The sequence below is a fragment of the Sphingobium aromaticiconvertens genome (assembly GCF_037154075.1).
In the GTDB taxonomy this organism is placed as follows: domain Bacteria; phylum Pseudomonadota; class Alphaproteobacteria; order Sphingomonadales; family Sphingomonadaceae; genus Sphingobium; species Sphingobium aromaticiconvertens.
Genome location: NZ_JBANRJ010000001.1, coordinates 3,471,286 through 3,528,956 on the forward strand (window position 1 = coordinate 3,471,286; position 57,671 = coordinate 3,528,956).

Annotated in this window: 52 protein-coding genes (2 of these 52 only partly in view); 16 read left to right on the forward strand and 36 right to left on the reverse strand. The window is 63.2% G+C overall.

Annotated elements, in window-relative coordinates:
• Nucleotides 1-155: the 3' end of a VOC family protein gene (locus WFR25_RS16525; RefSeq protein ID WP_336972361.1), read on the forward strand. 223 nt of this gene lie to the left of the window's left edge; only the last 155 of its 378 coding nucleotides appear in the window; its start codon lies beyond the left edge, outside the window; the stop codon is at nt 153-155.
• A 17-nt stretch (nt 156-172) separates the two neighbouring features.
• On the opposite strand, the gene WFR25_RS16530 is transcribed toward WFR25_RS16525, so the two are convergent.
• Entirely contained in the window at nt 173-997 is an 825-nt protein-coding gene (locus WFR25_RS16530; protein ID WP_336972362.1) for an arginyltransferase, read from the reverse strand.
• Between the two features lie 121 nt (nt 998-1,118).
• Nucleotides 1,119-2,366 carry a threonine ammonia-lyase gene (locus tag WFR25_RS16535; RefSeq protein ID WP_336972364.1) on the reverse strand — a complete coding sequence of 416 codons (1,248 nt, stop codon included), beginning with the start codon at nt 2,364-2,366 and terminating at the stop codon, nt 1,119-1,121.
• Nucleotides 2,367-2,474: 108 nt separating this feature from the next.
• On the opposite strand from WFR25_RS16535, the gene WFR25_RS16540 reads away from it, so the two are divergent.
• Both WFR25_RS16540 and WFR25_RS16545 read left to right on the forward strand, forming a co-directional pair.
• The gene (locus tag WFR25_RS16540; protein ID WP_336972367.1) at nt 2,475-3,344 is read left to right on the forward strand and encodes an NAD(P)-dependent oxidoreductase; all 870 of its coding nucleotides are present in this window, start codon (nt 2,475-2,477) and stop codon (nt 3,342-3,344) included.
• Complete coding sequence (locus tag WFR25_RS16545) at nt 3,341-5,029, forward strand: amidohydrolase (RefSeq protein WP_336972369.1); 1,689 nt, start codon at nt 3,341-3,343, stop codon at nt 5,027-5,029. Before WFR25_RS16540 ends, WFR25_RS16545 begins: the two co-directional genes overlap by 4 nt.
• Here the strand turns inward: WFR25_RS16545 and WFR25_RS16550 are convergent.
• The 10 genes from WFR25_RS16550 to wecC all read right to left on the reverse strand — a co-directional run bounded on the left by WFR25_RS16550 (nt 5,019) and on the right by wecC (nt 17,688).
• Nucleotides 5,019-6,713, reverse strand: a complete 1,695-nt coding sequence (locus tag WFR25_RS16550) for an MFS transporter (RefSeq protein WP_336972370.1) — start codon at nt 6,711-6,713, stop codon at nt 5,019-5,021. The genes WFR25_RS16545 and WFR25_RS16550 overlap by 11 nt on opposite strands.
• Nucleotides 6,713-7,477: an FkbM family methyltransferase gene (locus WFR25_RS16555; RefSeq protein ID WP_336972371.1), complete on the reverse strand. Its 765-nt coding sequence runs from the start codon at nt 7,475-7,477 to the stop codon at nt 6,713-6,715. The genes WFR25_RS16550 and WFR25_RS16555 overlap by 1 nt, the downstream gene beginning before the upstream one ends.
• A complete protein-coding gene (locus WFR25_RS16560; RefSeq protein ID WP_336974921.1) occupies nt 7,474-8,619 on the reverse strand; it encodes a glycosyltransferase in 1,146 nt (381 codons plus the stop codon). Before WFR25_RS16560 ends, WFR25_RS16555 begins: the two co-directional genes overlap by 4 nt.
• A 13-nt stretch (nt 8,620-8,632) precedes the next feature.
• Nucleotides 8,633-9,979: a hypothetical protein gene (locus WFR25_RS16565; RefSeq protein WP_336972372.1), complete on the reverse strand. Its 1,347-nt coding sequence runs from the start codon at nt 9,977-9,979 to the stop codon at nt 8,633-8,635.
• Nucleotides 9,976-10,731 (reverse strand): class I SAM-dependent methyltransferase, encoded by a 756-nt coding sequence (locus WFR25_RS16570; RefSeq protein ID WP_336972375.1) that lies wholly within the window; start codon nt 10,729-10,731, stop codon nt 9,976-9,978. Before WFR25_RS16570 ends, WFR25_RS16565 begins: the two co-directional genes overlap by 4 nt.
• A gap of 70 nt (nt 10,732-10,801) precedes the next feature.
• The gene (locus tag WFR25_RS16575) at nt 10,802-11,935 is read right to left on the reverse strand and encodes a glycosyltransferase (RefSeq protein ID WP_336972377.1); all 1,134 of its coding nucleotides are present in this window, start codon (nt 11,933-11,935) and stop codon (nt 10,802-10,804) included.
• Between the two features lies 1 nt (nt 11,936).
• A complete protein-coding gene (locus WFR25_RS16580; protein ID WP_419723212.1) occupies nt 11,937-13,286 on the reverse strand; it encodes a sugar transferase in 1,350 nt (449 codons plus the stop codon).
• Between the two features lie 134 nt (nt 13,287-13,420).
• Nucleotides 13,421-15,535, reverse strand: coding sequence for a GumC family protein (locus tag WFR25_RS16585; protein ID WP_336974922.1), 2,115 nt, complete (start codon nt 15,533-15,535; stop codon nt 13,421-13,423).
• A gap of 8 nt (nt 15,536-15,543) precedes the next feature.
• Entirely contained in the window at nt 15,544-16,266 is a 723-nt protein-coding gene (locus WFR25_RS16590; protein WP_336972381.1) for a polysaccharide biosynthesis/export family protein, read from the reverse strand.
• A 126-nt stretch (nt 16,267-16,392) separates the two neighbouring features.
• A complete protein-coding gene (gene wecC, locus WFR25_RS16595; protein ID WP_336972383.1) occupies nt 16,393-17,688 on the reverse strand; it encodes a UDP-N-acetyl-D-mannosamine dehydrogenase in 1,296 nt (431 codons plus the stop codon).
• Between the two features lie 292 nt (nt 17,689-17,980).
• Between wecC and rnk the strand changes: the two genes are divergently transcribed.
• Nucleotides 17,981-18,397, forward strand: coding sequence for a nucleoside diphosphate kinase regulator (gene rnk / locus WFR25_RS16600; protein WP_336972386.1), 417 nt, complete (start codon nt 17,981-17,983; stop codon nt 18,395-18,397).
• Nucleotides 18,398-18,440: 43 nt separating this feature from the next.
• Here rnk and wecB read toward each other — a convergent pair whose 3' ends face one another.
• Both wecB and WFR25_RS16610 read right to left on the reverse strand, forming a co-directional pair.
• Nucleotides 18,441-19,553, reverse strand: a complete 1,113-nt coding sequence (wecB, locus tag WFR25_RS16605; protein ID WP_336972387.1) for a non-hydrolyzing UDP-N-acetylglucosamine 2-epimerase — start codon at nt 19,551-19,553, stop codon at nt 18,441-18,443.
• Between the two features lie 191 nt (nt 19,554-19,744).
• A complete protein-coding gene (locus WFR25_RS16610; protein ID WP_336972388.1) occupies nt 19,745-20,602 on the reverse strand; it encodes an ABC transporter permease in 858 nt (285 codons plus the stop codon).
• Between the two features lie 117 nt (nt 20,603-20,719).
• Here WFR25_RS16610 and WFR25_RS16615 point away from each other — a divergent pair, with 117 nt between their 5' ends.
• The gene (locus WFR25_RS16615; RefSeq protein ID WP_336972389.1) at nt 20,720-21,397 is read left to right on the forward strand and encodes a GcrA family cell cycle regulator; all 678 of its coding nucleotides are present in this window, start codon (nt 20,720-20,722) and stop codon (nt 21,395-21,397) included.
• 157 nt (nt 21,398-21,554) lie between these two features.
• On the opposite strand, the gene WFR25_RS16620 is transcribed toward WFR25_RS16615, so the two are convergent.
• Nucleotides 21,555-22,400 carry an outer membrane protein gene (locus WFR25_RS16620; RefSeq protein WP_336972392.1) on the reverse strand — a complete coding sequence of 282 codons (846 nt, stop codon included), beginning with the start codon at nt 22,398-22,400 and terminating at the stop codon, nt 21,555-21,557.
• Nucleotides 22,401-22,556: 156 nt separating this feature from the next.
• On the opposite strand from WFR25_RS16620, the gene parE reads away from it, so the two are divergent.
• The 8 genes from parE (at nt 22,557) to lexA (ending at nt 30,760) form a co-directional block, all read left to right on the forward strand.
• Complete coding sequence (gene parE / locus WFR25_RS16625; RefSeq protein WP_336972395.1) at nt 22,557-24,536, forward strand: DNA topoisomerase IV subunit B; 1,980 nt, start codon at nt 22,557-22,559, stop codon at nt 24,534-24,536.
• Nucleotides 24,533-25,804: a serine hydrolase gene (locus WFR25_RS16630; protein ID WP_336972396.1), complete on the forward strand. Its 1,272-nt coding sequence runs from the start codon at nt 24,533-24,535 to the stop codon at nt 25,802-25,804. The genes parE and WFR25_RS16630 overlap by 4 nt, the downstream gene beginning before the upstream one ends.
• 71 nt (nt 25,805-25,875) lie before the next feature.
• Nucleotides 25,876-26,478: an anthranilate synthase component II gene (locus tag WFR25_RS16635; RefSeq protein ID WP_336972397.1), complete on the forward strand. Its 603-nt coding sequence runs from the start codon at nt 25,876-25,878 to the stop codon at nt 26,476-26,478.
• A 46-nt stretch (nt 26,479-26,524) separates the two neighbouring features.
• A complete protein-coding gene (gene trpD / locus WFR25_RS16640; protein WP_336972399.1) occupies nt 26,525-27,517 on the forward strand; it encodes an anthranilate phosphoribosyltransferase in 993 nt (330 codons plus the stop codon).
• Between the two features lies 1 nt (nt 27,518).
• Nucleotides 27,519-28,310 (forward strand): indole-3-glycerol phosphate synthase TrpC, encoded by a 792-nt coding sequence (gene trpC, locus WFR25_RS16645; RefSeq protein ID WP_336972402.1) that lies wholly within the window; start codon nt 27,519-27,521, stop codon nt 28,308-28,310.
• Complete coding sequence (moaC, locus tag WFR25_RS16650) at nt 28,307-28,780, forward strand: cyclic pyranopterin monophosphate synthase MoaC (RefSeq protein WP_336972403.1); 474 nt, start codon at nt 28,307-28,309, stop codon at nt 28,778-28,780. The genes trpC and moaC overlap by 4 nt, the downstream gene beginning before the upstream one ends.
• 25 nt (nt 28,781-28,805) lie before the next feature.
• Entirely contained in the window at nt 28,806-29,987 is a 1,182-nt protein-coding gene (locus WFR25_RS16655; protein WP_336972404.1) for a molybdopterin molybdotransferase MoeA, read from the forward strand.
• A gap of 86 nt (nt 29,988-30,073) precedes the next feature.
• A complete protein-coding gene (lexA, locus tag WFR25_RS16660) occupies nt 30,074-30,760 on the forward strand; it encodes a transcriptional repressor LexA (protein WP_336972405.1) in 687 nt (228 codons plus the stop codon).
• Here the strand turns inward: lexA and WFR25_RS16665 are convergent.
• Nucleotides 30,751-32,415, reverse strand: a complete 1,665-nt coding sequence (locus WFR25_RS16665; protein WP_336972407.1) for a ComEC/Rec2 family competence protein — start codon at nt 32,413-32,415, stop codon at nt 30,751-30,753. The genes lexA and WFR25_RS16665 overlap by 10 nt on opposite strands.
• On the reverse strand, nt 32,412-32,876 hold the full coding sequence (locus WFR25_RS16670; RefSeq protein ID WP_336972409.1) for a hypothetical protein: 465 nt from the start codon (nt 32,874-32,876) through the stop codon (nt 32,412-32,414). Before WFR25_RS16670 ends, WFR25_RS16665 begins: the two co-directional genes overlap by 4 nt.
• An 84-nt stretch (nt 32,877-32,960) precedes the next feature.
• On the opposite strand from WFR25_RS16670, the gene gltX reads away from it, so the two are divergent.
• A complete protein-coding gene (gene gltX / locus WFR25_RS16675; RefSeq protein WP_336972411.1) occupies nt 32,961-34,415 on the forward strand; it encodes a glutamate--tRNA ligase in 1,455 nt (484 codons plus the stop codon).
• 20 nt (nt 34,416-34,435) lie between these two features.
• Nucleotides 34,436-35,722 carry a citrate synthase gene (locus WFR25_RS16680; protein ID WP_336972412.1) on the forward strand — a complete coding sequence of 429 codons (1,287 nt, stop codon included), beginning with the start codon at nt 34,436-34,438 and terminating at the stop codon, nt 35,720-35,722.
• Between the two features lie 92 nt (nt 35,723-35,814).
• On the opposite strand, the gene WFR25_RS16685 is transcribed toward WFR25_RS16680, so the two are convergent.
• The 4 genes from WFR25_RS16685 to WFR25_RS16700 all read right to left on the reverse strand — a co-directional run bounded on the left by WFR25_RS16685 (nt 35,815) and on the right by WFR25_RS16700 (nt 39,940).
• A complete protein-coding gene (locus WFR25_RS16685) occupies nt 35,815-37,203 on the reverse strand; it encodes a sensor histidine kinase (RefSeq protein WP_336972414.1) in 1,389 nt (462 codons plus the stop codon).
• Nucleotides 37,203-38,291: a hypothetical protein gene (locus tag WFR25_RS16690; RefSeq protein ID WP_336972417.1), complete on the reverse strand. Its 1,089-nt coding sequence runs from the start codon at nt 38,289-38,291 to the stop codon at nt 37,203-37,205. The genes WFR25_RS16685 and WFR25_RS16690 overlap by 1 nt, the downstream gene beginning before the upstream one ends.
• Before the next feature lie 62 nt (nt 38,292-38,353).
• Nucleotides 38,354-39,541 carry a hypothetical protein gene (locus WFR25_RS16695; RefSeq protein ID WP_336972418.1) on the reverse strand — a complete coding sequence of 396 codons (1,188 nt, stop codon included), beginning with the start codon at nt 39,539-39,541 and terminating at the stop codon, nt 38,354-38,356.
• Between the two features lie 96 nt (nt 39,542-39,637).
• Entirely contained in the window at nt 39,638-39,940 is a 303-nt protein-coding gene (locus WFR25_RS16700; protein WP_336972420.1) for an Hpt domain-containing protein, read from the reverse strand.
• Nucleotides 39,941-40,019: 79 nt separating this feature from the next.
• Between WFR25_RS16700 and WFR25_RS16705 the strand changes: the two genes are divergently transcribed.
• Nucleotides 40,020-42,320, forward strand: coding sequence for a coiled-coil domain-containing protein (locus WFR25_RS16705; protein WP_336972421.1), 2,301 nt, complete (start codon nt 40,020-40,022; stop codon nt 42,318-42,320).
• Nucleotides 42,321-42,335: 15 nt separating this feature from the next.
• On the opposite strand, the gene WFR25_RS16710 is transcribed toward WFR25_RS16705, so the two are convergent.
• The 15 genes from WFR25_RS16710 to WFR25_RS16780 form a co-directional block, all read right to left on the reverse strand.
• A complete protein-coding gene (locus WFR25_RS16710) occupies nt 42,336-43,055 on the reverse strand; it encodes a DUF899 family protein (protein WP_336972423.1) in 720 nt (239 codons plus the stop codon).
• Nucleotides 43,056-43,125: 70 nt separating this feature from the next.
• Nucleotides 43,126-43,389, reverse strand: coding sequence for a DUF1467 family protein (locus WFR25_RS16715; protein ID WP_336972425.1), 264 nt, complete (start codon nt 43,387-43,389; stop codon nt 43,126-43,128).
• An 11-nt stretch (nt 43,390-43,400) separates the two neighbouring features.
• On the reverse strand, nt 43,401-45,038 hold the full coding sequence (locus WFR25_RS16720) for a ribonuclease J (protein ID WP_336972426.1): 1,638 nt from the start codon (nt 45,036-45,038) through the stop codon (nt 43,401-43,403).
• Nucleotides 45,038-45,817 (reverse strand): type III pantothenate kinase, encoded by a 780-nt coding sequence (locus tag WFR25_RS16725; protein ID WP_336972427.1) that lies wholly within the window; start codon nt 45,815-45,817, stop codon nt 45,038-45,040. The genes WFR25_RS16720 and WFR25_RS16725 overlap by 1 nt, the downstream gene beginning before the upstream one ends.
• A gap of 21 nt (nt 45,818-45,838) precedes the next feature.
• On the reverse strand, nt 45,839-46,537 hold the full coding sequence (locus tag WFR25_RS16730; RefSeq protein WP_336974923.1) for a biotin--[acetyl-CoA-carboxylase] ligase: 699 nt from the start codon (nt 46,535-46,537) through the stop codon (nt 45,839-45,841).
• 5 nt (nt 46,538-46,542) lie between these two features.
• Nucleotides 46,543-47,979, reverse strand: a complete 1,437-nt coding sequence (gene nuoN / locus WFR25_RS16735) for an NADH-quinone oxidoreductase subunit NuoN (RefSeq protein WP_336972428.1) — start codon at nt 47,977-47,979, stop codon at nt 46,543-46,545.
• Nucleotides 47,979-49,532, reverse strand: a complete 1,554-nt coding sequence (locus WFR25_RS16740; RefSeq protein ID WP_336972429.1) for an NADH-quinone oxidoreductase subunit M — start codon at nt 49,530-49,532, stop codon at nt 47,979-47,981. Before WFR25_RS16740 ends, nuoN begins: the two co-directional genes overlap by 1 nt.
• A complete protein-coding gene (gene nuoL / locus WFR25_RS16745) occupies nt 49,532-51,583 on the reverse strand; it encodes an NADH-quinone oxidoreductase subunit L (RefSeq protein ID WP_336972430.1) in 2,052 nt (683 codons plus the stop codon). The genes WFR25_RS16740 and nuoL overlap by 1 nt, the downstream gene beginning before the upstream one ends.
• A 10-nt stretch (nt 51,584-51,593) precedes the next feature.
• The gene (nuoK, locus tag WFR25_RS16750; RefSeq protein ID WP_037463269.1) at nt 51,594-51,899 is read right to left on the reverse strand and encodes an NADH-quinone oxidoreductase subunit NuoK; all 306 of its coding nucleotides are present in this window, start codon (nt 51,897-51,899) and stop codon (nt 51,594-51,596) included.
• Nucleotides 51,896-52,507 carry an NADH-quinone oxidoreductase subunit J gene (locus tag WFR25_RS16755; RefSeq protein WP_336972431.1) on the reverse strand — a complete coding sequence of 204 codons (612 nt, stop codon included), beginning with the start codon at nt 52,505-52,507 and terminating at the stop codon, nt 51,896-51,898. The genes nuoK and WFR25_RS16755 overlap by 4 nt, the downstream gene beginning before the upstream one ends.
• 29 nt (nt 52,508-52,536) lie before the next feature.
• Nucleotides 52,537-53,022 (reverse strand): NADH-quinone oxidoreductase subunit NuoI, encoded by a 486-nt coding sequence (gene nuoI / locus WFR25_RS16760; RefSeq protein WP_336972432.1) that lies wholly within the window; start codon nt 53,020-53,022, stop codon nt 52,537-52,539.
• Entirely contained in the window at nt 53,019-54,068 is a 1,050-nt protein-coding gene (nuoH, locus tag WFR25_RS16765) for an NADH-quinone oxidoreductase subunit NuoH (RefSeq protein ID WP_336972434.1), read from the reverse strand. Before nuoH ends, nuoI begins: the two co-directional genes overlap by 4 nt.
• On the reverse strand, nt 54,065-56,071 hold the full coding sequence (gene nuoG / locus WFR25_RS16770) for an NADH-quinone oxidoreductase subunit NuoG (RefSeq protein ID WP_336972436.1): 2,007 nt from the start codon (nt 56,069-56,071) through the stop codon (nt 54,065-54,067). Before nuoG ends, nuoH begins: the two co-directional genes overlap by 4 nt.
• A 2-nt stretch (nt 56,072-56,073) precedes the next feature.
• Nucleotides 56,074-57,402: an NADH-quinone oxidoreductase subunit NuoF gene (nuoF, locus tag WFR25_RS16775; protein ID WP_336972438.1), complete on the reverse strand. Its 1,329-nt coding sequence runs from the start codon at nt 57,400-57,402 to the stop codon at nt 56,074-56,076.
• Nucleotides 57,399-57,671 carry the end of a complex I 24 kDa subunit family protein gene (locus WFR25_RS16780; RefSeq protein WP_336972440.1) on the reverse strand. It continues 408 nt past the right edge of the window, so 273 of the gene's 681 nt are visible here — the last part of the coding sequence; the start codon falls outside the window, past its right edge; the stop codon is at nt 57,399-57,401. The genes nuoF and WFR25_RS16780 overlap by 4 nt, the downstream gene beginning before the upstream one ends.

A 57,671-nucleotide genomic window follows, 5' to 3' on the forward strand; every position in this document is an offset into this window, starting at 1 on the left:
TGGTCAGAGAATTTCATCGCCTGGCCCTCGCCCATGGCGGGACGGATGCCGGAGAGCCGGGCATCCGGGCGCAATATGATGCGCATTATTATGGCGCCTTCGCACTGGACCCGGATGGCAACAAGATAGAGGCTGTGACGTTCGCGGCCGAATAAAGCCCGACCGGGGAGGTCTATTTTCGGAACATCCCGCTCAGTTCGATCGGCAATGGCGGCTCGTCCCGCAGGACGGTGGCGACATCGCGAATAGCCTCGGCCTGCTCATCGGGATCGAACCGGACCCAGCCGCTGCGGCCCAGCTTTTCCAGCGGGCGATAACGGATCTTATACTGCATTCGCGCCGACCCATCGACCCAATAGCCCAGATAGACATAGGGTAGCCCCGCCGCTTCCGCGCGCAGGATATGGTCCATGATGATGAAATTGCCCAGGCCCGGACGAGTTGGATGATCGCTGTCAAAAAAACTGTAGATCATCGACAATCCATCGCTCTGCCGATCGGTCAGACATGCGCCTACCAGCTTGCCCACACGCCCGTCGATACCCGGCTCACGATATTCGATGACCTGGCTTTCGACCGGGGTCTGCTCGACCATGTCGGCGAAATCCATCTCGTCCATCTCGGTCATGCCGCCACCGGGATGACGCGACTGGAGATAGCGCTGAAGCAGCGCGAACTGCTCCTCGGTCGACCAGGGTTTGCAGGCGGTGACGATCAGGTCGCTATTGCGGCGGATGAGCTTGCGCTGGGTCGCGTTGGGCTTGAACTCGCCCGCAACCACGCGAACCGAAACGCAGGCTGAACAGTCCGCGCAACTCGGTCGATAGGCGACATTCTGGCTCCGGCGAAAACCGATGCGGCCCAGCGCGTCGTTCAGTTCCGACGCATTGTCGCCGCTCAACTCCGTGAAAACCTTCCGCTCGCTCCTGCCCGGCAGATAGGGGCATGGGCTGGGGTTGGTGACGAAGAAGCGCGGAAAGCGGAAGGGTGCACTCATCCTCTTCCTCCTGTCCCATGCTGTCGGTCATCGCGATTCATGAGCTGAATATGCAGCCCCAACGGGTCCATGAAAAGCCCATTTACCATGAAAGCCGGACAAGCCGTGCCGGTACCCCGCATCAGGCCGATTCGATCAGCGACGACTCATAGCCAGCCTCGACCAAAGCATGCAGCAGCCGATCCAGATGGGCGCGATCGCGCGTCTCGCACTCGATCTCCGCCACCAGTCCCTTGGCAGGCAAGGAGGTGAAGACGCGCTGATGATAGACTTCAATGATATTGACCTGCTGCTCGTCGAACAGCCGGGCCACCTGGAATAGCGATCCCGGACGATCCTGCAAACGGATGCGAAGGCGCGCCAGCCGTCCCGACCGTGCCAGATCGCGCAGCAGCACATTGGCCAGCAGCCGTGTGTCGATATTGCCGCCGGTCAGGACCAGGCCGACCGTCCGCCCCTCAAACTGCTCGCGATAGGTCAGCAACGCGGCAAGGCCAGCGGCGCCAGCGCCCTCAACCACCGTCTTCTCGATCTGGAGCAGCAGGCTGACCGCCTCCTCCAGCCGCCGCTCCGTGACCAGCAATATGTCGTCGGCCATCCGATCGACAAAGCGCCGGGTCAACGCGCCCGGTTCCTTGACGGCAATGCCCTCGGCCAGCGTGTCGCCGTCGCACGGCAGATTTTCGCCCTTGATGAGATCGTACATCGACGGATAGAGTTCCGCCTGCACACCGATCAGGCGGATGTCGGGCTTCATCGCCCGCGCGGACGTTGCCATGCCAGAGAAAAGCCCGCCGCCACCGATCGGGATGACCAGCGTGTCGATCTCGGGCGCATCCTCCAGCATTTCGAGCGCGACAGTACCCTGCCCCGCCATGATGTCCGGCTCATCGAAGGGATGGATGAAGGTCAGGCCCCGCTCCACCTCCAGCACGCGTGCATGGGCATAGGCGTCATCGAACTTTTCGCCATATTGGACGACCGTTGCGTCATGACCTTCGGTCTGCATCACCTTAACGGTCGGGGTGGTGGTGGGCATCACGATGGTGACGGGCACGCCCAGCCGCTTGCCATGATAGGCCAGCCCCTGTGCATGATTGCCGGCCGATGCGGCGATCACGCCCTTGGCCCGCGCCGCCTCGTCCAGTTGCAGCAAGCGGTTGAGCGCCCCGCGCTCCTTGTAAGCTGCCGTGAATTGCAAATTCTCGAACTTCAGGAACACCTTGCAACCCAGCATGTTCGAAAAAGTCTGGCTGATCAGCGTCGGCGTATGCACGATCGATCCGGCAATACGCACCCGCGCCGCAAGGATGTCGTCGACGGATATGGGCAGCGGCAGCGCGCCCTCGATCTTGGCTAGCGTGTTCATGGGTCGCCCCTAACGTAAAAAGGCTCGGGAAGAAACTGGCACTTGACCGGAACTGGCTGTATCGCCGTGGCTTCAACGAAATTTCGATGCAGGACAAGCGCAGGACAGATGGCACATATCGCGTTTATCGGCCTTGGCACCATGGGCGGCCCGATCGCCGGGCATCTGGCAAAGGCCGGACATGACCTTACCGTCTACAATCGCTCGATCGGCAAGACGAAAAGCTGGGCAGAGGCCTATGGCGGCACCGTGGCGACCAGCCCCGTCAAAGCGGCAGAGGGCGCGGACGTCGTCATCAGCTGCGTCGGCACCGATGACGATCTTTCCTCCATCACGCTGGGCCGCGATGGCGCATTTCGGGCGATGAAACCGGGCAGCCTGTTCATCGACCACACCACCGTATCTGCCCGCATCGCCCGACAACTGTTCGTCGAAGGCGAAAGCCGCGGCATCCACAGCGTCGACGCCCCCGTTTCCGGCGGTCAGGCCGGCGCGCAGAACGGCAAGCTGTCGATCATGTGTGGCGGTAGCGAACCAGCGGTCGCGGCGGCCCGCATCGTCATGCAGGCCTATGCCGCCCGCATCGTCCATGTCGGCAGCGCGGGCGCAGGCCAGACGACCAAGATGGTGAACCAGATCTGCATCGCGGGCGTGGTTCAAGGCCTGGCCGAAGCCATGCGCTTCGCCCAGGCCGCCGACCTCGACCTCGACGCCGTGTTCGAGGCGATCTCCGGCGGCGCGGCGCAAAGCTGGCAGATGGACCATCGCTGGAAGACGATGGCGCAGGACAGCTTCGATTTCGGCTTCGCGGTCGACTGGATGCGCAAGGATCTGGGGCTGGCGCTGGATGAGGCGCGCTCCAACGGCGCGACCCTGCCGATGGCCGCGCAGGTCGACCAATTTTATGCCGACGTGCAGGCAATGGACGGCGGACGGCAGGATACCAGCGCGCTGGTGCGCCGGATCACCCGCGCATGAAGATCGCTCTGCTGGCGGCAACGGCAATACTCGCTTTTGCCTCCCCCGCTTTTGCCAAGGGGCTAGTCGACAATGTCAACGGCATTACCGTCGACCAGACCGGCAAGCTCATTCATTTCGACGCCATCCTGATCGACGATGAGGGCAAGGTCGAGAAACTGATACAGGGCAAGGTCGAGGAACCCGCACCGCCCCGCAAAAAGCGCAAAAAGGGCGAGCAGGAATTCCCGGCCTACAGTTTCCGTCTCGATGGCAAGGGGCGGACGCTGATCCCCGGCCTGATCGACGCGCACGGCCATGTCATGGGCCTTGGCCTCAGCCTCATCACCCTCGACCTCTCGCAGACCAGATCACTGGCTGAGGCGCAGGCGAAGATCCGCGCCTATGCGCAGGACAATAGCGGCCGCAAATGGATCATAGGCACCGGCTGGAATCAGGAATCCTGGGGCCTTGGCCGCTTCCCGACCGCCGCCGAACTGGATGCCGCCGTGAGCGACATCCCGGTCTGGCTAGAGCGGGTGGACGGCCATGCGGGCTGGGCCAACAGCGCAGCGATGAAGGCAGCAGGCATCAGCGCTACAGCCAAAGCTCCCGCAGGTGGCCGCATCGAAGTGACCGGGGGCAAGCCATCGGGCATATTCGTCGATCAGGCGATGTCGCTCATCAAGAAAGTCGTTCCCCCGCCCGCGCCCAAGGATCGCGACATCGCCTTTGAAAAGGCGCAGCGCCTTCTGCTGGCGACCGGAATCACCGGCATCGCCGACATGGGCACGAGCATCGACGACTGGCAGGCGTTTCGCCGCTCCGCCGACCGGGGAGCGTTGCGTATCCGCATCATGGCCTATGCGGCGGGCGTCGATCAGATGGTGACGATCGCCGGGCCTGCGCCGACGCCGTGGCTCTATGACGACCGGCTGCGCCTTGGCGGGGTCAAGCTGGTGCTCGACGGGGCGCTCGGTTCGCGCGGCGCTTGGCTGAAGGCCGACTATGCCGACGCGCCGGGGCAAAAGGGACTGTCGATGATCGGCACCACCCAGCTTCGCAACTGGATGAGCCGCGCAGCGATGGACGATTTTCAGATTGCGGTTCACGCGATCGGCGACGCCGCCAATGGCGAACTGCTCGACGCCATCACGGAACTGTCGGAAACCTACAAGGGCGACCGGCGCTGGCGGATCGAACATGCCCAGGTCGTTGATCCCGCCGACCTGCCCCGTTTTGGACAGAACAGCATCATCGCCTCCATGCAACCCGTCCATGAAGCCTCCGACTGGAAGATGGCGGGCGCACGCATGGGCGAAGCGCGGCTGAAGGGCGCCTATGCCTGGAAATCGATGCTCGACAATCGCGTACCCTTGGCCTTTGGGTCGGACGTGCCGGTGGAAAGCCCCAATCCCTTTGCCGGAATAGCGGTCGCCATGAGTCGCGAGGATGGTTCGGGCCAGCCCGTCGGCGGCTGGATGCCGGAACAACGCGTCAGCTTTCAGGCGGCGCTCGACGGCTTTTCCCGTCAGGCCGCCTATGCCGGGTTCGCCGAACAGCGCTTCGGCAATCTGGCGCCGGGACAGCGGGCCGATTTCCTGCTGATCGACCGTGACGTCTCGCTCGCCCAGCCCGCCGAAATCCGCGCGACCCAGGTTCTGGAAACATGGATCAGCGGCAAACGGGTTTACGTCAAGGAGTAGCAGGCACTGGCCTGTCACCGCAGCGCAACCGATCCATCCGCCGACGCAACGCATCGGTGGCACCATAGTGCCAGCGGGCGAGCGGTACACCAATGGGACGGAATTCCGTGCGATCGAACAGAGCGACAGCATAGGTTTCGCACAATGCATCAATCTGGCCGAGCGTCAGCATCCCCAGATTCATGACGATCGGTCGACCCGGCACCCCATCCTGTCCACGCACCAGATCGGTGACGAACAGCCCGCCACGCGGATCGACCAGCACGACATCCGCCGTGGACGCCTGGATCATCCGATGCCCCCGCGCATAGGGCGCGACGAACTCATAGGTACGCCACACAAGCAGACCCGTCGTCAGCACGGCGATGGCCGACGCGATGACGACGGGACGCAGCGACGTCCGCCGCATCCGCAGCCAGCCATAGCCCGCCAGCAGGCAAAGCGGCCCGATAAATCCATGAGCGTAGCGATAACCCCAGCCATAGCCCTGCGCCAGCGCCAGCCCACAACCCGCGATCACGCCCATCGCCAGCGGCAGCGCGATTGCACGCCCGCGCACCGCAGCCCGCCAGTCGATCGCGGCGATACCCAGCAGCGCCAGCGGCAGCAGCAACAGATTGTTCCAGGCAATCAGCCGCGTGATATTGACCAGCGGCTGCCACTTGCCGCCCAGTCGCCCGAACAGGCTGCCCACCTTGTCCGCCACGCCCGCGCTCGGCCGGACATCGGCAGGTGGCCCCAATTCGTGCAACAGCAGGCCCGGCCACAATCTGGCCCAGACAATCACGATCGCGGCCAGCACAAATATGTGGAAAGCCGCTGCTCCCCAACGCCGCCCCAACAGCATCCAGAGAATGAAAGGCGCGATGAAGATCGGCGGGAAATGCCATTGATGCAGCCCCGCCGCCGCCAGCGCCACGACAGCAGCCCCCAGATGCCCGGCCCAGCCACCCCGCAACACCAGCGCCAGCCAGATCATGTTGAGCGCGAAATGCCCCGTCATCGCATAGGGGGTCATGGCCGTGACCCAAAGCTGGGTCGAGGTGAAGCCGAGCAACAGCACCACCCACACCGCGTCGGGCCGGTCGGGGAACAGTCGCAACGCCGCGCGCCACAACGCCGCAAGACCCGCCACCAGCAGCGCCGCACCTGCCATATTGGGATCGCCCAATCGCCAGAACACCGCCTGGATCGCGCTGTTCACCGGCAGATAGGCCGCCGTCCAATAGGCCTGCGCGCCGAAGGGAGAGAAGAATTCGGGCATGATCGCCCGCCGATAGGGCACCCATTCCGGCGGGATCGGCCGTGCGATCATCCCTTCGCGCAGATAGGCAGCGGCAAAGCGTGCCACCTCCTCGTCGCGCGAAATCGCATAATCCTGAAACAAGATATAATGCCCTGCCCAGGCGGACAAGCCCAGCAACAGGATGATTGGCACCACAATCCGCGCGGTCGGCGGCGGTACACCCGGCCCCTCCCCCTGCGTCAGTGGCGCCAACAACGCCAGCGCCAACACCCCCACCAGCAGCACCGGGAAATCCTGATCCAGAAACAGGGTCACTGGCAGGCTCACGCCCTTGGCATAGGTCACATGCCACAGGAAACTCGCACCGACCCACAGCGTCAGCCCGATCGCCGCGCCCAGAAACAGGCGTGCAGGGTCAATACTGCGGTCGCTGGTCATCAGGACATGCGGGCCAGCAGCGCCCGATTGACGAAAATGCCGTCCATTTCGACCAGCAGCGGAAAATGCCCCTTATTGTTGGCAAAGAAGGCCGAGGGTGCAAAGCCGCGCCCGTCCAGCCATTCGATCATCGCCCGATAGGCGGTCCCACCCTCATAGATTGGGCGAACAGCCAGTTCCGTCTGCAAGCCCGTCAGGTCAGCCAGCATCTCGCCCGCCCCCTCGCACACCGACAGGTCATGTCCCTGCGTGTCCATCTTCAGGAAGGGGCGGATGAAGCCATGCGCGGCACGCAATTCCGGCAGCAGGCCCGACAGGCGGCGGCACTGCATCTCCACCTGCCGCGTCACCTTGTTACGATCGGTAAAGATGGGGTCGAGTTCCGCTGCCGGGCGCTCCAGCGAACTAAACTGTTCTGCCGCCATGATGTTGAACTGCGCGGTGCCGTCGAAATCGGACAGCGCCATGTTGAAGACATGCCAGCGCCGGTCGCCCGCCGCGCGGCGTTCCAGTATCGAAAAGGCTTCCGGATTCGGCTCGAACGACAGGATCGTGCCGCCAAAGCCGACATCGCGGCGCAGCGTGGTTGCATATTGCCCCTGGTTCGCACCGACGTCGATCACGCAGTCGATGGCAAAGCCGGTCAGGAACATCCGCAGCGCCAATATTTCTGGATATTGATGTATCTGCCCGCGAAGCGACAGGCGTACCGCCAGCCAGCGGTTCCGCAATTCGCGCACGTAGCGCTGGCGCTGCCCGCTCACAGGGCCTGTCCCATAACCGAGCGATAGATCGCCGCCGTTCGCAATGCCATGTCCTTCCAGTCGCCCATCGTCTCGCCATAGGCGCTTGCCCGCGCTCCGGCCGCCTGCCTGATGGCCGCGCTTTCGATCAGCGGCAAGAGGGCTTGGGCAAGCGCGGATACATTTCCAACCGGTACCCGCGCGGCAACGCCATCGGGCAGTGCAGCGAACATCCCTGCATCCGACGCCACCATCGCCTTGCCATAGTGGAGCGCCGACAAAAACGCGCCGCTGGAATCGATATGCCGATAGGGAAAGACCAATATGTCAGCTTTCTGCAAATGCGCGTCCAGCCGCTGCTCGCGCAGGAAACCCAGGTCCAGAACCAACCGCTCGCCAAAACCAGCCTGCCTTACGCGCTCGATCAGCGACGCGATGTCCATGAAGGGCTTGCCCGCCATCGCCAGTTCAAACCGCTGCCCTCCGCGCCACAGCGACAGGCAGGCCTCCACCAGCAGATCGACGCCTTTATAGGGCCGGATCGTCCCGAAGAAGAGTAATCGGGGCAGCAGCGGGTCCGGCACCGCTGCCAGATCATCGGGCGTGGCATTGGCAAGCCGCATCGGCGGGTGCGGCAATATATGAATGCGCGCCCGATCCACGCCCCGCGCCTCCAGCGCCGCCCGGGTCGTCTCACCATGCACGATCAACGCGTCGAACCGATCAAGCAGCGCGCGATAGCCCGCCCCCTGCACCCCGGCATCGGCATGATAGGCCTCTGCATTATGCACCGTATGCACCAGCGGCACCCGCCCCGCCAACCGCCGCAGCAGCATCCGGTCAGCAGGCGCAAGGGGAAGCCACTGCACATGAACGACATTCGCGTCCGCCATGCCCCGCACTGACCCGGCGAGGCAGGTCGCGCCATATTCGACCGCCTTGGCGACGCGAAAGCCCCGCCCTTCGCCCAGTACTCCCCGCAACCGCTCGCTCCAGCGGAAAAAGCGCGGATCATAGGTATAGGCCGCAGGCGCGATGGCATCGGTATCCCGCATAGGTCGGGCGAGCAGGGTCACCTCCAGCCCCGCCTGCGTCAGCCCCCCGCATAGGCCGTCATCATAGCGCCCGGTAAAGAGCGAGGGGTCGATCATCGCGACCTTCATGGCTGCCCGACCTTCATGCCTGAACCGTCCGCGCCAGCCGATAAAGCGACCAGCCATGCAGCGCCGCCGTCCCAACCAGCGTCAGGGCATAAAAAGCCAGGAAAGCGTCGTCGAACCGAACGCCCCCCACCATCAGCGCCAGCGGCACACTGGCCAGCGAGCCAGCCAGAAACGGAACCGACCGCCCCAGCAGATACCGGAAACGTCCCAGCGCACCCTGAATATAGACCGACACGCAGATGACTGCGAGCGCCGCCAAGCCCAAGCACACCAGCGCGACCTCGCCCAGCCCAATCGCGGCCTTATGGTCGAACAATTCGGCAAACAGCAACTGCCCGAACAGCAGCAACGCGACGCTCATCAACAGGGCGGCAACAGCCCCTGCCCCCAGCGCGCGGCGGATGATCTGGCGGAACCGTGTTCCGTCGTCCGCATGATAGGCGCGGGTGATGCGCGGCAAGGCGGCCTCCACCATCGCCCGCACCAGCATCGACAAGGCCCGCGTCATCTTGAACAGGAAGTCAAAGACCAGCATCGGCCGTGCGTCGCCGGTCGCCAGCGCTATGGTGAAATAGGGCGCATTATAGGCAACGATCTCCGACACGGTGAAGGCCGCCGACGCACCGATGTCGCCCAGATAATGCCGCCGCACATGCCCGCCTCCGGCGCGAAAGGCCAGCCAGTGCGCCCCTTGCATCTTCAACCGCCGATGCAGCAGCGCGATCGCATAACCGATGACAAGGATGCTGACCGCCAGTTGCAGCGCGACCGAAAGCCGCACGTCCAGCCCCGCCAGCACGCCAAGCAACAGCGTGATCGTCACCAGCCGCCGCCCACAGTCGAGCAATTCCCAGACCAGATTGCCATCGATCGCCGCCAGCGCCCGCTTGGCAAGCAGCGCGGGCAGATTGAGGCAAGCGGACAGGAAAAACAGCAGAAAGAGCAGCGGCATTGCCGTTCCCAACCACCCCAGCGCCATTGCGCCCAGCAGCAGCGCCGTCGCCCCGACAATCAGACCGGAGAGGAGAAGGAAGATCAGGCCCATTTCCTCCAGCCGGAAACCGCCATCGGTCCCGCTCGAATCCTGCCCCAACCCCAAATCTTGCCCCAACCAATGCCGCCGCAACCGCGCATAGATGATGCTGGTCAGGCCGAACTCGGCGGAAATGGTGAAGTTGCCAAAGGCGACGAGCAACAGGAACGCCTGAAACTCCGCCAGCGGCAGCACCCGCACGAAAACATAGGTGACGGCAAAACCCCAGATCAGGACCAGCCCGACATTGGCGAGCTTGACCAGCGCGATCACCCGCGCCGACTGTTCAAGTCGGGTCAGGATATTGCCTGCCCCCTTTTCGATCACGCGGCGACCACGCCCAGCGGTTTGCGGGCGCGGAACAGCCGGTCGTCCAGCGCAAAGCGATGGCGCAGCGCCGGGGCTACCGATGCCGCGTCAATCTCTTCCAGATCGAACCCCGCGGCCCGGATGCGGTCGGCGAAATCGGGACCATATTGGCGCACATGATCCCACTGGCCAAAGCGCCGCTCACGCTCACGCGGGGACATGGCATAGCTACCATCCTCGGTCGGCTTGCTCCACAACGGCACGATCAGCCAGGCTTCCCCGCCGGGCTTGAGCGCGCGCAGGATGTTGGCGAGCACCATCGCGTCATCAGGCACATGCTCCATCACATGGCTGGCATAGAAAAGGTCGAACCGTCCCTCGTCAGCCAGCGCCATCAGGTCGACGCGGGTCATCCCCGGCACGGAATAAATGTCCGGAAACAGATCGGCGGGTACATATTCCCCGGCGGACGCAGCATAGCGCCGTACCAGACTGCCCTCATTGGGCGCCATGTGCAGGATCGCGCCCCCTTGCGGCAGGGTCAGCGTCCCTTGCTCGATCAGGAAGTTCATCAGCCGTTCGCGCGGGGACGCGCCGCATGTCGGGCACCCCCATTCGCCATTATCGCCATAGCGAAAGAAGCCCACCACCGCGCCGCCGCAAGCCGGACAGGCGCGCGTCGCCCGCGCGCCCAGCGCGGCGCGTACCCGTAAACCCAAGCGGGTCAGATGCTTGCCGGCGGCCTTGGCCACCCGCTGAAAGGTAATCACGTCGCTCTCCGCCGTCGGCTTTGGGGCAATCGCCGGGCTATACAGGATGCAATGGCTTTTGCCAGCGGGGTCAACGGGATTTGGCGGGTTGCCACACCGCAAAGGTCCGCCCTGTCATCGCCTGAGCCACTCCCTGCACTGTCGCGGCATAGGCGATCAGCACATCGACCATTGCCGCCAACGGCCCCCGCCGCACCCGCGCGGCTATCCAGAGAAGCACCACGCCACACAGGCACAGCGCCAGACAAAGCCAGGGCGATATGCGCCAGGCCAAAGCCGCAGCCGCCAGCACACCCAGACACAGGAACACTCCGCCAAACCAGCGTATGATCTTGCGCGAGGCATATTTGAACCGGTCGATCGCCGCCATCTGCCTCAGTTGCGGGCGCAAATGGCCATGCGTATGCCAGGCACGCGCCGCGATCCGCACCTTGCGCCGATACTCGTCCCCCCGCGCCGCTACCAGCCGCTCACGCGCGATGACGTTCTTCGCCTTGACCAGCCGCTTGCCGGCAAAGATCACCGCCATCGACACGGTCAGGTCGTCCAGCACCGTGTCCGGAAAATCGGGATACAGGCTCCGCCGGATCGAAAAGATCGACCCATCTGCTCCCAGCACATTGCCGGTTCGCGATTCTTCATCCTTCAACCGCTCCTCGATCCGCCAGTAGAGCGATCCGACGGAGGCAGTCGCGCTATCGCCCTCACCCAGATAGTGGAGCGATCCCAATACGCCGCCGACATCGGGGTCGGCATAGCGCGCCAGCAGATTATCGATCGCGTCCATGTCCAACAGCACATTGGCGTCGGTGAAGATCAGCACATCGCCCCGCGCCCGCGCCGCCAGTTGCTTCATGCCATGCGCCTTGCCGCTGCGCCCCGGCCCGCGCAGCAGGGTGACGAGGGGAGCCATAGCGGCAATCTGCGCCGCCGTGTCGTCCGCCGACCCGTCATCGAACGCCATAATCTCCAGATCGGGATACCGCAGCTTCAACGCCGCCACATTGACGAGCTTTTCGGGCATCGCCGCCCCCTCATTATAGGCGCAGAACAGCAGCGAGGCAGTGGGATGCGCGCCACCGGCCGGCCGTTCGGCGCGCGTCAGCAAAAGGCGTAGGATGAACGGATAGACGACAAAGGGCCAGACGACCGCCAGCATCGACAGCAGCAGCACCGCGCACAGGATCATGTCGATCGCCACCATCTCAATAGGCCTTGTGATGCACCAGCACGCCGATGGTCGCGACGATGATGCGCAGGTCACGCCAGATCGACCAGGCCGTCACATATTCAAGGTCCGACTGAAGCCGGTCGATCAGATCCTGATGATGATCGGTCGCGCCGCGATGACCGCGAACCTGCGCCAGCCCGGTCATGCCCGGCTTGATGCAGTGCCGTTCCCAATAGCGGTCATCCACCTCCCAATAGAGGCTGTCCCCGGCCCTCGCCGCCGCCGCATGAGGACGCGGCCCAACGATGCTCATGTCGCCGCGCAACACATTGAAAAGCTGCGGCAATTCATCAATGCTGGTTTTGCGCAGAAAGCGCCCCACCGCCGTCACCCGGTCATCGTCCCGCGCGGTCAGCGTCTCCGCCTTCGTGTCGGTGCGATCGGCGCGCATGGACCGAAACTTGTAGATGTCGAACGGGCGCGCATCCAGACCCAGACGCGGCTGGCGAAAAAGGATCGGCCCGGCACTCGTCAACTTCACCGCCAGCGCAGCAGCGACCAATATGGGCGACAGCAGGATCGTCGCAATGCTGGCGACCGCGAAATCGAACAGCCGCTTGATGATCCGGTCGCGAAACTGGAGCGGCCCGCCTGCCACAACGATCGTCGGCTGGCTGGCAAATTCGTCCACCCGCGCAGGCGCAAAGCGCAGCATTTCAGGCACCACGATCTCGCCACGCGCGGACAGGGATTTCAGCGCCACCGACCAATCGTCCATCCGCTCCAGCGGACAGGCGACGACCACCCGCTCCGCCATGCCCACGACAGCGGCCAGCCGTGCAGCCATGCTGGCGTCATGATTTTCGGGATGAAGCCCGGCCTCTCTGGCTTCGATCAACAGGACATGCGGCGCTGTGTCGATCACTACGCCATCCAGAATCACCACCGTCAGGTGCGGCACTTCCCCCAGCAGACGATCGCCCAGCCGCGCAATGGCGAACCGTACCAGCGTCACTGCTCCCGCTGAAAGCAGCAAGCCCGCCACGAATGTCAGACGGGAAAGCTGCTCGGCGATCTTGCCCAGATACACGATCAGCAACATCAGCATCGACGCCTGCACCAACGCCAGCAGCGCGCGCAGCACGCCTTGCCGCACATTGTCGAGCATCCGAATGCCATAGGCGCCACCCTGAATGGCCAACAGGACGTAAAGGGGTGCGATCATGGCGAACATGACAATGCCGTGCGGCTTGCCCGGCTCGCCCCAGACTGCGCCCAGCATCAGCCAGTTGGCCAGCATGAACGACAGCAGCAGGCCCACCGCATCCCCCAACAGGCAGAGGAGATACAGCCGCAGCCGTACTATTTCCTTGGATACTTTCAGGTTCACGATGGGTTCTGCACTTTGGCCCATACACCGCCCATGATGGCGGATGGCTGGCGTTGGCGTTCGCACTGACACTGGCACGCGCCGCTGGCAAGAGATGTTAGCGGCACCGCTTGCCAAACCCTCGTCGTTCAACCACCCAGATGATAGTCATAGACGCCGCTGCGAAGCGGCTGCTTGGTCAGGATCGCGCCGATCGCCAACCCGCCAGCGCGGCGCAGGCGGTCGACCGCGACCCGCAGGCCGCCATGATGGTTGCGGCCCGATTCGACCACCAGAACCGTCGCCTGTACCTTCGCCCCGATCAGCGGCGCGTCGGACAGGCCCAATATGGGCGGCGCATCGACCAGGATCGTATCATAATCGGCCTGCAATTCGGCCAGCAACGTGTCGAGCGTACCGGTCGCCAACAATTCAGCGGGATTGGGCGGGATCGCGCCGCACGGGAGCAGTGACAGGTTCGGCTCGGCACTTTCCATGATCGCATCGCGCGCGCGAATCTGACCCGTCATCGCTTCACTGATCCCCTTGCCGGGGGTCAGGCGAAACAGCCTGTGCTGCATCGGGCGGCGCATGTCGGCGTCGATCACCAGCACCCGCTTGCCCATCCGCGCAAGCCCCACCGCCAATGCATGGACGCTGGTGGACTTGCCCTCGTCCGATTGCGCGCTGGTGATCAGGATAGAACGCGGCAAACCATCGACGGAAGCCAGCAGGAGCGACGCCGCGATCGGTGCGAACGCCGCTTCCCGTGCCGCCTGATCGTCCTCGATCCCGACCGGCACTGCGCCCAGAAGCGGCAGGTCCACACGCTCGGCCAGTGTTTCGGCAGAGGTCACAGCGTCGTCGAACACATGCCGCGCCGCCACCAGCAACAGCCCCAGCAGCAGCCCGCCCAGCGACGCCAGCAACATGGTCGATCCGATATTAGGCGACGTAGGCCGGGTGGGCACGGCGGCGCGATCCAGCGGCTGGATACGCCCGGCCTGGAAACCGGCCTGGCTCGCCATGTCGCGATAGCGCTGAAGCAGGCTGTCATGCAGCGCGCGATAGGTATCGACCTGTCGCTCCATGATACCCAGTTGCACGTCCCGTCCGCGACCGGCCAGCGCATCCTGCTCCAATGCGCCGATTTCCTTGTCGATCTGCTTCTCGCCCTTCACGGCGACATCATATTGCGCCCGCACGGAAGAACGGATCGCCTCAGCCATCGTCTCGATCTGGTCATCCATGGCAGCCAGTTGGGCGCGCGCCTCGCGTATTTCGGGGTGCGCGTCCTTGCGGAACTGCCGCTGTTCGACCAGCGCGGCCCGTGCCTCCGCCCGGCGCGCCATCAATTCCTGCATCGCGCCATTGCCCAGGACTTCGGGCAATGTCGCGACGTTCGCAGCGCGGGCGCTCTCCCATTTCTTCTGGGCTGCAATACGGTCGGACACCGCCTGCGCGCGGAAAGCGTTGAGCTGGGCCAATCGGCTCGTCAGCGTGCCGCTGTCGGGCGGCGCAGTCCCCGTCTTTCCATCGTCGGGCTGCCCGAACCGGACGGCATAGGTCGCCAGATCACGCTCCCCACGCTCCAGATCACGCCGCGCGCCCTCCAGTTCACCCAGCAGGAACCGACGCGCCTGCACGCCCGATTCAAAGCCTCGCTTCAAGTCGGCGCGGATCAGCGCTCCGGCATAGCTGTCCGCGATCCGTGCGGAAAGCACCGGGTCCGCACTGGTAAAACCGATCGCCAGCACCCGCGACCGCCCCGGCAAGGTGACGTCCAGATTGCCCTGAAGCTGTTGCACGACCCGCTCGGTCTCGACCTGCCGTTGGTTGAGAGAGCCTGCGCCGCGCGTCGGGCGGCGCGCATCCATGCCCTGCCAGAAGACGCTGCTGCCGACCAGCGCCAGATCCTTGGCCACATCCTCGGCCAGAGCGCGGCTACGCAGCACATCGACCTGGGTCTGCATCAGCGATTCGGTATCGCTCGCTCCCGTAGCGCGCACACTGTTGGACAATCCAGCGGCGCCTGCGGGCACATCCTCGACCTCGACCGAAGCGGTCGCGCGATAATCCGGCGTCGAAAAAAGTATGTAGAACACCCCGGCCAGCACGCACAGCGCCATCGTCACGAACAGGATAACGCGCTGCCGGCGCACGATCAGGGCAATGGCACGGGCCGACGCAGCGATTCGCGCGGCGCGGCCGCCATCGACCAGGTCGTCTCCCGTGCCGGAACGGGCTGTGGCGATGGAGTGCATGCGATTCATCAATTCCCGTCCAGCGCAATGAAGGCCGTCGTCAGCGCAGGCGCGGCGAGCAACGCCCCGGCCAGGATCGCCTTGGCTCGGCTAAGGCCAAGGATGATCGTATCCCCCGGCAGTATCTCCGGGTCTTCCGCCTTATTGGCACGAATGGCGCTTAAGTCGAACATCGCCGCCTGCCGCTGGCCATTTGCCTGCCGCAGCACGACGATCTCGCCCAGGCTGGCGACCCGCGTCGGCCCCCTGGCCATCGCCACCGCCTGCAACAGCGTCACGCGTCCATCGACAGGGAATACGCCCGGCTCCCGCACTTCGCCGTCCACGGTGATACGCCGCGCAACCGCCTTCTTGATGAAGACCGAAACCTGCGGGGACACAAGATAGCGCTCGCCCAGCCGCCCGGCGATAACGTCGGCGGCCTCGTTCGCGGACAGCCCGGCGACGGGCACGTCACCGATCAACGGCATTCGCAAATTGCCCGCCGCATTAACGGCCGCATCGCTCAGCGACAGGCCCGGCTCGCGATAGATGTCGACCTTGAGCACGTCGTCCGGCGCAATATGATAATCCACCCCGACCGGCGCGGGCGGCGGCATCAGCGTATAGGCCTCCTCGCCCGACGAGGCGTCATGTACGCTCGCGCAGGCCGACAGGGAAAGGGCCAACCCCAATGAAAGCGCCGTCGGCGTACCGAAAGGACGCAGCAGGCGCCTGATCGCGCAGTTCATGCTCTGGTCCCCCTTGCGTTGCTGGCGCGTGGGAGGCGGACTAGCGATGCTGCGCCGCTATGGCAACCAGCGGGCGATGCGGTGCGGCGAACCGTCGCCCGTCCTCGTTGACCAGAATGGCACCAGTCAGAGCGCAACCCGGCCCGGCGCGGGTGTGACGATGCGTGGCGGCTGGTCGGACCAGATTCCGCGCGTGTCATACACCGCCTTGCCGGCGCGCTCGTCGATCGGCACGGACTTGAACATGTCATGATCTACAAGAATGACGAAAAGCCCGCATTGTTCCAGTGCCGTATCAAGATCCATAAGTTCCGCCCCGGTCCCGGCAAACTCCATCGGCAATGCCTGCGCATGGGGTTCAACCAGCTTCACCCGCCGCCCGTAACGGCGAGCAAGGCGCGCGGCGACCTTCACCGCCGGGCTTTCACGGAAGTCATCGATATTCGCTTTGAACGCGAGGCCAAGGCACGCAATGTCCTCGCCCGGATAGTCGTCAACCATGTCCGACGCCCTGGTCACCACATGGTCGGTCTTGGCGTCATTCACTTCCCGCGCCGTGCGGATGATGCGCGCATTTTCCGGGTCGCCATGGACGATGAACCATGGATCGACGGCAATACAATGGCCGCCGACGCCGGGACCGGGTTGCAGGATATTGACGCGCGGATGCCGATTGGCGAGACGGATCACCTCCCACACATCGATGCCCATACCCTCGGCGATCACCGACAATTCGTTGGCAAAGGCGATATTGACGTCGCGGAAGCTGTTTTCGACCAGCTTCACCATTTCGGCTGCGCGCGCGGTGGTGGTGATGCACTGGCCGCGCACGAACTGGCGATAAAAGCCCAGCGCCTTGCGCGCGCAACGCGGCGTGATGCCGCCGATGCAGCGATCATTGTCGATCAACTCTACCAATATGCGGCCGGGCAACACTCGCTCGGGGCAGTAAGCGATGGCGATGTCGCCCTGAACGCCCTTGCCCGGCATTTTGAGGTCGGGGCGCAGGCTTGCGATCACATCGCGCATCTGCTCGGTCGTGCCGACGGGAGACGTGGATTCCAGGATGATCGTGTCCCCGGCCTTCAGCACCGGCGCGACCGTGCTCGCGGCCTTCAGGACATAGCTGATGTCGGGCGCGCGATCTTCGGACACCGGCGTCGGCACGGCGATGATGAACACGTCGCTCGGCTCTACGTCCAGACTGGCGCGCAGATTTCCGCGCGAAACGACGCCCTGCACCAGCCCGTCCAGATCAACTTCCTCGATATGCACCCGACCGGAGTTGACCGTCTCCACGACATGCGGGCTGACATCCACGCCCACTACTTGGCAACCACCGCGCGCAATCAGCGCAGCGGTCGGAAGGCCAATATAGCCAAGGCCAATGACGGAAACCTTCTGCTTGGTATCGACGGGCATAGGGGCAGAGTCCTTGGAAGCAGCGATTAATCTGGCTGCTTTTCTGCCCGGAAATGCTGAAGATTTCGGTAACGCCAACCACCCTTCATTGACTTGCGCGACCGGCATGGCCATCTTGGCGCCATGAAGTATTGCGCTTCCTTTTCGCGTTTTCGCCACCATGGGGGGCAACTGCTCGCGGGCCTGTAGCCCCGGGTTCGCTGCGGCGTGTTAGCTGCTGGGCTCGGGGCACTTTCTTGACAGACAGGATCGCCGGGCCAGACCTGCGCGAAAATATTCAGGAAGCCACATCATGTCCAAGCCACAGACGGCGGCCAAGCGCCCGCCCCTGCACCTTATCGAATCCGAAGCCGACACTCTTTCCGACCTGGCCTGGGGCGCCAGGGACCGGTTCCCCAATATATGCATCATGTTGCTTGATGAAATCGGCCGCGCAAAGCTCTGCAAGCCGTCCAACCTGCCCGATGACGTCGTCGCCATGTCTTCCAGGGTCGATTACATTGATGAGGGCAGCGGCACGCGTCGCAGCATCACACTGGTCTACCCCAACCATGCAGACGCCGTGCTGGGCCGCGTTTCCATCCTGACGCCCGTGGGCGCGGGCTTGATCGGCGTAAAGGCAGGCCATTCGATTCTGTGGCCCGATCGGGACGGTCGTCAGCGGCAACTGACTGTCGTTAGCGTCCAGCAGAACTGCATGGCGCATTAATGGTTATCGCGACCCCGGTCCCTTTTGGGCCGGGGCATCGCGTCTAACCTCCAGCAATAATCTCCGCGATCCGGTCGCTTGCCTTACCATCGCCAAAGGGATTATGCGCCCGCGCCATCGCCGCATAGGCGGCATCGTCGTCCAGCAGCGCCAGCGTTTCGGCCACGATCCGCGCCCGGTCGGCGCCGACCAGCTTCGCCGTGCCCGCCGTCAAGCCCTCGGGCCGCTCCGTCGTCTCGCGCATCACCAATACGGGCTTCCCCAGCGACGGCGCCTCCTCCTGCACCCCTCCGCTGTCGGTCAGGACGAGGTGAGACATGTCCAGCAACCGGACGAAATGGAGATAGTCGAGCGGCTCGATCATCGCGACATTGGACAGATCGCCCAACACCGCGTCCATCACAGGCCGCACATTGGGATTGGGGTGAACCGGGAAGATCACCGCCACATCGGGCCGTGCCGCGATGTCAGCAATGGAGCGCGCGATCGCCTCCATGCCGCCGCCGAAATTTTCCCGCCGGTGGCTGGTGACGGCCACGATCCGCTTGCCCGCAAAGCGCGCGGCCAGATTATCAAGCCCACTCGCCAGCGAAGGCTCCGCGGTGATTCGTGCCCGCGTCGCCAGCAGCGCGTCAATCACCGTATTGCCGGTAATGTGGATGGTCGCGGGGTCCCGGCTTTCCTTCAGCAGCGCGTCGGCCGCAGCCTGTGTCGGCGCAAAGTTCATATCCGCAATGCACGCAACAACCCGGCGATTCACTTCCTCCGGCCAGGGATGATGAATATCCCCGCTGCGCAGGCCTGCCTCGACATGGGCAACCGGGATCTTGCGATAATAAGCAGCGAGGCTTGCCACCATCGTCGTCAGCGTGTCCCCATGCACCACGATCCGATCGGGCTTTTCGGCATCGAACGCCTTGCCCAGTTCGACGATCAGCTTCGCCGTCAGCCCGTCCAGCGTCTGGTTTTGCGTCATCACGTCCAGGTCGATGTCGGGCACGATCCCCGCCATCTCCAGCACCTGATCCAGCAGCCCGCGATGCTGCGCCGTCACGATAACGCGCGTCTCGACCCCCGCCTGCTTTTTCAGGCCATGGATCACGGGAAACAGCTTGATCGCTTCGGGACGCGTCCCGAACACCAGGGCAACCTTCATGGACGCTTTTATCCTACAGTCAGACAGGTGCCTTCCCTGACAGGAAATGGTAACCATGGCCTGAACGTGCCAAAGGAGTTTGCATGGCGAAAGACGAAAGCCACCCGCGCCTGCGCCACTGGTTGACTGCGGCTGTGCTGCTGTTTCTCACCTGCCTTGTCGTTCCGGTGCTGGCAGGCTTCGTCTAAGATTCAGGCCTTGATCTTCCAGCCCCGCTTCAAAAGTGCATAGCACAGGCCGCCAAGGATGATGTTAAGCGCCAGCAGCACCGTGCTGCCGATCGCCACATTGACGTCCGCCGCCGCGACAAAGCCGTAGCGAAAGCCCGATATGATGTAGAAAAAGGGGTTGGCGTGGCTTATCCCCTGAAAGAAGGGCGGCAGCCGGTCGATCGAATAGAAGGTGCCCGACAACAAAGCCAGCGGCCCGATCACGAAATTGGTGACCGCCGCGCCATGATCGAACTTGTCGGCCCAGATCGATGTCAGCACGCCCAGAAAAGCGATGAAGCTGGTGCCCAGCAGGCCGAACCACGCCACGGCCCACAGATGCGCCGGGGTCACATGCACGCCGGGCCACAGCGCCATCGCCGCCCAAAGCGCCAGCCCCACGAACACCGCGCGCGTGACCGAAGAAGCGACCAGCGCAAACAGCAATTCGCCCACGGAAATGGGCGGCATCAGATAATCGACCAGCGTCCCCTGCACCTTGCCCACCATCAGCGCGAAGCTGGCATTGGCGAAACAGGCGTTGATCATGCCCATGATGATAAGGCCGGGGGCGACGAAATCGGCAAACGGCACCGATTCGCCACGCAGCGTCACCGTCCGGCCGCTACCACCCAGCGCGACGATGAAGATGACCAGGAACAACAAAGTCGTGATCGCCGGCGCCCATACCGTCTGAAGCTGCACCTTCATAAACCGGCGCACCTCCTTCATGTACAGCGCGCGGCTTCCCGCCCAGTTGATGTTGCGGATCACCGGTACGCCCGGCTCGGGAAAGGCGGGCATGCTTGCGGGCGTGTTGATTTTGGGCTGGTCGTTCATGGCTGGATCGACTATCGGCTGGTCCTTCGTGCTGCAAGGGGCTTGTGCGTGGATTTGCACCCGCGCCGCTTCGTTCCCATATAGGGTGGCATTCAAGAGATTTTGAGGAGTTTTGCATTGTCCTGGACCGACGAGCGTATCGACCAGCTCAAGGGCATGTGGGAAAAGGGCCTGACCGCCAGCCAGATCGCCGAAGAACTGGGCGGGGTCAGCCGTAACGCGGTGATCGGCAAGGCGCATCGCCTGGGCCTGCAATCGCGCCCATCCCCGGTTAAGTCGACCGACGCGCCCAAGAAGGCCGCGCCTGTCCGCAAGCCTGTCGTGGCGGAAGTGGACGTAGCGAAAGCCGCGCCCCCTGCCGCCCAGCCCGTTGCCGCGCCGCGCGCACCCACAGCGCCTGCCGTCACGGCTACCCCATCAGCGGATGCCTCTGGCGATGCACCCGCACCCAAACCGCAGCCGCGCATCGTCTCGGTCGGCCCAGGCGGCTTCCTGCGTCAGGGTCCGGGCGATCAACAGGCCCCCATTCCGCCCGCACCACCCCGTCGCCTGGTACCCGCCAAGCCCAGCGCCGATATGGCCGACAAGACCAGCCTGCTCGACCTGACCGAGCGGATCTGCAAATGGCCGATGGGTCATCCGGGCGAAGCGGACTTCCATTTCTGTGGGGAGACGGTGAATCCGGGCTTCCCTTATTGCGTCGAACATTGCGGGCGCGCCTATCAGGCGCAGCTGCCACGCGGCACCCGCCGCCCGCCCCCGCCACTGCCCTTCGGTGGCCCCCGCGTGCGCTGATCGACGACGCTTTACTTCGATAGGAAAAAGGCCGCTCCCGCTATCGGGTGCGGCCTTTTTTCCTGGCGTCGGATCGGAACCCTGCCTTCCGCCTGCACAAAAGAAAAGGCGCGGATCGTTGCCGACCCGCGCCCTTCATTGAAAGCAGAATAAGCGATCAGAAGCGGAAGCTTGCCGTCACCATCGTGCTCTGTACGTCGAACTTGTCACCACGATTGATGTCGGTGGACGCACGCGTCGGATTGGAAATGAACGGGTTGGTCGCCGGGGCAGTGCCCTGGCTGACATTCACGTTGTAATCGCCAACATTGTAGCGCGTCCACTTGTAGAGAAGGCCGATCGAGAAGTTCTCGGCGACCTTCGCTTCAACGCCACCGCCCATGTTCCAGCCCCAAGCGTCTTCCTTGGAGTCGGTAGTCGTGAAAGCGTTGGCGGTATTCGTTGTGCTGAAGCTGTTCTTCACCTTCGCATAGGAAACACCACCGGTGATGTAGGGCATGATGCCGCTGTCGGTGGTGTAGCCCAGACGCAGACGGCCAGCGCCGCTCCAGCCGATCCGGCGGGTCAGCGTGTAGCTGGCAGGTGTGGTGCTGAAGCCGCTGACGCTGTCGCTGATATATGCGTCGCCGCCTTCGATCACGGCACCGGCCACGATGTTGCCGAACTGACGGTCATAACCGGCGTGGACGTTCCAACCGATTGCGTCCTTGTCGCCATTGCAACGGGTGCGCTGCTGGCCAACGCCTGACGTCGCTGCACCGCCACAGAAGCCGGGTGCGAATGCATCGTCGCCGTTACCAAGCCGCACCGTGTCGTTGTACACGCCATCGCCATTGGTATCGAAGCGCAGATTCTCCTGGTTATCGCTCTTCTGCCAGTTGTAGCCGAACGAACCACCGACATAGGGACCGGTCCAGTCGACCTTGTCGCCCTGTGCGAAAGCAGGCGTCGCAAGGGCAAGCGCCAGCGTGGCGCCCAGCGGCGCAATAAGTATATTTTTCATGGGGTTCTTCTCCTGGGGAAAGTGAGATCTGTCAGGGCGCGTAACTACGCAGCTATCGAAATTGTTTCAATCGCATGGCAAGTTTTTTTATGTGCTGTTGCACAATTACCCGCCGCCGCTTGCGTAGCAGCCCCGCGCACCCCTATAGAATCCATCATGTCAGAAGACCTTTTCGCCAGCGCCTCCTCCACCTCATCCACCAGCTATGATGCATCCGCGATCGAGGTGCTTGAGGGGCTGGAGCCTGTGCGCCGCCGTCCGGGCATGTATATCGGCGGCACGGACGAGCGGGCCTTCCACCACCTTGCCTCCGAAGTGCTCGACAACAGCATGGACGAAGCCGTTGCGGGTCACGCCACCCGGATCGAAGTGCTGCTGGAACCGGGCAATCGCCTGACCATCACCGATAATGGTCGCGGCATCCCGGTGGACGAACATCCCAAATTTCCGGGCAAATCCGCGCTGGAGGTGATTTTGACCACCCTCCATTCGGGTGGCAAGTTCACGGACAAGGCCTATGCGACCTCCGGCGGCCTGCATGGCGTGGGCATCAGCGTCGTCAACGCTTTGTCGAACGACACGGTGGTGGAGGTGGCCCTTAACAAAGAACTCTTCCGTCAGACTTTTTCTCAAGGCCTGCCGACTTCATCGCTGGAAAAAATCGGCGCGGCGCCCAACCGGCGTGGCACAGCCGTCAGCTTCACTCCTGATCCAGAGATTTTCGGTGAGCAGAAGTTCAAGCCCGCCCGCCTGCATCGCCTCGCCCGATCGAAGGCCTATCTGTTCGCAGGCGTCGAGATCCGCTGGAAATGCGCGCCCGAGCTGATCACTGACGACACACCGGCCGAGGCCAAATTCCAGTTTCCCGGCGGCCTTGCTGACCATCTAAAGGAACAGGTGGGCGACCGCGAATGCGCGACCAGCCGCTTCTTTGCAGGGCAACAGGATTTCCCCGGCACGGCAGGCCGGGTGGAATGGGCGGTCGCCTGGCCGCTCTGGTCCGACGGCAGCTATAGCTGGTATTGCAATACCATTCCCACGCCCGATGGCGGCACCCATGAAGCGGGCATCCGCGCCGCACTGGTGAAGGGCATCCGCGCCTTTGCTGATCTGGTCGGACAGAAAAAGGGCAAGGACATCACCGCTGAGGACGTCATGACGTCCTCCGAAATCATGCTGTCGGTCTTCGTCCGCGATCCCCAGTTTCAAAGCCAGACCAAGGATCGCCTGACCTCACCCGAAGCGGCGCGGCTCGTCGAAAATGCCATTCGCGATCATTTCGACCATTATCTGTCGGACAATATGGATCGGGGCAAGGCGCTGCTCGCCTATGTCATCGACCGCATGGACGAGCGCCTCAAGCGCAAGCAGGAGAAGGAGGTCAAGCGCAAGACCGCCACCAGCGCACGCAAACTGCGCCTGCCCGGCAAGCTGACCGACTGTTCGACCGACGACCCCGAAGGCACGGAAATCTTCCTGGTCGAAGGCGACAGCGCCGGCGGCTCCGCCAAACAGGCCCGCGACCGCAAGACGCAGGCGATCCTGCCCCTGCGCGGCAAGATATTGAACGTCGCGTCCGCCAACATGGCCAAGATTCTGGCGAACCAGGAAATCGCCGACATGGGGCTGGCGCTGGGCTGCGGCGTCCGCAAGGACTGCAACCCCGACAATCTGCGCTATGAGCGCATCGTCATCATGACCGACGCAGACGTCGACGGCGCGCATATCGCCACGCTGCTGATGACCTTCTTCTTTCAGGAAATGCCCGAACTGGTGCGGCGCGGGCATCTTTACCTCGCCCAGCCGCCGCTTTACCGCATCGTGTCCGGCGGCAAGAGCATGTATGCCCGCGACGACGCCCATCGCGACGCGCTGATGGCCAAGGAGTTCAAGGGCAAGAAGGTCGAGACCAGCCGCTTCAAGGGGCTTGGCGAAATGAACCCGATGCAACTGCGCGAAACGACGATGGACCCCAAGACCCGCAGCCTGATCCGCATCACCCTGCCACCCGATGTAGAGGATCGCGCGGCGGTCCGCGATCTGGTCGACCGGCTGATGGGCAACAATCCGGCGCATCGCTTCGCCTTCATTCAGGAGAATGCAGCCGCGGTGGACGAGGAAGCCATCGACGCATGATCCGCTGGCTGGTGTTCTTGCTCGCGGCGCTGCTCCTATCACCAGCCGCGCTCGCCCAATCGGGGGGTCAGCCCTCACCAGCCATGCAATCACGGGCCGAACAACTGGTCGCGATGCTTACGGCACCGGGAAATGAAGAAGACTATTTCTCGCCCATTTTCCTCAATGCCGTGCCCATCACCCAATGGCGCGCCTTGGCCGAACAGTTGAGGCGCGACCACGGCACGCCCAAGACTCTCAGCCATTTGCGCACGCAAAGCGCCACCATCGGCGCAGTCGAGATACGCTATGCCAACGCCACGCTGGGATTTCAGATGGTGGTCGCACCGCAGGCTCCCAATCAGGTCGTTGGCCTGCGCCTGACCGGCGCGCGGCAGCGGGATGATAGCCTGGCGAAAGTCGCGCAGGACATCGCGGCGCTCGCCGGCCATGCCGCCTTCGCGCTGGCGCGATTGACCGACGCCCAGCCTCAATTGCTCCGCGCCCATGATGCGGACCGCGCGATGGCGACCGGCTCATCCTTCAAGCTTGCCATCCTCGCCGAACTGGCACGCGCCGTCGCCGCGAAAGAGCGGCGGTGGGCCGATGTCGTGCCGCTCACCCACAAAAGCTTTTCCGGCCGCCTCGCCGCCGCGCCGGACAATGCGCCGATGACGCTCCACAGCCTCGCGCTCGCGATGATTGCGGAGAGCGACAACAGCGCCGCCGACACGCTGCTGCTGGCGTTGGGGCGGGACCGGGTGGATGCGATGATGCCGCCGGAAAGCCGCCCGCTCCTGACCACCGCCGAAGCCTTTGCGCTCAAAATGCCCGCCAACGCCGACCTGCGCGCCCGCTATGCCGGAGCCACGCCACAGGGCAGACGCGACCTGCTCAACGCCAGCCCCCTTCGGCTGGTCGCCAATGCCATCGACGTGGGCACAATGGCCACGACGCCCACCGCGATCGACACCATCGAATGGTTCGCCTCCCCCGACCAGATGATCGGCCTGCTCGACCAGTTGCGGCGGCAATCGGGCGACGCCCTCCCCATATTGGCGGTCAATCCCGGCATCGCACCGGGCGACGCGGCGCGGTGGGCCTGGCTGGGTTACAAGGGCGGGTCGGAACCCGGCGTGATCGCCATGAACTTCATCGGCCGGGCGAAGGACGGGCAATGGTATGCGCTGGCCGCCGCCTGGAACAACAGCGCCGCGCTGGTGGACGAAGGGCGCTTCACCGCGTTGATGAGCCGGATGCTGACCCTGATTGCAGAGGGTGGTTCCTGAAGTCCCCTCCCGCATCATCCCACCATCATCCCTCTGTCCAATCCCGCGCGCTCACGATATAGGCCGACCCCATGATTTTGGTCATCGACAATTACGACAGCTTCACCTGGAACCTCGTCCATTATCTGATGGAGCTGGGCGCGCGCGTGGAGGTGGTCCGCAACGACGCGATTTCGGCGGGTCAGGCCCTTTCCTCCGGGGCGCAGGCCTTCCTGTTGTCCCCCGGTCCCTGCACCCCTAATGAGGCAGGCGTCAGCCTGGATCTGGTCGCGGCCTGCGCCGACGCGGGCAAGCCGCTGCTGGGCGTGTGCCTTGGCCATCAGGCGATCGGCCAGCATTTCGGTGGACGCGTGGTGCGCGGCGGCCTGATGCACGGCAAGACGTCGCCGGTTTCCCATGACGGCACCGGGCTGTTCGAAGGGTTGCCCTCGCCCTTCATCGCCACCCGCTATCATTCGCTGATCGTCGAGAATATTCCGGCCTGCCTGACCGTCAACGCGACCAGCGACGATGGATCGGTCATGGCTTTCCGCCACACCGACCTGCCGATTCATTCGGTACAGTTCCACCCCGAAAGCATCGCCACCGAACATGGCCATGACATGCTCGCCAATTTCATGAGGATTGCGGGCATCCCGGTTCGCGCGCGCGAAGCCGCCTGCCAAACAGCCTGATCGCGCCCCTCGACTCGTGCCCATGGCCGAGTCTAAGGGAAGCGCCATGACCAGCGCGCTACCCGATCCCTCCACACCGCTCTCGCAGGCGGACGCCGCCCGCGCCTTCGACCTCCTGTTCGACGCGGACCTGCCCGAAGCCGACATCGCCGCCTTCCTCGTCGCGATGAGCGAGCGGGGTGAGACCGCCACGGAAATTGCCGCCGCCGCCCGCGCCATGCGTGCGCGGATGATCCCGATCGGCGCCCCATCCGGCGCGATCGACGTCTGCGGCACGGGCGGCGACGGCCATCACACGCTCAACGTCTCCACCGCCGTCGCGCTGGTCGTCGCGGCCAGTGGCGTGCCCGTCGCCAAGCATGGCAATCGCGCGGCATCCTCCAAATCCGGCGCGGCCGACACGCTCGAAGCTCTCGGCCTCGACCTCAGCCGCGCCGCCGACAGGGCCGAAGCCTCGCTCGCCGACCTTGGCATCTGCTTCCTCTTTGCACAGAATCACCATCCCGCGCTCAAGCGGCTTGGCCCCATCCGCAAGGCGATTGGCCAGCGCACCATCTTCAACCTGATGGGTCCGCTCGCCAATCCCGCCAATGTCCGCCGCCAACTGGTCGGCATCGCCCGCCCCGCCTATGTCCCCATCTACGCGCAGGCGCTGGCGGATCTGGGCGCGGACTATGCCATGATCGTGTCGGGGGATGAGGGGCTGGACGAACTCTCGCTCACCGGTGGCAATGATGTGGCGGAAGTCACAGCCGAAGGCTTGGTCGCCATGCGCCGCTACCATGCCGCCGACGCGGGCCTTCCCTCCCATCCCGTCGATGCCATTCGCGGCGGCGACGCCAGCTACAACGCCGCTGCGCTGAAAGCGCTGCTGCTCGGCGAACAGGGGCCTTATCGCGACGCGGTGCTGCTGAACGCCGCCGCGGCCCTTGTCGTCGCGGGCACCGCGCATGATCTTCGAGAGGGGGCGGAGGAAGCCGCCGAGACGATCGACAAGGGCCTTGCCCATGCCCTGCTGACCTGCTGGATAGGCTTTTGACATGACCAACAAACTGATCGAAATCTGCGACTTCAAGCGGGAGGATGTGAAGCGGCGCAAGGCCGCGACCACCGTGTCCACGCTCCACGCCCGCGCCGCCGAACAGACCCCGCCGCGCGGCTTCCGTCAGGCGCTGGACGGGGCCGCCCGCTCAGGCTTCGGCCTCATCGCGGAAATCAAGCGCGCCAGCCCGTCCAAGGGGCTTATCCGCGCCGATTTCGATCCCCCCGCCCACGCCCAGGCCTATGCGGCGGCGGGCGCGGCCTGCCTGTCCGTCCTGACCGACGAACCCTATTTTCAGGGCCATGACGATTATCTGATGGCCGCCCGCTCCGCCTGCCCCCTGCCCGTGCTCCGCAAGGATTTCATCGTCGATCCCTGGCAGGTGTTGGAAAGCCGCTCACTGGGCGCGGACGCCCTCCTCATCATCGTAGCGGCGCTGGACGACACCCAAATGGCAGAGATTGAGGATGCGGTCCTCGGCCTGGGCATGGACGCCCTGATCGAAGTCCATGACGAACGGGAAATGGAGCGCGCGCTTAATCTCCGCTCGCGCCTGATCGGCGTCAATAATCGCGACCTGCGTGATTTCAGCATCGACTTCAACAACACCTACAGGCTGGTCGACAGCGCGCCGGAGGGATGCACCTTCGTCGCCGAAAGCGGCCTCAACAGCCATGACGACCTCACCGCCATGGCGGAACGCGGCGTCCGTTGCTTCCTGGTGGGCGAAGCGCTGATGCGCCAGGCCGATGTCGAGGCGGCGACCCGCACGCTGCTGGTCGGGGCATGAGCAACGGCCTCACCCATCTGGCCGAAGATGGATCGGCCCGCATGGTCGACATCTCGGCCAAGGCGACCACCGTGCGAGAGGGGGTCGCGACCGGCCGCATCGACATGAGCCGCGAAGCCGCAAAGGCCATCGCCGACGGTCATGTGAAGAAGGGCGACGTTCTCGCCGTCGCCCGGATCGCGGGCATCATGGCGGCCAAGCGCACCGCCGACCTCATCCCGCTGTGCCACCCCCTCCCCTTGAACGCGGTGACGATCGAGTTCGACATGGACGCGACCGGCGTAACCGTCACCGCAACCGCGCGCACCGCTGCCCAGACGGGCGTGGAGATGGAAGCAATGACCGCTGCGTCCGTCACCCTGCTCACCATTTACGACATGGCCAAGGCGATGGACAAGGCGATGGTGATCAGCGGCGTCCGCCTGCTCGCCAAGTCGGGCGGCAAGTCCGGGGACTGGCGGGCTTCGTGAAGGGCGTGGCCGTGAGGGGGAGGCCATGAGCCTGCTGCCCGTCGCAGAAGCGCAGGCGCGCCTGCTGGCACTGGGCCGCCGCCTCCCATCGCACTCCGTTGCCGCCGCACAAGGCGTAGGCCGATGGCTGACAGACGACATCATCGCCCTGCGTAGCCAGCCATGGGCGGACCTTTCCGCCATGGACGGCTATGCAATCCGCGCTGCTGAATGGCCCGGCCCGTGGCGACTGTCAGGCGAGAGTGCCGCAGGACAGGCCATCCCCACACCACTTGCGCCGGGCGAAACCTGCCGCATCTTCACCGGCGCGCCCGTGCCACCGGGCGCCGACGCCATATTGATCCAGGAAAATGCCGAACGCATCGGCGACCAGATCAGCGGACTTCCAAACGCTCCGGCATCGGGCCAGCATGTCCGTCCGGCGGGGTCGGATTTCCGTGAATCCACGGTTCTTCTGCGCGCTGGCACATGCCTGAACCCCGCCCATATTGGCCTTGCCGTGCTGGGCGGCCATGGCCTGTTGCCGGTCGCGCGCAAGGTTCGCGTCGCCCTTTTGTCCACCGGTAACGAATTGGTGGCGGCAGGACAGCCCATCGCGCCGGGCCAGTTGCCCTCCTCCAACGCCGTCATGCTGCCCGCGATGCTCGCGGGCCTGCCCTGCGAAGTCATCGACCTTGGCATCGTGCCAGATGACCTTGCCGCCATGATGGCTGCATTCGATCGCGTGCGCGAAGCTGACATCATCGTTTCGACAGGCGGCGCGTCGGTCGGCGATCATGATCTCGTTCGTCCAGCCTTCGCTGCGGTCGGCGGCACGCTCGATTTCTGGAAGATCGCAATGCGCCCCGGCAAGCCGCTGATCGCCGGAACCCTGGACAGCGCCGTTTTTCTGGGCCTGCCGGGCAATCCTGTCTCGGCGTTCGTCACGGCCTTTCTCTTCCTGCTCCCACTGGTCCGCCATATGAGCGGCGCACCCCAGCCCCTTCCCCGACAGATCGAAGCAATCATCGACGCACCCCTGGCCCCGACCGCCGAACGGGACGAATATCTCCGCGCCTTCCATCGCGGCGACCGGATCGTCGCCCTCACCGCGCAGGACAGTGCGGCCACCGCCTCCCTTGCCGACGCCGACTGCCTGATCCTGCGCCCCGCAAAATCGCCCGCCGCCAAAGCAGGCGATGCAGTCATCACCCTGCCGCTGACCTGACAGGATAATCACCCAAACGCTTGACTTGCCTCCTTCCGTTTCCTATGCGTTCTTCATTCGTTCCAGATATGCGAGGGACAAAGGCGATGTTGACGGCAAAACAGCAGGAACTGCTTCTCTTCATTCATCATCGACTGGAGGAAGGCGGCGTGTCTCCCTCTTTCGAGGAAATGAAGGAAGCGCTCGATCTGCGCTCAAAATCGGGCATTCACCGTCTTATTAACGCCCTGGAAGAACGGGGCTTCATCCGTCGCCTCGCCAATCGAGCGCGCGCGCTGGAAGTATTGAAACTGCCCGAAGCGATGAACCGGACATCCCGATCCGCGCTCGTACCAAGCGTGCCGCAACTTGCGCCCAAGACCCCCTCCCAAATCCCCGTCGCCGCCAATGACGTGATCGAAATTCCGCTGCACGGCCGCATTGCGGCGGGCGTGCCGATCGAGGCGATGGAGGGGCAGACGATGCTCTCCGTTCCCGCCGCCTTGCTGGGTTCAGGCGATCATTATGCGCTGGAAGTATCCGGCGATTCGATGATGGAGGCAGGCATTCTCGATGGCGACTTCGCTCTTATCCAGCGCACCGACGTCGCGCGCGAGGGACAGATCGTCGTCGCGTTGATTGACGAAGCCGAAGCAACGCTCAAATATTTCCGGCGCGAAGGCGCGCAGGTCCGGCTCGATCCGGCCAATAGTGCCTATCAGCCGCAAGTCTATGATTCGGCTCAGGTACGAATCCAGGGCAAGCTCGCGGGCCTGTTGCGCCGCTATAATTGAGGACTGGCCTGTAACGATGGCCCGCCAATCGGACGGCGCAGGGGACGTGGTGGCGGGATTGGCGGCAACCAGGGATGGGTGTCGCCCTCCGGCCTGACCCGATCAACCCTGCCCGTCTTCAGGCTTATCGCGATCCCGCCCGTCCGTGCCAGCATCCGTCGGTCGATCTTCAGCCAGCGTGAGCGACAGGAACGGGGCAGCCAGCGATCGCTGACGACGATGTCGACAATCGCGCAATCTTTCGCCAATATCCGCGGGTCGATCATCGCCTTGCTGCGCGTCACCAGCAATTGCCAGCGCCGCTCACCACGCCGCATCGTCGCAGCACACAGATCCGGGTTGCACCGGGCCTGCGGCATATCCGCAAGAGCGGACAATGTGCCATCATAGCCCACGCTCTCGGCCAATGCATCGCGCACATAATCACCCGCCCGCGCACGCAGTAACGCCATGCCGCCGTCGGGCAGGCGCAGGGCGACATGCCGTCCGTCGCTCGTGACCAGCAGGTCAGGCGACGGCGTCAGCACGATGATCGCCGTTCCGATCAACACCGGCGCCAGCCCCAACCAGCGCACCGATCCGCGCCACAACAGACACCACAGCCCCCCGCCCACAATTGCGGCGAAGACGAGATGCGAAAAGGCCGGCGCCAGCACGACCGCCATCGGGCTGGCCGCGACCCGGTGCGCCAGCGCCAGCAACAGGTCCAAAGAGTGCGTCACCACCCACCAGGCAGGCGCGCCCAGCCCGATCACATCCAGCGCCAGAGCCAGAGCCTCAAACGGCATGACGATAAAGGTCGTCAGCGGGATCGCGATCAGATTGGCAAAAGCACCCAGCATTCCCGCCTGATGGAAATGATAGAGCGCGATCGGCGCCAGCACGATCTCCACAGCAAAGCCAGTCAACAGCAACGCCGCGATGCCCCGCAGTCCCTTTGCCACCCACCCCTCATCCCGCGCCGCGGTCAGCGCGCGATAGCGACGGCTGCTCGACAGCGCGACCAGTGCCACCACCGCGGCGAAGCTCATCTGGAAACTGGGGCCGATCAGGCTATCCGGCCAAAAGACCAGCACGACCAACGCTCCCGCCGCCACCAATCGCAAGGTTATCGCATCGCGGCCCATCGCCATCCCGCCCAGCACCAGCAACGCTGCTACACAGGACCGGATCGTCGGCACCTCAGCCCCGGTCAGCAATGTGTAGCCAAGGCCTCCCAGCGCTCCGCAACCCGCCGCGATCAGCATCAGGGGCAAGTGTAGCGCTGCCCATCGACTCAGCGCCGCCAGTCGCAACGTCATCAGCATGACGGCCCCGATCAGCGCGGTTACATGCAGGCCGCTGATCGACAGCAGATGCGCCAGCCCGCTGCGGCGCATGGCCTGTGCATCCGCTTCAGGTATCGCACCCTGATCGCCGGTCGCCAGCGCCATTGCGATGCCACCTGCTCCGCCCGCCACCTGCCCATGGATATGTGTCGACAATCTGGCGCGCAAAGAGGCGCTGCCTTCGGGCGCCGCCTTCACCACTTCGATCGGACGCAATGCCCGCCCGGTCGCCCCGATCCCCTGGAAATAAGCGCGCCGTGCAAAATCATATCCGCCCGGCACGGCAGCGGGCGCGGGCGGCATCAGGCGGATACGAAAGCGGATCACCGCCCCCGCCCCAACCCTGTCGGCACATCGCCCTCGCGAATATTGACGCGGATCGCCTGCGGCAAATCACCCCGATCCAGCGGCCGTACCATCGCGCGCACCACACCCTGCGCTGGCATGGCGGCAACCGACCGGACTTCCCCCGCCATCTCGGTAAAAACAGGCCGTGTCAGCGGCGGCTGCCCCAACAGCAGTGCCTTGCCCCAGATCAACAGACAGCCTAGGCAGGCCAGCAGGCCACCAATCACCAGCATCTGCCGCAATCGACTTTCACGGGGCATCAGGCAGGCGGCGCAGGCCAGTCCAAGCGCCAGACAGCAAAAGCCCAGCCATGCGGCCCGGTCCGGCAGGGCGAACCAGGCAGCGATTCCCGCGCCCAATGCAACCGGCGCCCAGAGGCCCACTTGTTCGCGCTGCGATTCCAACCACGCTTCCACGGCCGGAAAAGCCCGAAAAACCACGGGATTCGCACTCTCCCCCGCGCAGGTTTGTCGTGGCTCGAAAGCCATGCTAGGGGGCGTCGCATTCATGGATCAGAACAGCAGATGTCGGGGAATATCAGGGTGAGCGCAACCGGAGATAAGCAGAAGGTCGTTACGCGGTTCGCGCCGTCGCCGACGGGCTTCCTGCACATCGGTGGCGCGCGCACGGCGCTCTTCAACTGGCTGTTCGCGCGCCACCATGGCGGCAGCTTCCTGTTGCGGATCGAGGATACTGACCGCGCCCGTTCGACGGACGAAGCGGTCGCCGCGATTTTCGACGGACTCGACTGGCTTGGGCTGGGCGGTGACGAGGAGCCGGTCTTCCAGTTCGCGCGCACCCCGCGCCATGCGGAAGTCGCGCAGCAACTGCTCGACGGCGGCCATGCCTATAAATGCTATGCCACGCCCGAGGAACTGACCGCGCTGCGCGAACAGCAGCGCGCCGCCAAGCAGCCGATGCGCTATGACGGTCGTTGGCGCGATCGTGATGTGTCGGAAGCCCCCAAAGGCGCGCCTTATGTCATCCGCATCAAGGCCCCACGGGCGGGCGAAACCGTGATCGAGGATGCGGTGCAGGGCCGCGTCGTCGTCCAGAATGCTGAACTGGATGACATGATCCTGCTGCGCTCCGATGGCACGCCCACCTATATGCTTGCGGTGGTGGTCGACGACCATGACATGGGCGTCACCCATGTCATTCGCGGCGACGATCATCTCAACAACGCCTTCCGCCAGCTTGCCATCATGAATGCGATGAATTGGGACGTGCCGGTCTATGCCCATATCCCGCTAATCCACGGTTCTGACGGGGCAAAACTGTCCAAGCGCCACGGCGCGCTGGGCGTGGACGCCTATCGCGATGAAATGGGGATGCTGCCCGAAGCGGTGCTCAACTATCTGTTGCGTCTGGGCTGGGGCCATGGCGACGAGGAACTCATCCCGATCGCGCGCGCGATCGAGCTGTTCGACATCGCTGGCGTGGGCCGCTCGCCCTCGCGTTTCGACATCAAGAAGCTGGAAAATCTGAACGGTCACTATCTGCGTGAAGCAGAGGATGCCCGACTCGCAGCGCTGGTCGCCCCGCGCGTTTCCGCGCAATTGGGGATAACCTTGCCCGATGGCGCCGATGCGCTTCTGACTGCCGCGATGCCCTCGCTGAAGCCGCGCGCGAAGACGCTGGGCGAAATTGCCGAGGGCGCTCAGTTTCTTTTCAAAACCTGCCCGCTGGATTTTGACGAAAAGGCTTCTGCTCTGCTAGACGATTCGGCGCGCGCGCTGCTGTGCAGGACAGCCGACGCTCTTGATCCCGTCCAGTCCTGGACGGTCGAAGCGATCGAAGAAGTTATACGTTGCGTGGCGGAGGATGCCGGACTTGGTCTGGGCAAGGTCGCACAACCCCTGCGCGCGGCGCTGACGGGTCGTACGACGTCCCCGGGCATTTTTGACGTCCTCTTCCTGCTTGGGAAAGAGGAAAGCTTGATACGACTGGCCGCGGCGGCAGAGGTCCCGGTTAGCTGACGGCAACAAAGGAGAACATTATGTCGGATAACAAAGCCACACTGGCGATCGGCGATGATGCCAAAGACTATGCCATCATGGATGGCACGGTCGGCCCGCAGGTCATCGATGTGCGCAAGCTGTATGCAAATACCGGCATGTTCACCTACGATCCGGGCTTCACCTCGACCGCCAGCTGTGATTCGGGCCTGACCTATATCGACGGCGACGAGGGCATATTGCTGCATCGCGGCTATCCCATCGGCCAGTTGGCCGAACAGTCGAGCTTCATGGAAGTCAGCTATCTTCTGCTGAACGGCGAACTGCCTTCAAAGGCGGAACTGGACGATTTCTCGCGCACCATCACCCGTCACACGATGGTGAATGAGCAACTGACGACCTTCTACCGCGGTTTCCGCCGCGACGCGCACCCGATGGCCATCATGTGCGGTGTGGTCGGCGCACTGTCCGCCTTTTACCACGACTCGACGGACATCAACGATCCCGAACAGCGCCGGATCGCCAGCCACCGGCTGATCGCCAAGATGCCGACGATCGCGGCGATGGCGTATAAATATTCGGTGGGCCAGCCCTTCGTCTATCCGCGCAACGACCTCAGCTACACCGGCAATTTCCTGAATATGACCTTCTCGGTCCCGGCCGAAGAGTATGTCCTTGATCCGGTGATCGAGGATGCGATGGACAAGATCTTCATCCTCCACGCCGACCATGAGCAGAACGCCTCGACCTCGACCGTGCGCCTTGCCGGTTCGTCGGGCGCCAATCCTTTCGCCTGCATCGCGGCCGGCATTGCCTGCCTGTGGGGTCCGGCGCATGGCGGCGCAAACGAGGCAGCGCTCAACATGCTGCGCGAGATCGGTACCGTTGACCGCATCCCCGAATATATCGCCCGCGCCAAGAACAAGGACGATCCATTCCGCCTGATGGGCTTTGGCCATCGCGTGTACAAAAATTACGACCCGCGCGCGACGGTCATGCAAAAGACCGCCAAAGACGTACTGGCAAAGCTGGGTGTCGACGATCCCATCTTCGACGTCGCCAAGGAACTTGAGCATATCGCGCTCAACGATCCCTACTTCATCGAAAAGAAGCTCTATCCGAATGTCGATTTCTATTCGGGCGTGATCCTCTCAGCCATCGGCTTCCCGACCGAGATGTTCACCGTGCTCTTCGCCCTCGCCCGCACCGTGGGCTGGGTCGCGCAGTGGAATGAAATGATTTCTGACCCAGCACAGAAGATTGGTCGTCCGCGTCAGCTCTACACCGGCCCGACCGAGCGGGACTATGTGCCGGTCAGCAAGCGCTGATCGACAGGATTAAAGTTGAAACAGGAAACGGCGCTCCATCGGGGCGCCGTTTTCGTTTGGACTGGCAGCATCCCTCAAGTCAGGGGGCCATCCTATCCGTCGCCTGGCAGCGTCAGAATGAAGCGCGCGCCTTGCCCCGGTACGCTTTCAACAGCAATATCGCCGCCCATCGCTCGCGCTAACTGACGAGAAATATAGAGGCCAAGGCCACTTCCCCCCGCCTCGTCACGCCCCAGCCGCTCAAACTTATCGAATATCCGGTCCTGAGCATCCACGGCGATACCCGGCCCTTGATCGGTAACGACCACCAGAGCCTGCGTATCACCGCGATCGACCCGAACCCAAACCTGCGATCCTTCGGGTGAATAGCGTACCGCATTGCCGATCAGGTTGACCAATATCTGCAGGGTCCGCCGAAATTCGCCCACGGCGAGAACGGATTCCTCAGCGGTTGGCGCATCGATCGCGATCCGCCGGTCCATCGCCTTCACGCCCAGCAGGCCAGCCGCCCGCCGCGCGAGATCGGCTAGATCAACCTCTTCCGTCGCCACGGTGAAATCAGGCCTATCGATGGCCTGCAAGTCGGCAAGGTCGTCGACCAGCGCCAGAAGATGCCGCCCCGCAGCCGCAATGTCATGCGCATAGCCCGCATAGTCCGGGCGTAATGGCCCATCCCGTTGCGCGCTGATCGTGTCGGCATTGGCGATGATGCGCCCCAAAGGCTGGCGCAGCGACCGATCCAGTCGCCGGCCAAAAACCAGGCCATGCCCGGCGTCGAACGGCTCGGGCGTGCTGGCGCTGGCGTTCGTTTCCGTATCTACCTCTGCCGACACAGCCTTGCCGCGATAGCCCGACAGCCGCCCCGCCATGTCGAACAAAGGGAAACCGGATAGCAGGATGCTTGCACCCTTGTCATGCGCCAGGGTCGCGGGCTGCCCGCTGAAGGCGCTCCGCTGCGTGAAGGCCTGAAGAATTGGCAATTCGCCCTCGGCATCGGGCGCCAGACGGAAATAGGCCGAAAAACGACTGCCTGCCTCTGGCGCTGGTATCGGCGGTGCGCCAGCCGCTCCCTCGCCATCGACCACCATCTCGAATCGCAAATGCGTATCGATCTGCCAGCCCCATCCGTCCCCCGTCGCGGCCAAATCAATGCCTCGCGCGTCGTCGGCCACTGCCACAACTATGCTCGCCCGCTCGCGCCAGTCGATGATCGAAATCTCCACCGCACCGCCCTCCGGCTTTGCCTGGACCCACATATCGATATCGCGTGTACCGGTCGCCGCAACAATCGGACGGGAAACCACGATTTCCAGCCGCGCCGCCAACCGGGCGATCGCCGCAAGCTGCGGCACCGCCAGCACCCCGTCCGCGACGCCGCCTGCCTCCGTCTGCAACGCGGCAATCAACGCATCCGCGCTGAGCAGCCTGCCGTCCGCCGAAACGGTTGCTCGCAGAATCGGGGAAGGCGCGGCAAGGGGCATCAGTCAGCCTTTGGCGTCAGCAGAGCCATTTTTGCACTTAATTCTTCTGGCGCACGCAACTCGGCGATGATCCCATCCGCCTGAGCGTCGTCCATGGCACCATAATCCGCCGCCAATGCCAGAATTCTCGCATCGCTCAGGGTCGGGCGCACGGGCCGCAACGCCAGCAGAAGATGTCGATAATCGGGCGCCGATCCCCCCAGCGTATGACAAATGGCGGCGACATGCCCGATCGGTCCAGCAACCAATGCCTGAGCCAACCGCCCAGTCTCGACGCGCAAATGCCGCGCCGCCAGGGCCGCGAACAGCAGATGTCGGCGCGCCACCAGCGCTTGCCCCAACAGGTCCGGTGCATCGGCGCGCGCGCCCAGCCGCCAAACCAGCCGATCGGCAACCGCCAGAGCGCCCTGCCTTTCATCATGCCGGGCAAGCGCCGCACGGGCCGCTTCCTGCACCGCAGCCATCGCGACAGCACTGGGGACCAACCCGCTTCGCATCACCGCAGCCCCCAGCGCCGCAGCCGTCATCCATATAAGCTCGAAAAACTGCTCTGCGGGCACATCAGGGCGGATGGGCTGATCCTCCGCCCCCACCATCGCCCAGCGTCCTTCGGCCATTGCCAGTTCGATGGCCGCGTGCCGGATATCGGAATCAGGGTCGGAGGAAAAATGGATCGCCCCCCCCGCATCGTCCATATCCTCGCTAAGATCGGCATGCCCCACTTGCCGCAACAGCAGGGCAAGCCCCGCCCGCATCCGCATATGCGTCAGCAGCAGCGGACTGATCATGCCGGGATTGGAAAGCACTATTGGCCAGACAAGCGTGGGCGGCAAAGCGCCGAGCGCTGTCGCAATCCGCGCATCCTGCTCCAGCGTCAACCTCAGCCCCGTCTCAACAGCGCTTACGCACCCACCAAGCTGGCGGCGCGTCTCGCTGACCAGCGCATCGGACCAGCTATCGCCCTGCCCGCCGAACAGGCGCGCCAGATCGATGGCATGGGCCATAGGCGCGGTCGATGCGCCGGCGATGATCGATGTCATCGGCCAGCCATCCGTCATTGCCGGACCGATAGGGAAAGGAGCGCTCATGACCGCGACCATAGTCGCACGTCCTTAATATGCCCTAAACCTCAATCGCCGGGCGAAAATCTTCAGGGAGCAGGTCGATGCAGCACGATCGCACCAAGGCTGACAATCGCCGCTAGCATCGCCAGCATCAACCCTTCGAGCAGGCTCCCCAATAGCCCAGCGACCAGCAGCAACAACGCAGCGCTGCCCGGAGTGAACAGCATCCACGGCCGCACCTGCCCTGTTCGCCCCCAACGGATCGCTACGGCCACAATGCCCAGTAGCAAAATGAGATACAGCGCTGAAAAACCCCCGTCGACCAGACCGATACCGATCAGAACAAGGGCTGGCACTGCAAAAGCGATAATTCCGACAGGCCGCACACGCAGCGCCATTTCCTCCAGCCGGTCCGCCGCCAGATGCAGGGTCAGACTCACGAGCAGCAGCAGCAGGCCGGTCGCCCGCCAGCCCAACTGGATCGGCACCAGGCCAACCGTCGCCAACGCGATCCCGGCAATACGTGTCTGCATTGCAGGCACCTGGCTCCGCATCAGCAGCGGCGCCAACATGGTCGCCATGCGGGACAATGCATAATGTTCGACACCGCCCTCCAGCACTTCGCCATCGCCGCCGGGACCACTGATGGCGGCGCGGGCGACCAGGTCCGCCTGCGGCTGCCCTTCGACCAGCGCCACCCGGCCTTCCATCAGATCTTCCTGCGGTATGGTGATCCGACGGGCGCCCGCCTGGACCGCCGCACGCACCAGCGTCAGTTCCAGATCCCAGTCGCCAATCATGTCGATCGTGCCGAACAGCAGGTCAGGCGTCACTCGCGCCAAACCGGCCCAACGCTGCCCGGCGTCGATGCGCTCGAACGGGGCGCTCGCCCGGCTGTCGTCGGCAACCAGCAACACATTACCGCCAGACTGCCCCGCATTCAACTGGCCAATGGCATCATAATAGGCCTGTCCCACAACCGCGCCGTCCGCCACCAGCAGCATGTCGCGGTCACGCGGCGCATCGCGCACCAGTGTCACCATGTCGCGGATCAAGGTCACGGCGATCCCGTCAGCACTCAGCCGGTCGATGGCCTGGCTCAGTTGCGGTGTGACCGCGCTAACCAGAATCAGGATCGCGCTCGCGCCCGCCCGGCTGGCTTGCCGCGCCTGATATTCCACCAGACTCTGGCCAGCGAAATGCAGATTGGCGCGCAATACCCCGCCCGCGTCGGCGGAAAGTTTGCTCGCGCTAAGGATGGCCGCGAAGGACATTATGTTATGGTGACCCGATCATTATGTGATCGGCCTTTTCGCAAGCGTGAAGCCATCACGCAAGCATCGGTTGCGCATGCGAAGTCTGCGGTGAAATCAGCCCTGTCCGAGCGCGGCCAGCGCCGCGCGCAGACGGCGTAGCATGATGGGGTCGCCGGGCGCGCTTGCCACCGCTTCATCGGCGAGCGCGATCAATCCATTGACCCCAAAACTCGCAGCCAGCCCTTTCAGCCGCCAGGCCGCCAATTCCCAGTTCGCGTCGCACCGCGCACGACTCATCAGGTCGATCTGTCGGGCGGCGCTTTCCATGAAGGCTATGCGCAGGTCCGCGATCAGCACACTGTCTTCGCCAACAGCGGCAGCCAAGGCCGCGTTCAGAGCTCCGGGATCGTAGGACATTGCCTCAACTTATCGCACTTCTCTTAACTTTTGGTAACAAGGCCATTTCGAGACCGGGAAAACCTGTTAGGATGTTTGCATGACCGGGGGAAAAATAGTCGAATTCGGACGTCACCAAGACTCGCAACACGCTGGATCAGCGCGCGAGGAAGAGATTCTGCTGTTGGATCAGGCCGTATTGGAGATCACAGAGGCGGATGACGAAGCCCTCGATGGTGCGATGCGATCAATCCAGCGCACGCGGGTCACGCTGTCCGTCATCGGCCTCGCATGGGTCGCCTTTTGTGGCTGGGCGATGTATGGCGCAGGGCAGCCGCTGCCCGCGCCCACCGCCCTGCCCGCCATGGTCGCGACCCTGTTTGTCCCGCTGATCATGCTGGCTGTCGCCTATCTCCTGCTCGTGCGCAACAGTCGCACCGAATCGGGCCGCTATCTCGACACCTCCCGCGCCCTGCGAGTCGAAGCCGACCTGCTGGAAGCACGGCTTGGCCGCATCACCGCGCAGCTCGCAACGGCGCGCCAGGCGATGCAGGATCAGGCAGCGGAACTTGATGATTATGGCTCGGTCGCCAGCGCCAATATGGAGGCGTCGGCCGAAATCATATCCGGACGCGCCACACTCACCGCGCAAAGCGCCGCCGCCGCGCAGCAGGCAGGTCTTGATCTTGCCGTCCGCATGGACGCCCTGATCCGCACCATGCCTGAACTGGAGGAGCGCGCGAGCCGTATGGCCGGGCAGCTCATGGACAATGGGCATGCCCTGTCCGAAAGAATCGACACGCTCGAATCGCGCCTCCATGCGTTGACCGAATTGTCGGATGAGGCCCGCTCCCGCACGCTTGCCGCGACCAAGAGCCTAACCAGTCAGCTTTCGCAGCTTCAGGAATCGACGCGCACGGCTTCCGATGAGGTCACGGGCCTCGCCGATCTTGCCGCCGGACGGATCGACATTGCGCTGAAGGGCGCGCGCACTGCGCTGGACGTGACCAGCACGGGGTTGCAAGCACAAGCTCAGGCACTTGAAGCACTGGTGGATCGTTCGCAGCAGGAACTGACCGCGGTCAGCAGCAACGCCGTCGCCTCACTCGCCGATACCGCCAACGATGTCGAAAATCGCCTGCACCAGATCAACGGCCTGATCGAAGGGCAGCAGGCGTTGGTTTCGGGACTCGGCGCCTCGCTCGACGATACGATCGGCGCGACCCAGGCGCGTTTTGCTGCGCTGGAGGGCGATGCGCTCGCCCGCAGCGAACGATTAACCACTGCGCTTGCCCATCTAACGGCAGAAACCCAGCGGATCGACGGCGCGCTTGCCTCGGGCGGCGCCAACACCGAAAAGCTGATCGGCTGCACCGAAACCCTGCTGGTCGCGCTCGATTCCAGTGCGCGCGAACTGGATGAAACCTTCCCGAAGGCGCTCCGGCGCTTCGACGAGCGACTCGACCTGACCCGTGCGCTGCTGGACAGCACCGCGCCCGAGTTCGAGCGGCTGGAGGCGATTTCCGAGGCCCTGCTTGGCCGCACGCACGAATCCGAGGAATTGCTGCGCGGACAGGGCCGTCGCCTGACCGAATGGCTGGAAAGTACGCAGGGCGGGCTGGAAGCCAATCGCGAGAAGGTCGAGGATCTCCGACTTGCGCTGGACGCTGCCCACCAGGGAGCGACCCGGATTACCGATGGCGCCGGGCCATTGCTCATCACGGCCCTGCTGCGCGTCAAGGATACCGCCGATCAGGCTGCCGAGCGAGCACGCCAGGCGCTGGGCCGCGCCATTCCAGAGGCCGCTCAGGCCCTTTCCGACGCCAGCGAAGAAGCGATGCAGCGCGCCATCGGCGATCGCGTCACCGCCCAGATCGAACAGGTGGCCAAGGTCGCCGAGGAGGCGGTCAAGGCTGCGCACCAGGCTTCCGACCGCCTGATGCGCCAGTTGCTGACCATATCCGACACCAGCGCTACGATCGAACAGCGGATCGAGGAAGCCGAACGAGCATCGGAAGCACGCGACCGCGACAATTTCGCCCGCCGCTCAGCCCTGCTGATCGAATCGCTCAACAGCACCTCTATCGACGTGGCAAAGCTGATGTCGAACGACGTCACCGATGCCAGTTGGGCCGCCTATCTGAAGGGCGACAGAGGCGTCTTCACCCGTCGCGCCGTCAAGCTACTCGACGCTGGAGAATCACGCGAAATAGCGGCGCATTATGACGCAGATGCCGAATTCCGCGATCATGTGAACCGCTACATCCACGATTTCGAATCAATGTTGCGGATCATCCTCTCCGCCCGCGACGGCAACGCGCTTGGCGTCGCCATCCTGTCGTCGGACATGGGCAAACTCTATGTGGCGCTGGCGCAAGCCATAGAGCGGCTGCGGCAGTAACAACCGCCGACCGCGTCAATCATATTTGACCTTCGGAAAGAAATCGCTCCGTCCCTCCGGGGTCATGTCGAGCAGCCCCCATAGAGCATTGGTCAAGTCCCCTGATCTGTGATGCTGGCCGGCCTCACCGGGTACGAAGGACATTTCGCTGCCCCAAAAATGCCTGATCTTTCTGCCCTCGCGCCGAAAAACATTATAGATCGTCTCGTCCCAATCCTGCCCATCCGGCACCCCATGTGCCTTGCGCATCGGAGCGGGCAACTTGGACGTGTCCCCAAAATAGTCCGCATCATAGCTGTTCCCGGCGGTTGAAACGAACCGCAGATGATCCCAACCACGCTCACTCGCCCAGGCGACCAGACGGGCGATAGGCGACTTGGCAACGATATAGAGGCTGGCCCGCTGCCCGATGTGCCGGGCCGCGCCTTCCATCGAATCCAGAAGATGCGTACATCCGGAACAGGGAGTATTCCGGTCAGGTCCGTACATGAAGCTATAAAGAATGAGCGTATCATGGGCACCGAACAATGTGGACATCGGCACCAATTCGGGCCGGGCATTGTCGCCGATCCGTTCAAAGGGATAGTCTTGAGGTATCTCGCCACCGGGTGGCAGAGTGCGGCGTTGCGCCGCGACCGCCTCGATCTGCGCCCTCAGCGCAATCTCCGCCTCTAGCAATGCATTGCGCGCGGCTCGATAGCCGTTCGTCTCGTTCGGGTAGGATAGATGCGCCATATGTCAGATCCTCCGGATAAAATCCGCCGGACGTCCAACGCGCGATTCCCTTGTCTGTTTCCCGCCGCTCTCAGCGTCCCAGTCGAATCAGGCTTTCCATAGTCACCCAACCTTCGACATAATTGGCGTAATAGAGGCCGAACAGCACCGCCGACAGAATCGTCGCGCGGAGCGCCACTCGCCCCGGCCGGAAATTGCTGGGCGCGCTGTCCGCCTGCCCCTTGACCAGCACCTCACCGCTTTCATCCGGTGTCTGCAAGCCAAAAGGCAGGGCGATGAAAGCGCTGATCACCCAGAACAGCGCATAGATGGCAAAGATCGCAAACCAGTTCATGGGATCAGCGCTTACGCCCTGACGATCAGCACGTCCACTATCGGCTTCTTGCCAGTCCAGCGGCTCGCGGTCCGCCGCACGGCCAGCCTTACGCGTTCGCGCAACGCCTCAATCTCCAGCGATCCCTTGGGGATGGTCGCGGCGGCTTCCTTGGCGGCTTCCGCCAGGAAATTGGCTTTGTCCTCTTCCACCGGGACACCTTGCGTTCGAAGCTCAGGCTGACCGACTAGTCGCCCCTTGCCATCAATCGCCACCGCCACGCTGATCTGTCCATGCAACGCAACCTTGCGCCGCTCGTTCATCGTCTGACCGTCGGCAGGCAGAATGACGTCGCCGTCGAGCACCAGCCTGCCGGTATCCTCATTGCCGATGATCGTGGGTGTTCCCGGCGCAAGTCGGATAAGGTCGCCATTGGACTGAACCAAGGCTTGCCCAATGCCGCTCGCCAGCCCCAGCCGCGCCTGTTCGGCCATGTGGCGCCGCTCGCCATGGACCGGCAATAGCAACTCAGGCCGTATCCAGCCATACATGGCCTCCAGTTCTGGCCGCCCGGGATGGCCCGACACATGGACCTCTGCCTGCCGATCCGTCACCATCACCACGCCCGCCGTCGCCAGCGCATTCTGGATGCGGCCGATGGCGATTTCATTGCCCGGTATCTGCTTGGAGGAGAAAACGACCGTGTCGCCCATCGCCAACTTGATCGGATGGCTGTCGAACGCGATCCGCGCCAGCGCTGCGCGCGCTTCGCCCTGTCCGCCGGTGGCGACGATCATTACTTCGTTCCGGGGCAGCTTCATCGCCGCCTCCCAGTCCACCGTCGGCGGAAAGTCCTTGAGATAACCGACAGCCTTCGCCGCACCGATGATTCGGTCGAGCGAACGGCCCGCAACGCACAGCGTGCGCCCGGTCGCTTTTGCAACCTCCCCCAGCGTCTGCACCCGCGCCGCGTTGGACGCGAAGGTCGTCACCAGCACCCGCCCCTTGGCGCCCGCGATGGTCTGCATCAACCCTTCGCGCACGTCGAATTCAGACCCGCTGGCGTCATTGTTGAACGCATTGGTACTGTCGCACACCAGCGCCAGCACGCCCTCATCGCCGATCGCGGTCAACTGTGCCGGGGTCGAGGGCACACCCAGTAACGGTCGGTCGTCCAGCTTCCAGTCCCCGGTGTGGAAAATCCTGCCATGCGGCGTATCGATCAGCAGCGCGTTCCCTTCGGGGATCGAATGCGCCAGCGGCACATAGCGGAAGCCGAACGGCCCGAGTTCGAAACTGCCCTCATTGTCGATGACATTGAGTTCAACGTCCTTGCTCAACCCCTCCTCTTCCAGCTTCAGCCGGATGAGGTTGGCGGTAAACGGCGTCGCATAGAGTGGCACGCCCAGATCGGCCGCCAGATAGGGGATCGCGCCGATATGGTCCTCATGCCCATGTGTGAGGACGATGCCGAGCAAGTCGTCGCGCCGTTCCTCGATAAAGGCGAGGTCAGGCAGGATCAGTTCCACGCCCGGATAATTGGGATCAGCGAAGGTCAGGCCCAGATCAACCATCACCCACTTGCCCTGGCAACCATAGAGATTAACATTCATGCCGATCTCACCCGACCCGCCCAGGGCCAGGAAGAGCAGCTCATCTTTGGGTTTCATTATGTCTTCAAACTCCGTTCGTGCATCAGCGCGAGGCCCTGAACCGTCAGATCCGGCGCGATCGCATCGAAAATATCGCTGTTATCATTGAAGAGGACCGCCAGGCCCCCCGTCGAAATCACTCTTGTCGGTCGACCGATCTCGCTCCGCATCCGCGCGACCAGCCCTTCCATCATCGCTACATAGCCCCAGAAGACGCCAATATGCATCTGCGCTTCTGTCGTCCGACCGATTACCGACCGATTCTCCGGTGGGGCGATCGCAATCTTGGGCAGTTTCGCCGCCGCACTCACCAGCGCATCCAGCGACAGATTGATGCCAGGCGCGATGATGCCACCCTTATAGGTACCGTGATAATCCACGACATCGAACGTCGTCGCCGTACCGAAATCGATGATGATCAAATCACCTTCGTACAAATGGTGCGCCCCGATGACATTTACAACGCGGTCCGCGCCGACCGATCCCGGTTCGGCCACATCTAGTTCTATGCCCCAATCCACCGGCGGCTGTCCGGCGATCAACGGGGTCGTCTTGAAATATTTTTCCGCCAGCACCTGTAGGTTATGAAGCGCGCGCGGCACGACTGTCGCGATGATGACCGCATCGACATCGCGCAGCGCAAAGCCTTCCAGCATCAACAGTTGGTTGAGCCACACCGCATATTCATCCGCCGTCCGGCGCGGGTCGGTGGCGATCCGCCAGCGGGCGCGGATATCCCGTCCCTCCAGCAGTGCGAAAACGACATTGGTATTGCCCGCGTCGATGGCGAGAAGCATGGCTCCGTAGCTCCGAAAGGTTCAGATCAGGAAAATATCACCGGCATGAATGGCATGGGCATCGCCATTCGCCAAGCGCAGGATGAGTGTCCCTTGTGCGTCCAGCGTATCGAATTGCCCTTCCACCTTGCCGCCATCGGGCAGGACAACGCGCATCGGCGTGCCCCTGGCATAGGCATTGGCGAGCCATTGGGCGCGCACCGGCGCAATCCCCTGCCCCCGCCAGATAGACAGCCAGTGCGCGAACAATTCCGCCAGTCGCACCGTCAGTGTTGCCGCATCAGCTTCCACCGCGCCCTCGTGCCACAGGCTCGTCACCGGGCGGTCCAGCTTCGCCGGGAAGCCCGTGACATTGATACCGATGCCCACGATGACCGCATCGCCGGTCCGCTCCAGCAGGATGCCAGCCAGCTTGGCTTCACCGACCAATATGTCATTGGGCCATTTGATCCGCGCGCCATTGGGCAAAAGCGGTGCGACCAACGCATGAACAGCAACCGCCGCGACCAGCGCCAGAGTCGGCGCCAAGGGATCACCGGGCCGCAACCGCACCAGCGTGGACGCGTGGAGATTACCTTCCGGGCTTTCCCAGCTTCGGCCCAGCCGCCCGCGTCCGCCAATCTGACGTCCCGCGCGCAGCCATGTCCCATCAGCGGCGCCATCGATCGCCAACGCCGTCAGATCAGCATTGCTCGATCCGGTTTCTTCAACGAAGCGGATGTCGATCAGAACAACGACGCCGCCGCCGCCGCACTTGCCTTATCGAGCATCGGGTTCAGCAGATAGCCCAGCACGATCACAACGGCACAGGCCGTCATGATGATCCGCTCGACCGCCCCGCCCTTCGCCTCATAGGCGGCGGCCGGCTCGTCGAAATAGATCGTCTTGATGATCTTGAGATAATAATAGGCGCCGATCACCGAAGCTGCGATGCCGATCGCGGCCAACGCGGTCAGATTTGCGGCAACGGCAGCTTCAAACACCAGGAACTTCGCCCAGAAGCCAAACAGCGGCGGGATACCCGCCATCGAAAACATGAAGATAGCGTAGCAAGCCGCCAGCCCTTTGCGCGACTGGGACAGGCCAGACAGGCTGGCGATCGTCTCGACCGGACGACCTTCCGCATCGCGCATCTGGAGTACGCAGGCAAAGGCGCCCAGCGTCATCACGACATAGATGGCCATATAGCTCATCGTCGCGGCGACACCGGCGGGGGTGGCCGCCGCCAGACCGATCAGCGCAAAGCCGACATTGTTGATCGACGAATAGGCCATCAGGCGTTTGATATTGGTCTGGCCGATGGCGGCAACTGCGCCGAAGATGATGGACACCAAAGCGACAAAGATCACGATCTGCTGCCAGGCAAGGCCCGCAGGCCCCAGCGCCTCGATTGCGACGCGAACGGTCAGGCCGATCGCCGCCACCTTGGGCGCGCTGGCGAAGAAGGTCGTGACCGGGGTCGGCGCGCCTTCATAGACGTCAGGCGTCCACATATGGAACGGCACCGCGCTGATCTTGAACGCCAGCCCCGACAGCACGAACGCCATGCCGAAAATCTCGCCCTTCGACAGCCCGTCACCCATGGCGATGGCAATGCCATCGAAGCTGGTGCTGCCGGTAAAACCATAGAGGAGCGAAATGCCGTAGAGCAGGATGCCGCTGGCCAAAGACCCAAGCACGAAATATTTAAGGCCCGCTTCGGACGAACGCTCATCCTGACGCATGAAGCTGGCAAGCACATAGGCGGCCAGGCTGTTCATCTCCAGACCGACATAGAGGGTCAACATGTCACCCGCCGACACCATCATGCCCATGCCGATCGACGCGAACAGGATCAGGATCGGATATTCGGCGCGCAAGACCCCGTCCGCGATGAAGAAGCGTGGAGCCAGCAGGATCGAAAAAGCCGCCGCACCATAGATCAGCGCCTTGGCGAAGACCGAAAAGGCGTCGGCACGGTACAGGCCATCAAAAGCGTCCGGCCCATGCGCCAGCGAACAGGCGAGCGCCATGCCCGCCCCGGCCAGCACCAACACCGACAGTGCATTGATCGCAGGGGTCACCCGATCGCCCGCATAGGCGGCAACCATCAGCAGGATCAGGCCGCCCAGCGTCAGCACCAACTCAGGCATGACGGCAAGCAGGGAAGCAGAATCAACCATTAATGTGCGCCCCCGTGCGCTGCTTCGACTTCATGATGCGCTTCTCCCGCAGGCTTGGGCGCACCCATCTTGATCTTGGAATCCCCGGCAGGCGCAGCAGGCGCCAACCGCGCTTCCAGCGCCTGAATGTCAGGCCGCATGGGCGCAAGGAAGCTTTCTGGATAGACGCCCATCCACAGCACGACCGCGGCGATCGGCGCCAGCAGCCACAGCTCGCGTCCCGACAGGTCGGGCATCGCGGCGGCATCGGCATTAACCTGTTCGCCATAACAGATGCGGCGATAGAGGTAGAGCATATAGGCCGCGCCCAGGATGATGCCTGTGGTGCAGACCAGCGCTACCCAGCTCGATGCCTGATATACGCCCATCAGGGCCAGAAATTCGCCGACAAAGTTGCTGGTGCCCGGAAGACCCACCGATGCCATGGTGAAGAACAGGAACAGCACCGCATATTGGGGCATGTTGATTGACAGGCCGCCATAGCGATTAATTTCGCGAGTATGCAGGCGATCGTAGATGACACCGACGCAAAGGAACAGCGCACCCGCAACCAGACCGTGGCCCAGCATCACCATCATCGCGCCTTCGATACCCGCCTGGTTGAAGGCGAACAGGCCGACCGTCACGATGCCCATATGCGCGACCGAGGAATAGGCGATCAGCTTCTTCATGTCGGACTGCACCAGCGCGACGAGGCTGGTGTACACCACCGCCACCATCGACAGGCCCCAGACCAGCGGCGCCAACTGCGCGGACGCATCCGGGAACATCGGCAGTGAGAAGCGGATGAAGCCGTAGCCACCCATTTTCAGCAGCACGCCCGCCAGAATGACCGAGCCAGCCGTCGGCGCCTGAACATGTGCATCGGGCAACCAGGTGTGAACCGGCCACATCGGCATCTTGACCGCAAAGCTCGCGAAAAAGGCCAGCCACAGCCATATCTGGATCTTCGGGTCGAAATTATAGGCCATCAGCGTCGGGATTTCGGTCGTCCCGGCCTCATGCACCATCCACATCATCGCGATCAGCATCAACACGGAGCCGAGCAGCGTGTAGAGGAAGAATTTGTAGCTGGCGTAGATACGATCCGCGCCACCCCAGATACCGATGATCAGGTACATCGGGATCAGGCCGGCTTCGAACATGATATAGAAGAGGTAGAGATCCTGCGCGGTGAAGACGCCGATCATCAACACCTCCATGAACAGGAAAGCCGCCATATATTCGCCGACGCGTTTGTTGATCGCGTTCCAGCTTGCGCCGATGCAGATCGGCATCAGGAACACGGTGAGCGCGATTAGCATCAGGGCGATGCCGTCGATCCCCAGCGCCCAGGCGAAGCGACCGAAGATCGGCGCATATTCCTGGAACTGCCACTGGGGCGCACTGCCCGACTGGTCAAAGCTGGCCCAAAGCACGATGCCAAGGGCAAGGTCGATCAGGGTCGCGACCAGAGCGATCCAGCGCGCCTTGTTGGCGTCCGCGAACAGACAGGCGATCGCGCCTGCCATCGGCACGGCCATCATCAGGGAAAGGAGGGGAAAGCCGTCCATTATCGTGTCATCGCCCAGGTTGCGGCCGCGGCTAGCCCGATCAGCATCACCAGCGCATAGGTGTAGAGATAGCCGGACTGGAGCCGACGGGTGATCTTCCCGCCCTGCACCACCAGCGCGGCGAGGCCATTTGGCCCGAAGCGGTCGATGAAGCCCACATCACCGAACTTCCAGAAGAAGCGACCGATGGCGAAGGCAGGCTTCACGAACAACACATTATACAGTTCGTCAAAATACCATTTGTTGAGCAGGAACTGATGCAACACCCCGAACTGCGCGACGAAACGCTGCGGCCAGTCGGTATTCTTGATGTAGCTGAGCCAAGCGATCAGCAGGCCGGTCAGCATCACCGCGAACGGTCCGAACTTGACCCATGTCGGCACTTCATGCGCCGCATGCATCAGGTGGCTGTCGAACGCGAGTGCGCCCTTCCAGAATTCCACACCGCCCTCGGGACCGATAAACTGGTCGTGGAAAGCAAAGCCCGCGAATACCGCGCCAATGCTCAACACGATCAGCGGGACCAGCATGACCCACGGGCTTTCGTGCGGATGATAGCCACCGTCACCCGTCGCCGGAATATGGTGATGGTCATCATGGGCGTGCGCGTGGCTGTCATGCGCCGTCTCTTCATCAGGCGATTCATGATGGCCATGCAGCGCGTGCTGGATATGCTCCGAAGCGGCCCAGCGGGGCTTACCGAAGAAGGTCAGGAATACCAGCCGCCAGCTATAGAAGCTGGTGAGCAACGCAGCGAAGATGCCGACCAGATAGGCGCCAATGCCCGATCCGCCCGCAGCATAGGCCGCCTCCAATATGCCGTCCTTCGAATAGAAACCCGCAAAACCTACGCCGACGAGGGGCAGGCCGACGCCGGTGATGGCCAGCGTGCCCAGCGTCATCGTCCAGAAGGTGATCGGGATTTTCTTCCGAAGGCCGCCATAATAGCGCATGTCCTGCTCATGGTGCATCGCATGGATGACCGAACCTGCCCCCAGGAACAGCAACGCCTTGAAAAAGGCGTGGGTGAACAGGTGGAACATCGCCGCGCCATAAGCGCCAACGCCTGCGGCGAAGAACATATAGCCAAGCTGCGAACAGGTCGAATAGGCGATGACCCGCTTGATGTCCGTCTGCACGGTGCCGACAGTCGCGGCGAACAGGCAGGTCGCGGCGCCAATGAAGGTCACGAAGCCCAGCGCAGTCGGCGATGTCTCGAACATCGGTGACAGGCGGCACACCATGAACACGCCTGCCGTCACCATGGTCGCCGCGTGGATCAGCGCCGACACCGGGGTTGGGCCTTCCATCGCGTCCGGCAGCCAGGTATGGAGGCCAAGCTGCGCCGACTTGCCCATCGCGCCGATGAACAGCAGCAGGCAGAGTATGGTCATCGTGTCAAAGCGATGGCCGAGGAACCCGATGGTGGAACCCGCCATCGACGGCGCCATTTCCAGAATTTCCGGGATCGAGATGGTATTGAACACCAGATAGGTGCCGAAAATGCCCATCATGAAGCCAAGGTCGCCGACGCGGTTGACGACGAACGCCTTGATCGCGGCCGCGTTGGCGCTGGGCTTACGGAACCAGAAGCCGATGAGGAGGTAGGATGCCAGACCCACGCCTTCCCAGCCGAAGAACATCTGGAGCAGATTGTTCGCGGTCACGAGCATCAGCATCGCGAAGGTGAAGAGCGAGAGATAGGCGAAGAAGCGCGGCTGATCCGGATCTTCGTCCATATAGCCCCAGCTATACAGATGAACGAGGCTGGACACGCTGGTGATGACCACCAGCATGACCGCCGTCATCGTGTCGACACGCAGCGCCCATTGAGCGTCGAAGCTGCCTGACTGAATCCAGGTAAACAGCGGCGCGACATAGGCCTGCCCGTCCCCCAGAACGAAGGAAAGGAAGATCGGCCAACTCATCGCGCAGGACGCGAACAGCGCCCCGGTGGTGAGGATCTTGGCCGGCAATGCTCCAATCGCCTTGTTGCCAAGACCGGCGATGGCAGCAGCGAGCAGCGGGAGAAGGACGATAAGCTGGATCATGTCAGGAGGCTCAGCCCTTCATCCGGTTGACATCGTCGACGGCAATGGTGCCACGACCACGGAAATAGATGACGAGGATGGCAAGCCCGATGGCCGCCTCACCCGCCGCGACGGTCAGCACGAACATGCTGAACACCTGACCGACCAGATCGCCCAGGAAGGCGCTGAAGGCGACCAGATTGATGTTCACGCTGAGCAGGATCAGTTCGATCGCCATCAGTATGATGATCACATTCTTGCGATTGATGAAGATGCCCAGTACCCCCATCACGAACAGGATCGCGCTGACGACCAGATAATGTTGAAGGCCGATCACAGCTCCACCCCCTGCCCTACAGGCTGATTGATATTGCGGACCGCGTCCTGCGGACGGCGGCGGTTCTGCCTGGCGATATTCTGGCCCTTCACGCCGCCACGGGCACGATGGGTCAGCACGATCGCACCGATCATCGCGACCAGCAGGACGATGCCCGCAGCTTCGAACAGGAAGATGTAGCGGGTGTAGAGTACACCCCCGATTGCCTGGATATTGGAAAGCTCGCCATTCATCGGCGCCGCGCGCTGCGCCAGTTCAAGCGGCCCGGCGCTCCAGATACCGATGCCCAGCACGATTTCGGCCAGCAGCACCAGCGCGATCAGCATGCCGAACGGCAGATAATCGACAAAACCCGCGCGCAGTTCGGCAAAGTCGATGTCGAGCATCATGACCACGAACAGGAACAGCACCGCGACCGCGCCCACATAGACGATGATCAGCAGCATCGCGATGAACTCGGCGCCCAGCAATACCATCAGGCCCGCAGCGTTGAAGAACGCCATAATCAGCCACAGCACCGAATGGACCGGATTGCGCGACAGGATGGTGAGCGCGCCGCTGCTCACCACCAGAATGGCGAACAGGTAAAAGGCAAGCACGTGAATCACTGGATCAATATCCCCTTGGCGCGCGCGGCTTAACGATAGGGTGCATCGGCGGCAAGGTTCGCGGCGATCGCGCGTTCCCACTTGTCACCGTTTTCGAGGAGCTTGGCCTTGTCATAGATCAGCTCCTCGCGGGTTTCGGTCGCGAACTCGAAGTTCGGGCCTTCCACGACCGCGTCCACCGGGCAAGCTTCCTGACAGAAGCCGCAATAGATGCACTTGGTCATGTCGATGTCGTAGCGTGTCGTGCGGCGGCTGCCATCGTCGCGCGGCTGCGCCTCGATGGTGATCGCCTGCGCCGGACACACGGCCTCGCACAGCTTGCACGCGATACAGCGCTCTTCCCCATTGGGATAGCGGCGCAACGCATGCTCTCCCCGGAACCGCGGCGAAATCGGGTTCTTCTCATAGGGATAGTTGATCGTCGCCTTGGGCTTGAAGAAATACTTCAAGGTCAACCAGTGCGCCTTCACAAACTCCCAGAGCGTGAACGACTTGACGTAATAAGCGAGGCTCATTGTGCGCCTCCATAGCGCGTCAGCATGAGGAAGCCTGAAACCAGAAAGACGAAGAAGAGCGAGGTCGGCAGGAAAATCTTCCAGCCCAGCCGCATCAACTGGTCATAACGGTAACGGGGTACCGTCGCCTTCACCCAGGAGAAGACGAAGAAGAAGAACAGGATCTTGGCGAACAGCCAGAGGATGCCCGGCACATAATAGAGCGGCGCCCAGTCGAACGGTGGCAGATATCCGCCCCAGAACAATATGGCGTTGAGCGTGCACATCAGCAGCACGTTGGCATATTCGCCAAGCCAATAGAGCGCGAAAGCCATCGACGAATATTCGGTCTGATAGCCTGCAACCAGCTCGGATTCAGCCTCGGTCAGATCGAACGGAGCGCGCGCAGTCTCCGCCAAGGCCGAAATCAGGAACATGATCGCCATCGGAAACAACAGCGGGTTGAAACCGTTGCCGTTGATGAAACCATAATAGCCCCTTTGGCTCTCGACGATCGCGGTCAGGTTGAAGCTGCCCGCCCACAGCACCACGGTGATGATGATGAAGCCGATCGAGACTTCATAGGAAATCATCTGCGCGCTGGCGCGGATCGCGGAATAAAAGGGATATTTGGAGTTGGACGCCCAGCCCGCCAGCACGATGCCGTACACGCCCAGCGAACTGATCGCCAAAATGTAGAGCAGGCCGACATTGATGTTCGCCAGCACCACGCCCACCTGAAACGGTATCACCGCCCAGGCCATCAGCGCCACCGTGAAGGTGATGATCGGCGCGATGATGAACAATGTCTTGTTCGCCGCCGACGGGATGATGGTTTCCTGCAGGAACACTTTGGCGCCGTCCGCGAAGGACTGGAGCAGACCGAAGGGACCAACGACGTTGGGACCACGGCGCAGCGCCATCGCCGCCCAGATCTTGCGGTCGGCATAGATGATCATCGCGACCGCCAGCATCAGCGGCAGCGCAATCACCAAAATGCCGATGATCGTCGACAGGAACCAGGCGAGACCGAACGGCGCGCCCCACGAAACGAAAAGCGCGGTCACTCTGCGGCCTCCGCATAGTCGACGCCATGGACCAGTTCGGCCGAGCATTGCTGCATCGTCGGACTGGCGCGGCAAATGGCATTGGTGAGGTAGAAATCCTTGATCGGCGAACCAAATTCTCCGCTCGCGCCGGTGGCCAGCTTTGGAACCGACCAGCCATAGCTGGCCAACCCCTGCTCGCCCAGCACGGGCACAGCCTTGGCCATCTCCGCACGCAGCGCATCAAAGCTGTCGAATGGCAGCCTGGCTCCCAGCGCTTCGGACAATGCCCGCAGGATCGACCAGTCTTCGCGGGCATCGCCCGGCGCGAACACGGCCTTTTCACCCTGCTGCACGCGGCCTTCCAGATTGACGTAGGTGCCAGCCTTTTCGGCATAGCTCGCGCCCGGCAGGATCACGTCTGCGGAATGCGCGCCCTTGTCGCCATGATGGCCGACATAGACTTTAAAACTGTCCTCGAAGGCCGCATAATCGACCTCGTCGGCACCCAACGAGAAAAGCAGCTTCGGCCTGGCCGCGGCAATTGCCTTGATCCCACCATCCGTCGCATAGCCAAGCATTAGCCCACCCATGCGCGCCGCCGCGAAATGCAGGACGTTATAGCCGTTCCAGCCCTCTTTCACCAGGCCCAACGTCTCGACCAGCGCCAGCGTATCGCCATGCGCACCGTCCTTCGCCAGCACGCCGCCGCCCACGATCATCGCAGGCCGCGCGGCCTTCCCGAACGCCTCGACCACCGCCTTGGGCAGCTTGGCGAGCAGCGACGCATCATTGCCCAGCCACTCGACCTTGTAGGTCAGGTCGACTTCCGGGCCGATGCCAAAAACCTTCGCACCCTTCTTGATCGCCTTGCGGATGCGCGTGTTCACCAGCGGCGCTTCCCAGCGCAAATTGGTGCCGACCAGCAGGATCACGTCCGCTGTCTCAATGCCGTTCAGCGTCGTGTTGAAATTGACCGCCGACAGACTGGACACATCATAGGCAAGGCCGGTCTGACGCCCTTCCAGCATCGTGCCGCCGAGCTTTTCGACCAGCAGCTTGCCCGCGAACATCGTCTCGCAATCGAGCAGATCGCCCGCGATCGCGGCAACGCTGCCACCATGCTGGACCGCTGCAATCGCCGCAAAAGCCTCGTTCCACGTCGCCGGGATCAGCTTGCCGTCCTTGCGGACATAAGGCTTGTCGAGGCGCTTGCGGACCAGACCATCGACCGCATGGCGGGTCTTGTCCGACGCCCATTCCTCATTCACGTCGTCATTGATACGCGGCACGGCGCGTAGCACCTGACGGCCCCGACTGTCGAGGCGGATATTGGTGCCCAGCGCATCCATCACGTCGATCGCATGGGTATATTTGAGTTCCCACGGACGCGCCTCGAATGCGTAAGGCTTCGACGTCAGCGCACCGACCGGGCACAGGTCGACCACATTGCCCGACAATTCGCTCTTGGCGGCCTTTTCGAGATAGGTGGTGATCTGCATATTCTCGCCACGTCCGATCGCGCCGATTTCCGGCACGCCCGCGACTTCCTCGGCAAAGCGCACGCAACGGGTGCACTGGATGCAGCGGGTCATCACCGTCTTGACGATCGGACCCATATTCTTTTCGGTAACGGCGCGCTTATTCTCGTCATAGCGCGACGCGCCGCGGCCATAGGCCACCGACTGGTCCTGAAGATCGCATTCGCCGCCCTGATCGCAGATCGGGCAGTCGAGCGGATGGTTGATGAGCAAAAACTCCATCACCCCTTCGCGCGCCTTCTTGACCATCTGGCTGTCGGTGCGAATGTCCTGCCCCTCGGCAGCGGGCAGCGCGCAGCTTGCCTGCGGCTTGGGCGGCCCGGGCTTCACCTCGACCAGGCACATACGGCAATTGCCCGCAATGCTCAGCCGCTCATGATAGCAGAAGCGCGGGATTTCCTTCCCGGCCAGTTCGCACGCCTGAAGGACGGTAGCGCCCTGCGGGACTTCCAGTTCTACGCCGTCGACGGTTACTTTAGGCATGATTACTCCGCAGCCTCCATCACGGGGGCGCCACGCTCATTGATCCGCCGCTCGATTTCGGGGCGGAAATGCTTGATCAGGCCCTGGATCGGCCAGGCCGCCGCGTCGCCCAGCGCGCAGATGGTGTGACCTTCGACCTGCTTGGTCACTTCCTGCAACATGTCGATCTCGCGGATGTCCGCTTCGCCCGAGCGCAGCCGTTCCATCACGCGCCACATCCAGCCTGTGCCTTCGCGGCACGGCGTGCACTGACCGCAGCTTTCATGCTTGTAGAAGTAGGACAGGCGCGAAATGGCGCGGACGATGTCGGTAGATTTGTCCATGACAATGACGGCCGCGGTGCCAAGGCCGGAACCGAGCGCCTTCAACCCGTCAAAATCCATCGGCGCGTCCATAATCTCCCGCGCAGGCACCAGCGGCACCGAGGAACCGCCCGGAATCACCGCGAGCAGATTGTCCCAGCCGCCGCGAATGCCCCCGCAATGCCGGTCGATCAGTTCCTTGAACGGAATGCCCATCGCCTCTTCAACGACGCAGGGCTTGTTCACATGGCCGCTGATCTGGAACAGCTTGGTGCCGACATTACCCGGACGACCGATGCCCGCAAACCATTCCGGCCCGCGCCGCAGGATCGTCGGCGCGACCGCGATGCTCTCTACGTTGTTCACCGTCGTCGGGCAGCCATAGAGGCCCGCACCTGCCGGGAAAGGCGGCTTCAGGCGTGGCTGGCCCTTCTTGCCTTCCAGGCTCTCGATCTGCGCGGTTTCCTCGCCGCAGATATAGGCGCCCGCGCCGCGATGGACGAACACGTCGAAATCATAGCCGGAGCCGCAGGCATTTTTGCCGATGAAACCCTTGGCATAGGCCTGCTCGACGGCGGCGAAGAGGACCTTCGCCTCATAGATGAACTCGCCGCGAATATAGATGTACGCGGCCCGCGCGCGCATCGCGAAACCGGCGACCAGCGCACCCTCGATCAGCTTATGGGGATCATGGCGGATGATCTCACGGTCCTTGCAAGACCCCGGCTCGGATTCGTCGGCGTTGATAACCAGGAAGCTCGGACGGCCATCCTTGCTTTCCTTGGGCATGAAGCTCCACTTCATGCCGGTCGGGAAGCCCGCGCCACCACGGCCACGCAGGCCGGACGCCTTCATCCTGTCGATGATCGTGTCCTGGCCCAGCGCCAGCAGCGCCTTGGTATTATCCCAGTCGCCACGCAGACAAGCGGCGTCCACGCCCCAGTCCTGAAAGCCATGGACGTTGGTGAAGATGCGATCCTTGTCAGCCAGCGGGCCAACGAACGAAGCCTGTGCGGGTGCGTCGGTCATGCCCGTGCTCCTCCCCATTGGCCGCGATAGTCGTGGTTTTCCGTGACCATCTCTTTCAGCGTGGTCGGGCCACCTTCGGGACAGCTCGTCTGCCGATCAATCTGCGGTCCGATCTTGGGCTGCTTGCCGGTCGCCAAATCCTCCAGGATCGCGCTCATGCTGTCATAGGTCAGGTCTTCGAAATTATCGTCGTTGATCTGGACCATCGGCGCGTTGGCGCAGGCCCCCAGACATTCGACTTCGGTCAGGGTAAACAGGCCATCCGGCGT

Excerpts from the sequence above, each read along its gene's own strand:
- WFR25_RS16590 (WP_336972381.1), bottom strand. The coding sequence starts at position 16,266 with ATGAACTGCGCGATCAGGCGCCTGCTGCGTCCTTTCGGTACGCCGACG.
- WFR25_RS16585 (WP_336974922.1), bottom strand. The coding sequence starts at position 15,535 with ATGCACTCCATCGCCACAGCCCGTTCCGGCACGGGAGACGACCTGGTC.
- WFR25_RS16550 (WP_336972370.1), bottom strand. The coding sequence starts at position 6,713 with ATGACCAGCGACCGCAGTATTGACCCTGCACGCCTGTTTCTGGGCGCG.
- rnk (WP_336972386.1), top strand. The coding sequence starts at position 17,981 with ATGTCCAAGCCACAGACGGCGGCCAAGCGCCCGCCCCTGCACCTTATC.
- nuoG (WP_336972436.1), bottom strand. The coding sequence starts at position 56,071 with ATGCCTAAAGTAACCGTCGACGGCGTAGAACTGGAAGTCCCGCAGGGC.
- nuoI (WP_336972432.1), bottom strand. The coding sequence starts at position 53,022 with ATGAGCCTCGCTTATTACGTCAAGTCGTTCACGCTCTGGGAGTTTGTG.
- lexA (WP_336972405.1), top strand. The coding sequence starts at position 30,074 with ATGTTGACGGCAAAACAGCAGGAACTGCTTCTCTTCATTCATCATCGA.
- WFR25_RS16530 (WP_336972362.1), bottom strand. The coding sequence starts at position 997 with ATGAGTGCACCCTTCCGCTTTCCGCGCTTCTTCGTCACCAACCCCAGC.
- WFR25_RS16725 (WP_336972427.1), bottom strand. The coding sequence starts at position 45,817 with ATGCTTCTCGCCATCGACGCGGGCAATACCAATGTCGTTTTCGCACTG.
- trpD (WP_336972399.1), top strand. The coding sequence starts at position 26,525 with ATGACCAGCGCGCTACCCGATCCCTCCACACCGCTCTCGCAGGCGGAC.
- WFR25_RS16705 (WP_336972421.1), top strand. The coding sequence starts at position 40,020 with ATGACCGGGGGAAAAATAGTCGAATTCGGACGTCACCAAGACTCGCAA.
- WFR25_RS16560 (WP_336974921.1), bottom strand. The coding sequence starts at position 8,619 with ATGAAGGTCGCGATGATCGACCCCTCGCTCTTTACCGGGCGCTATGAT.
- WFR25_RS16630 (WP_336972396.1), top strand. The coding sequence starts at position 24,533 with ATGATCCGCTGGCTGGTGTTCTTGCTCGCGGCGCTGCTCCTATCACCA.
- WFR25_RS16710 (WP_336972423.1), bottom strand. The coding sequence starts at position 43,055 with ATGGCGCATCTATCCTACCCGAACGAGACGAACGGCTATCGAGCCGCG.
- WFR25_RS16610 (WP_336972388.1), bottom strand. The coding sequence starts at position 20,602 with ATGAACGACCAGCCCAAAATCAACACGCCCGCAAGCATGCCCGCCTTT.
- WFR25_RS16655 (WP_336972404.1), top strand. The coding sequence starts at position 28,806 with ATGAGCCTGCTGCCCGTCGCAGAAGCGCAGGCGCGCCTGCTGGCACTG.
- nuoF (WP_336972438.1), bottom strand. The coding sequence starts at position 57,402 with ATGACCGACGCACCCGCACAGGCTTCGTTCGTTGGCCCGCTGGCTGAC.
- WFR25_RS16685 (WP_336972414.1), bottom strand. The coding sequence starts at position 37,203 with ATGCCCCTTGCCGCGCCTTCCCCGATTCTGCGAGCAACCGTTTCGGCG.
- WFR25_RS16535 (WP_336972364.1), bottom strand. The coding sequence starts at position 2,366 with ATGAACACGCTAGCCAAGATCGAGGGCGCGCTGCCGCTGCCCATATCC.
- WFR25_RS16715 (WP_336972425.1), bottom strand. The coding sequence starts at position 43,389 with ATGAACTGGTTTGCGATCTTTGCCATCTATGCGCTGTTCTGGGTGATC.
- WFR25_RS16540 (WP_336972367.1), top strand. The coding sequence starts at position 2,475 with ATGGCACATATCGCGTTTATCGGCCTTGGCACCATGGGCGGCCCGATC.
- WFR25_RS16620 (WP_336972392.1), bottom strand. The coding sequence starts at position 22,400 with ATGAAAAATATACTTATTGCGCCGCTGGGCGCCACGCTGGCGCTTGCC.
- WFR25_RS16680 (WP_336972412.1), top strand. The coding sequence starts at position 34,436 with ATGTCGGATAACAAAGCCACACTGGCGATCGGCGATGATGCCAAAGAC.
- WFR25_RS16635 (WP_336972397.1), top strand. The coding sequence starts at position 25,876 with ATGATTTTGGTCATCGACAATTACGACAGCTTCACCTGGAACCTCGTC.
- WFR25_RS16700 (WP_336972420.1), bottom strand. The coding sequence starts at position 39,940 with ATGTCCTACGATCCCGGAGCTCTGAACGCGGCCTTGGCTGCCGCTGTT.
- WFR25_RS16690 (WP_336972417.1), bottom strand. The coding sequence starts at position 38,291 with ATGAGCGCTCCTTTCCCTATCGGTCCGGCAATGACGGATGGCTGGCCG.
- wecB (WP_336972387.1), bottom strand. The coding sequence starts at position 19,553 with ATGAAGGTTGCCCTGGTGTTCGGGACGCGTCCCGAAGCGATCAAGCTG.
- trpC (WP_336972402.1), top strand. The coding sequence starts at position 27,519 with ATGACCAACAAACTGATCGAAATCTGCGACTTCAAGCGGGAGGATGTG.
- WFR25_RS16695 (WP_336972418.1), bottom strand. The coding sequence starts at position 39,541 with ATGTCCTTCGCGGCCATCCTTAGCGCGAGCAAACTTTCCGCCGACGCG.
- nuoL (WP_336972430.1), bottom strand. The coding sequence starts at position 51,583 with ATGATCCAGCTTATCGTCCTTCTCCCGCTGCTCGCTGCTGCCATCGCC.
- parE (WP_336972395.1), top strand. The coding sequence starts at position 22,557 with ATGTCAGAAGACCTTTTCGCCAGCGCCTCCTCCACCTCATCCACCAGC.
- moaC (WP_336972403.1), top strand. The coding sequence starts at position 28,307 with ATGAGCAACGGCCTCACCCATCTGGCCGAAGATGGATCGGCCCGCATG.
- wecC (WP_336972383.1), bottom strand. The coding sequence starts at position 17,688 with ATGCCCGTCGATACCAAGCAGAAGGTTTCCGTCATTGGCCTTGGCTAT.
- WFR25_RS16720 (WP_336972426.1), bottom strand. The coding sequence starts at position 45,038 with ATGAAACCCAAAGATGAGCTGCTCTTCCTGGCCCTGGGCGGGTCGGGT.
- WFR25_RS16740 (WP_336972429.1), bottom strand. The coding sequence starts at position 49,532 with ATGGACGGCTTTCCCCTCCTTTCCCTGATGATGGCCGTGCCGATGGCA.
- nuoN (WP_336972428.1), bottom strand. The coding sequence starts at position 47,979 with ATGGTTGATTCTGCTTCCCTGCTTGCCGTCATGCCTGAGTTGGTGCTG.
- WFR25_RS16545 (WP_336972369.1), top strand. The coding sequence starts at position 3,341 with ATGAAGATCGCTCTGCTGGCGGCAACGGCAATACTCGCTTTTGCCTCC.
- gltX (WP_336972411.1), top strand. The coding sequence starts at position 32,961 with ATGTCGGGGAATATCAGGGTGAGCGCAACCGGAGATAAGCAGAAGGTC.
- WFR25_RS16575 (WP_336972377.1), bottom strand. The coding sequence starts at position 11,935 with ATGGTGGCGATCGACATGATCCTGTGCGCGGTGCTGCTGCTGTCGATG.